This window comes from Agrobacterium sp. K11 (genome assembly GCF_059429395.1).
The window spans coordinates 502,314-556,749 of sequence record NZ_JCAHRB010000004.1 but is presented as its reverse complement, the minus strand read 5'-3'; the positions used below and the strand labels follow the sequence as shown (position 1 = coordinate 556,749).

Below are 54,436 nucleotides of genomic sequence, written 5' to 3'. Positions count from 1 at the left end.
CGCGGCACCACCTTGCCGCCGCCTGCTACGATCTGCTCCGTATCGGCAATGTCGGCCAGAATGCGCCTTGCCCGGGAAAGATAGATTTCCCCCTCCGGCGTCAGCGTCACCACGCGGGTGGAGCGAGCGAGAAGGCGGGTGCCGAGGCGGTCTTCGATGCGGGTGACAAGTTTGCTCACCGCCGAGGGTGAAAGCTTGAGCCTGCGCCCGGCTGCGGAAAAACTCCCCAGCTCGGCTGCCGCCACGAAGACTTCCATTTCTCCGGCCCTGTTGTCCATCGCTGCACCACTTGTGAAATTAATTCAAAGGCCTTTATCCAATCTTGCTGATTATCATGCAAGTCCCCTTCGCCCATATTGCAATCACACAGTTGATCCAACCGGACAGTACCCGCTGTCCATAACGCCCGCGATCCCGCTGCGGGCGAAGAGGTACTCGTCATGCCATTGGCCATATTTGCCTTGACGATCGCGGCTTACGCGATCGGAACCACGGAGTTTGTCATCGTCGGTCTTTTGCCGACGGTCGCCGCAGATCTCCACATTACCCTGCCGCTTGCCGGCCTTATCGTCAGCGTTTACGCGCTGGGTGTCACTTTCGGTGCGCCGATCCTGACTGCGCTGACCGGCAAGATCGAAAGAAAGCCGCTGCTGCTGGGTCTGATGGCGCTGTTCGTCGTCGGTAATGTCGCAGCCGCCGTGTCGCCAAGCTATGAGACGCTTCTGGTCGCGCGGGTGCTTTCCGCCTTCGCCCATGGCGTGTTCTTCTCCGTTGGTGCCACCATCGCCGCCGATCTCGTGCCGGAAAACCGCCGTGGCTCGGCGATTGCCATGATGTTCATGGGTTTGACCGTCGCCATCGTCACCGGCGTGCCGATCGGTACCTATATCGGGCAGATTTTCGGCTGGCGCGCCACCTTCTGGGCGGTTGCAGGTCTTGGTGTCATCGCCTTTGCCGGTATCGCGGCCCTGTTGCCGGGAACGCTGAAGAAAGCGCCGCCCGCCAGCCTTCTCGATCAGGTGCGGGTGCTGGGTTCCGGCCGACTAATCATCGTTTTCGCCATGACCGCACTTGGTTACGGCGGCACCTTCGTCGCCTTCACCTTTCTGGCGCCGATCCTTCAGGATGTCACAGGCTTCTCCGAAAAGAGCGTCGGCCTGATCCTTGTGCTCTACGGCATCGCCATTGCCGCCGGTAACATCGGTGGCGGCAAAATCGCCAACCACAATCCGGTCAAGGCGTTGATCGGCCTCTTTCTGGCACAAGCCATCGTGCTTCTGGTCTTTTCCTTCACCGCCGTTTCGCCGGTTCTGACCCTGATCACGCTGGTGGCGCTCGGCTTCCTGTCCTTTGCCAACGTTCCCGGCCTGCAGCTTTATGTGGTGCAGCTGGCCAAGGAACACCGCCCCGGCGCTGTCGATGTCGCCTCGGCGCTCAATATCGCCGCCTTCAATCTCGGCATCGCGATTGGTGCGTGGCTTGGCGGTCTGGTGGTGGAATCGCCGATGGGCCTTGCCGCAACCCCATGGGTCGGCGCCATCCTTGTCGCCATTGCCCTCATTCTGACCATCTGGAGCAGTGCACTCGACCGTCGCGCCTCGCTCTCGCTGAAGACTGCCTGAGTTTTTCATATAAATCCCGGCCACTGCCTAAGGGCTGGCCGGGCGTACCCTAAAAGGAGAAAATATATGTTTGATGTCACCGCCAACGGCGCATCGATCCCGGTGCTTGGCTTCGGTACCTTCCGTATTCCCGGCCCCGATGTTCTTCGGATCGTTCCGCATGCCCTGAAGGCCGGCTTTCGCCATATCGATACCGCACAGATTTACGGTAATGAGGCCGAAGTCGGCGAAGCCATTGCCGGTTCCGGCGTGGCACGCAGCGATATCTTCCTGACCACCAAGGTCTGGGTGGAGAACTACAGGCACGATGCCTTTCTTGCCTCCGTCGATGAGAGCCTGAAAAAACTGAAGACCGATTATGTCGATCTCCTGCTTCTGCACTGGCCGAACGAAGCGGTAACGCTGGCCGAGCAGATCGGCGCGCTGAACGCGGTTCGCGACGCCGGCAAGGTTCGCCATATCGGCGTGTCCAACTTCAATACGGCGCTGATGGCTGAGGCGGTCAGTTTGTCAAAGGCGCCGATCGTCACCAATCAGATCGAATACCATCCCTATATCGATCAGGATATGGTGATCGCGGCGGCCAAGGCTGCCGGCATGTCGGTGACGGGTTATTACGGTATGGCCGACGGCAAGGTTTTTGCCGATCCGGTTCTAAAGGACATCGCCGCAAGCCGGGGCAAGTCGGTGACGCAGGTGGTGCTGCGCTGGCTCGTGCAGCAGCAGGGTGTGATTGCGCTTTCGAAGACGGTGAGCGAAGCCCGTGTTGACGAAAACCTTGCGATCTTCGATTTCACGCTGTCGGTCGCTGAGACGGATGCGATCCGTGCTCTTGCTCGACCGGATGGCCGTATCGTCTCGCCGGACGGGCTTGCACCGGTATGGGACGCGGCTGCCTGACAGTTGCCAACGGGTGTGGGTGGAATTCCTCCTGGTGCCGTCACCCCGGGTCTAGCCCGGCATGACGGAGGAGCGGTTTTCACTGATATAGATAACCTTAAGACACCCGGATAAGCTATCCGGGTGTCTTCTGAGAGAGTGGATCAGAATTCGCCCCATGTCTGATCTTTCGAGGCCGTGGATACGCCGAGCGCTGCGGCCACCTGGCCGATCATGCGACGCGCCGGGGATGGTCTCGGCTGTGCGTTGTCCGCAACGCGCACCGGCGCTGAAGGCATATATGCGGTTCTAGCCGTGCTGGTGCTGGCCATTGCGCCATCCAGCTTGAACTGGCCGACGATCTGGCGGAGTTTTTCGGCATCACCGGCAAGCGATGCGCTGGAGGCCGTCGCCCTTTCGACCATCGCGGCATTGTGCTGCGTGACCTGGTCCATCTGGTTTACCGCGCTGTTGACCTCGGCCAACCCGACCGACTGTTCCCTTGCGGATGTCGCGATGGCGTCGAGTTGTGTATTGATGGCGATGACGTGACTTTCAATGATCTTCAGGGCGTCGCCGGTTGCGGTCACGAGTTTCACGCCGTTCTGCACTTCGTCGGCGGAGTTGCGGATAAGCTCCTTGATTTCCTTGGCCGCTTGCGCCGAGCGCTGGGCCAATTCACGCACTTCCTGTGCCACAACCGCAAAGCCCTTGCCTGCCTCGCCCGCACGGGCCGCCTCGACGCCGGCGTTGAGTGCCAGAAGATTGGTCTGGAAGGCAATCTCGTCGATGACGCCTATGATGTTGGAAATCTGGCTTGAAGAGCTTTCTATGCGCTTCATGGCATCGACCGCAGTTGCGACGACCTGACCGGATGTCTGCGCGGATCTGTTGGCCTCGACCGCCACGATCCGCGCCTCCTCAGTCCGTCTGGTCGAATTGCTGACGTTGCTGGTTATCTGGTCGAGCGCTGCGGCTGTTTCTTCCAGCGATGCGGCTTGGGTTTCCGTGCGTTGCGACAGCTCGCTCGCACTCGAACTCAACTCGCGAGAGCCGTTGTCGATCGTGGCCGTGACATCGGCAACGGACAGCAGTGTTTTGCTAAGCTGGTTTACGGCGATATTGAAGTCCGCACGCAGGCTTTCGAATTCTGCGGAGAAAGGCGTTTTCAGCTGGTAGGACAGGTCGCCATTGGCCATATGCTTCAGACCTTCGGCAAGGCCGCTGGTCGCTTCCGCCATTTCGGCGGCGCGCCTGCGATCAATTTCGGCGGTTCTTTGACGCTCTGCCTCGGACTGGTTACGCACCTGCGCCGCATCCGCTTCCAGCCGGCGGGCCTTCAATTCGTTATCCTTGAAGACCTCAACGGCCTTTGCCATCGTGCCGACCTCGTCGCGCCGGTCCGTTCCCTCGACCTTGACGGACAGGTTACCCTCCGCAAGCGTTTGCATCGTGCCGACAAGACCCCGGATCGGCGTGACAAGCCAACTGCTGATCGCGAAATATCCGATGACGACGACGGTGATGAAGCCGAGGACGACCGCCGCGACGGTAATCAGTGCAGTCCGTTGGCTTATGTCGCTCAGATCATCGCTCTGCTGGGCGCTACGGTTCGAAATATCAGTGGCTATCTGTGTAAGTTTCGCGCCGATCTTGGCAAAGACTGGCTGGCACTCGGTGCCAAACGCTTTTTGCGACGCAAGAGCCTCATCCACGGTTGATGCGGTTCGGCCCAGGTGCCAGGCGTTCTTGCACGTCACGTTATAGAGCGTCGTCACGTCGTCCTTGAGTACGCGCAGGCGGTTGTCTTCGGGGATATTGGCGATGGCTCCATCCATCGATACCATGAACTTGTCGCGTGTGGCCTTCACCTCAGCTTCGGCAGCGGCATTACCCTGTTCCGTAAAGGCGATCATCATATCGGCCAAAGCCGCACGCCCGTTCAGCAGTTCCTTGTTCGCGAGCGCCAAATTCAAGGCCGCTGCGCTGTCACGAGCAATAAGATCACTATAACTTCCATCGATCGATTTGATCTGTATGGCGGAGTAGGCCGCAATCAGGATTGCACATACGCCGAATAGCGCAAATACCGTCAAAAACTTTCCGACAACGGGAATATTTCTCATCGTTATGGCTCCCACAAGAAAATCGAGCCCTTCATGGGTCATATTTCGGCATCATGCGCTTTTCCGGTGATGATTATACTTATAAATTTAAGAAATAATTATGTATTATTAGTAATTTCGTATCTTATAATAAGATACTGTACTATTATATTAAATAATAATAGTATTTAATACTGAATAATTCTAATGGGCATCTCAAATCGGTTGTCATGTCTTGCGCGTCCGCGAACGCCTTCCCGAACCGAATAAGTTCGGTATCTAGGGCACGGGACTATGGTTGGGCGTCAGATCGGCCCAGAACATGCGGGTAGGCTTCGGTTGAAGAGGAGCTATCTGGGACCGGCGGCAAAATCAGGGCGGTGCCCGTAAGCGCTTTGACAATCCCGACGTTTTCCAGGGAAAACTGGAGCGGGCGAAGGGATTTGAACCCTCGACCCCAACCTTGGCAAGGTTGTGCTCTACCCCTGAGCTACACCCGCTCAAAAACCGCTGGTCCGGGGTAGTTCGCTGGACCGCGGGCCGCCAAAGCGTGGCGACGGGAGCTATATCGCTCAATCGTTTTTGGAATGCAACAGTTTCTTTTGCGGTTTCGGTGGAAATCCGTCTGGCCTGTGGGTTTATTCAAAACGGCCGGGCCGATGCGTCGTAAAAAAGGGTGTTGGCGGGCGAAGGTATTGTTTCGGCTGGCCTTTATTTGGGTTGTAAAAGCACACAACGGGCCGGATGGCCAAAAAATAACCTGTTTACATTTGGTTAAAATCTGATTCGACAAGTGATTCGTTCGGGTGTACAAATTTCATGTCCACAAAAAAAGAAACGATACTTGGCATGTCATCATCGGGAGGATGAGCCTTGTCGTATGCAGCTTTTGAAAGAGTCGGCGCACAATTGTCGCCCCAGCAGATCACCGATCTGCAGAATATTTTCGACGGCGTATGTTTCGAGTGCCTTCAAGATCGCTGTAGCCACGTCGCCAACGAGTGCGCGGCGGTTTTGATCCGTAGCGCCCAGCGCGGCATTCTCGATCATGAGATGTTGCGCGACATCGGTCTTGCGGTTTTACGTCGGCACTGATTGCGCCATTTCATTAAAAAAGCGCCCGGGCATCTCGGGCGCTTTCGTGTGTGTGGTGGCAGTAGCCGCGTTACGGCTCAGCTCTTTTCCTGAACGTGCGCCTCGAGGAACCACAGCGCCTTGTCGAGATCGCGCGAGGCGGCGGTGAAGATATCCGCTGTCGTCGGGTCGCCGGCCTCGTCGGAATCATCGATAGCCTTGCGGATCATGTTGGCCACGTCGCCATAACGGGCGATCAGTTCGTCCAAATGATCGTGGATCTTGTAGATATCGGTCGGATAGGCCTTGAGCCTGGTCGTTGAAGAGACGGATTGCAGGCTACCGAGCGCTGTGCCGCCAAGCTGCACCACACGTTCGGCAATGGTATCGCCGTGATTGTCGAGCTGGGCGCGGAAGGTGTCGAGAAGTTCGTGCACGGCGATGAATTGCGGACCTTTCAGGTTCCAGTGCGCCTGTTTGGTCACCAGTGCAAGGTCGATCACCGAAGCGAGCGATTCGTTCAGAATACCCATCACCGTTGATTTGGCGTTGGAAGGCAGGTCGTTCTTCGTCTTGTGCGTCTTCATCGATGTCTCCTGACGTTGCGGACGGAATGCCGTTTGGCAAAATCTCCGCCGATTAACGCCCTGGCCGGTTGCCCTGTTCCGTCGCTCGGACGGCAATGGCAAAAAACCTCTGCGATCGTCGTATCTCACTCATAAAACAGACAGATGCGTCGACCGTCTATGTCGTTGACACTGATGGTCATGTCGTAGATTTCCCGCAGAACCTCCGGACGGATAATCTGTTCCGCCGGTCCCTGGCGGCAGATTCGGCCATCACGCATGGCGATGATGGTGTCGGAGTACCAGGAGGCGAAGTTGATGTCGTGCAGTACCAGAACCACGGTCTTCTTCAGCTCGTCGGCGGCGCGACGCATGATCTTCATCATGCTTGAGGCGTGTTTCATGTCGAGATTGTTGAGCGGCTCGTCCAGGAGCACATAGTCCGTGTCCTGACACAGAACCATTGCCACGAAGGCGCGCTGACGCTGGCCGCCGGAAAGCTCGTCGAGAAAGCGGCCGGAAAGGGTTTCGAGATGGAGATATTCCAGCGCCCGGTCGATATGGACCTTGTCCTCGATGGTGGGACGGCCCTTCGAATAGGGATAACGTCCAAAACCGACGAGATCGCGCACCGTCAGGCGTGACGAGATGTGGTTGTCTTGCCTGAGGATCGAGAGCCGTTTTGCCAGTGTGTCGGAAGGGGTCTTGGTCACATCCAGCCCGTCCACAGTCACGGTTCCCGCATCCATGGACATCAGCCGTGCCACGATGGAGAGCAGCGTGGATTTTCCCGCCCCGTTCGGCCCGATGATGGAGGTGACGCCGCCTGCCGGAATGGCGACGGAGACGCCATCGACAACAACCGTTTCGCCATAGGATTTGCTGATCTGACTGGCGATGATCATCGCGCACCCCGCTTGAGAATAAGACCGATAAAGACGATGCCGCCCAGAAATTCGATGATGATGGAAAGCGCCGTGTTGAAGGCGAAGATCCGCTCCAGCACCACCTGACCGCCAACAAGGCAGATGATGGCGATGAGGATTGCAGCCGGCAGCACATAGGCATGTTTGCCGTTGCCTGTGAGATAATGGGCCAGCGCCGCAACCAGGAGCCCGAAGAACATGACAGGGCCGACGAGTGCGGTGGAAACGGCAACGAGAACGGAGACCAGCACGAGGATGATCGTCACCGTTCGCTTGTAGTCCACGCCAAGGCTGATGGCCGTTGCGCGGCCGAGCGAAAGGACGTCGAGCGTGTGCAGGAGCCGCAACCCGATAATCGTCACCACGCCGACGATGATGGCTGATACCGCAAGAAGGGTGGGATCGATGGAATTGAAGCTGGCGAACAGCACATCCTGCAGCACCGCATACTCATTGGGGTCCAGTACGCGCTGCATGAAGCCCGAGAGGCTGCGGAAGAACACGCCGAAGACGATGCCGACCAGCACCAGAAGATGCAGGCTGCGTTCCGCGCCGACGAAAAGCCAGCGGTAGAGCAGGGCGGAGAAGGTGACGAGCAGCGCGGTTTCGGCAAGAAACTTCAGCTGCGGATCGATCATCACCACGGTTGCCGAGCCAAACACGAAGATCAGCGCCGTCTGCACCAGCACATAGAGCGAATCGAAACCCATCACCGAAGGGGTGAGAATGCGGTTGTTGGTGACCGTCTGGAACAATACCGTCGAAACGGCGATGGCATAGGCCACCAACAGCAGCGATAGAAGCTTGATGCCGCGAAACGGCAGGATGAAGCTCCAGCTGCCCTTTGCACCGAGCGTCATGAAGGCAGCCATGGAGATGAGCGCCAGTGCGAGAAGCATCAGCAGCACGAGTTTCGCGCGCCGGTCGGGATGTCTCTCATGCATGGTGGCGTTTCCGGAGCAGGAGATAGAGGAACAACGCGCTGCCGATGACGCCGACCACGGTTCCGATCGGTATCTCATAGGGCGCGCGCACCGTTCTGCCGATGATGTCGCAGGCAAGAACGAAGACCGCGCCAAGCGTCGCCACCCAGGGCACGGAACGGCGCATATTGTCGCCGATAATCAGGCTGACCACATTCGGCACGATCAGGCCAAGAAAGGGGATCATGCCCACCGTGACGACGACGACGGCACTGACCAGCGAGACGATGGTGAGGCCGAGCGCCATCACCCGGCGATAGTTCAGTCCGAGATTGGTGGTGAAGTCGCGCCCCATGCCTGCCACCGTGAAACGGTCGGCGGCGAGGTAGGCAGCGATGGCGAAAACGAAGCCGATCCACAGCAATTCATAGCGGCCACGCAGCACGCCGGAAAAATCCCCGGTCATCCACGCGCCGAGCGATTGCAGCAGATCGAAACGATAGGCGAAGAAAGTGGTGACGGCAGAAATGACGCCGCCCAGCATGATGCCGATCAGCGGCACCAGCAGCACATCGCGCAGTGGCACCTGCCGTAGAATACGCAGGAAAAGTGCGGTTCCGGCCAGCGCGAAAGCGGCCGCCACCAGCATCTTGCCGAAGATCGGCGTTTCCGGGGCAAGCAGGGTGACGGTGAGCAGGCCAAGGCCGGCGGATTCGGTGGTGCCAGCCGTCGAAGGCTCCACGAAGCGGTTGCGCACCAGCATCTGCATGATGAGACCGGCAATCGCCATCGAGCTTCCGGCCAGTATGAGCGCCAGCGTGCGCGGAATGCGGCTGACGAGGAGCACGCGCAGTGCATCCGCGCTCGTATCCGGCGCAAAAAGCGTCGCCAGCGAGACGTTGCTCACGCCGACGAACAGGCTGACGATGGCGAGTGTCAGCGCCAGAAGGAGGGCGAGGATGAGGGACAGGGATTTCACGTCAGTGGTTTTTCGAAAATGGTGATGGCTCGCTTCGACCTCGCAGATTGCCCGGAGGACTGAACCTCTCCTTCGTCATCCTCGGGAGAAGCCCGGGGATGACGTCGCGAAGGCAGTTTTTACGACTTCTTTTCGGACACGGCCTCGTAGACCTGATCAAGCAGGGTGGTGAGCGCCGTATAACCGCTGCTGACGATATAGGCTGCCTGCGGGTCGAGATAGACGATCTGCTTTTTCTTCCAGGCGTTGGTCTGGTGGATCAGTTCGTTGTCCAGCACCTGGGCGGCGGCCTTGCCTGGGTCCGTTGCGCGGCCGATGCCGGCATCGCGGTCGATCACGAACAGCCATTCGGGATTGACCTCGGCCAGATATTCGAAGGACACGACATCGCCCCGGTCGAAGCGGTCATCGATATCAGGAGCGACCGGCTTGAAGCCGATTTCCGTGTGCAGCCAGCCGGTGCGCGAGCTTGGGCCGTAAACACCGACCTTGCCGGCATTGGTGACGAGGATCATCGCCGTGCCGGAATTCGGCGCGATGGCCTTCAGCTTTGCGACCTTCTCGTCAATGGAGGCGTCGAGCTTCTTTGCTTCTTCCTGCTTGCCGAAGATATCGCCGAGCTTGGTGATATTGGCTTTGACGCTCGCGATGAATTCCTTGGAATCGATCGACATGTCGATGGCGGGCGTGATCTTCGCAACATCGGGATATTTCGCACGCGAACGGCCGCCGACGATGACGAGATCGGCTTCTGCCGCATTGATCGCCTCGTAATCGGGTTCGAACAGCGTGCCGACCTTCAGATATTTGCCATCGGCATATTTCTGGAGATAGGTCGGCAGGTTGGAACCGAGGACACCAGCTGGCTCGACGCCCATCGCATCGAGATTGTCGAGCGAGGGGATATCCAGAACCAGAACCTTTTTCGGCGCGGCTTTCAGAACGGTCTCGCCCTGCGCGTGCTTGATCGTCATTTCCTCAGCGCCTGCGGTCATCGCGCCAAGGCTGAAGGCCGCTGCTGCCAGCAGCCGAACGGGGAAGGTGAAGTTGATGGCCACGGATATGTCCCTTGCAATATGGTTCTTGACCCTGCGGAAGCGGCTCCCGCAGGCGTAACTTGATGTTCGCTGTCAGCTTTATTGGCAAGGTATGCGGAAATCAAAAATATGTTTTAGAATGGTTCTGAATTGCCGTGAGCGGGAAATGTGTGTGGTACCGGAAGCCAGACCCCGGAGCCACATCAGGGGCCGTATCTTTTTTCAATTCGGCGGCCAGTCGCCGACGATCTCGCGTCTTTCCAGTTTCAGCGACCGGTCAGGCTGGATGCGGTAGGTTTCAATCGCCAGCCGGCCGTCGCCCATGACGAATTCGTGGCTGAGCGTGCTGCCGATGGGTGACTTGGTCAATTTGGTGTGGGGTTGTCCGCCATAGGTGATGCTGCCCGGAATGGGTTGCACGTCGGGTGCCTCGGTGGCGCAGCCGGCAAGGCCCAGAACCAGCATGATCGCGATCTTGCGCATGTTTTTCTCCTGCGTTGGACAGGAATACTACCACGGCCGTGCCTGCGTCACACATCCCGTTGCCGTGAATAAAAAGGGCCCCGCATCCGGAAGGAGACGGGGCCAGTTGCCTTGGGAGGCTGTTTGTTATCAGTCCTCGTTGGCGGCAAGCTGCGTCAGCACCTCGCCGCGGCCGCGGATGCGCATGATGAGCGGGACGATGAAGGCGGCGGCTGCGACAAGGAACAGGCCGACGGCAATCGGTGAGGTGAGCAGCACGGTCGGGTCGCCCTGGCCGATGGCGAGTGCACGGCGAAGCTGCTGTTCGGCAAGCGGCCCGAGGATGAGGCCGACCACGGCAGGCGCGATCGGATAACCGAAGATGCGCATGATGTAACCAAGGATACCGAAGGCGAGCAGCATGCCGAGTTCGAACACGGACGGGTTGGCGCCGATGGTGCCGAGCGTCGCGAATAGCAGGATGCCGGCATAGAGCCAGGGTTTCGGGATGGTCAGCAGCTTCACCCACAGGCCGATGAGTGGCAGATTGAGCACCAGCAGCATCAGGTTGGCAATGAACAGGCTGGCGATAAGGCCCCAGACCAGCTGCGGATTGGTGGCAAACAGCAGCGGGCCAGGCTGAAGACCGAACTGCTGGAAACCGGCAAGCATGATGGCAGCGGTTGCCGTCGTCGGCAGGCCGAGCGTCAGGAGGGGCACGAGCGTACCGGCAGCGGAGGCATTGTTGGCGGCTTCCGGACCGGCAACCCCTTCGATGGCGCCATGGCCGAATTCTTCCGGATGTTTGCTGAGCCGCTTTTCGGTTGCATAGGAAAGGAAGGTGCCGATTTCAGCGCCACCGGCAGGCATGGCGCCAATCGGGAAACCGATCAATGTGCCGCGCAACCAGGGTTTCCAGGAACGCGCCCAGTCCTGCGCACTCATCCAGACCGAACCCTTGACCGCTTCGACCTTCTCGTCGCCACTCTGGCCCTGCGCAACGATGAACAGCGTCTCGCCGATGGCGAACATGGCCACCGCAAGCGTCGTCACTTCCACGCCGTCGAGAAGGTCGGGAATGCCGAAGCTCATGCGGGTCTGGCCGGTCAACTGGTCGATACCGACGATGGCGAGCGCGAAGCCGATGAACAGCGAGGTAAGGCCGCGCAGTGCCGAGTCTCCGAAAGCCGAGGAGACGGTGACAAAAGCGAGCACCATCAGCGCGAAATATTCGCGCGGGCCGAAAACCAGCGCCAGCTTGACGATATAGGGTGCAACAAAGGCGAGAGCGACTGTGGCGATGAGACCAGCGACGAAGGAGCCGATGGCGGCGGTGGCAAGTGCCGGGCCGCCGCGGCCCGCACGGGCCATCTTGTTGCCTTCGAGCGCAGTCACGATCGATGCGCTTTCGCCAGGCGTGTTGAGCAGGATCGAGGTGGTCGATCCGCCATACATGCCGCCATAATAGATGCCGGCGAACATGATGAGCGAACCGGCGGGATCAAGCCGGTATGTAACGGGCAGAAGCAGAGCGACCGTCAGCGCCGGCCCGATGCCGGGCAGAACGCCGACGGCAGTGCCGAGTGTCACGCCGATCAGCGCATAGAGCAGGTTCATGGGTTGGGCAGCAACCTCAAGACCGTGCAGCAGGAATTCAAACGTACTCATGGACAGATGTCCCCCAAGTCGAGCAGATGGGCGGGCGGAACGGCTGGCGTTTGCGTCATCGCGCGCCGGCGGTTTCCTGTGATCTCGAATTTTGGTCGGAATGGCTGTTAGAACAACAGCCGTTCCAGAGGCCCGGCAGGCAGAGAAAGCTGCAGCAGCCGCGCAAAGATGATCCAGATGACGAAGCTCAGAGCGATGCCGATGGGGATCGAATACCAGAGCTTGCGTTTGCCGAAGGCGCGCGCCGTAAACGCAAACAGGAGACCGGTGGCGATGGAGAAACCGGCGACGTTCAGCAACAGCATCTGCGCGGCAAGGCCGGCGACGACCCATATGACCGGGGCGACTTCCTGTTTGTCCCGTTCAGGAAAATCACCGCGCCAGGCTTCGATGGCCGTCCAGAGCGCAAGGCCGACAAGACAGAAGGCGATGGCGTAGGGGACCGTTGCCGGACCGACCGGCGAGTAGCCGGTGACGCTGGCGAGACGCGCACTGTCCCAGAAGATCACGCAGGCGATAAGGACGAGGGCTACGGCGATCGCCAGCGCCGCCCAGTCAGGGCGGCGCTCTTGATGTTGTGAAGGGTTGGAACCCTGGCTCATTTTACCAGTCCGATTTCTTTGAGGATGGCGGCAGTGGCGTCGGTGTCCTTGGCAAGCTGCGCCTTGAACTCGTCACCGGAAAGATAAGTATCCATCCAGCTCTTGGTCTTCAGCGTTTCCTGCCACTTTGCGGATTTCGCCAGCTTCTCGATATCGGCGCTGACGGCCTTTTCCTGTTCCGGCGTCAGGCCGGGAGGAGCAGCGACCATGCGCCAGTTCTGCACGACGACGTCGAGGCCGCTTTCCTTGAGCGTCGGCGCGTCAACGCCTTCCAGCTTCTCTTCGCTGGAAACGGCCAGCAGGCGCAACGTGCCCGCCTTGACCTGGCTTTCGAATTCGCCGTAGCTCGAAATGCCGGCAGTGACCTGCGAGCCGAGGATCGAGGCAAGCGCTTCGCCGCCGCCGGAATAGGCGATGTAGTTGATCTTGGTCGGATCGACGCCGGCCGCCTTGGCGATCAGGCCAACAGCGATATGATCGGTGCCGCCGGCCGAGCCGCCGCCCCAGGACACGCTGCCCGGATCTTTTTTGAGCTGGTCGACGAGGTCGCCGATGGTTTTCAGCGGCGAGGATGCCGGAACGACGATTGCTTCATATTCACCGGTCAGGCGGGCGATTGGCGTCACTTCCTTGAGGGTGACGGGCGCCTTGTTGGTGAGGATCGCGCCGACCATCACGTAACCGCCGACGATGAGGGCGTTCGGGTTGCCCTTCTGCTGGCTGGCGAACTGTGCAAGACCGATGGTGCCGCCGGCACCTGGCACGTTCTGCACCTGAACGCTCTTGGAAATGCCTTCTTCCTGCAGCACGGTCTGCAGGGAACGAGCGGTCTGGTCCCAGCCGCCGCCGGGATTGGCCGGCGCGATGATGGTGTAGTCCGCTGCGACCGCCGGAAGCGCGATCACGCCTGCCAGAAATGTGCCGATAAGAAAATGTTTCACTTAGAAAACCCTCCTCAGGATGCCCTTTTTGGGCGTCGTTTTTCGTTTATGCGGAAGGGAGTTTCAGGCCGTGCTTATACTGACGCTGCCAGGGCAGCGCGGAGCTCTACGGTCCTCAAGATTTCCTCCCGCATCTTCTTCCGCCTCCACGGAATGAAGAAGGATTGCAGAGCATCATAAAAAGCTGTCATCTAACTGACGCACCGCAAGTCCTTGCGCATTTACTCTCTATTAATTTGTGCTTGCCGTCTACTATTGCGAGCGTAGCGCCTCGTTCCAACGCTCGATCAGGCGGCTGCGCTTGACCTGATCCAGATAGACCATCAGGCCCGGGCTGACGGGCACGGGGCGCAATTGTGCGCCGTGGATCGCCTGCATGGTGTTGGCGGTGTTTTCGCCCGCCACGTCAGGGCTGACGGCGGGGATCTGCAATTGCCGGGCCATGATCGTCTGGCCCTCCTTGGACATGAAGAATTCGAGATAGCGGCGGCCGAGCGCCGGATTGGCGGCGGCTTCCGGCACCAGCCCGATGCGCGACATGACCACGGTATAGTCCTTGGGCAGCACGATGCCGACATCGGGATGGCGCGAGGCCCAGTCGGCCGCGTAGGAACCGAGAATATTGTAGCCCAGCACGAAGCGCCCGTCGGAGACACGCTCCAGAATGGCGGATGACGTGGAATAGACCTTCACGCCGGCCGCGCCCATGGCCTTGATGACGCTCCATATATCGCCGAACTGCTCCTGATCGCGCGACATGAACAGGAAGCCGACGCCGGAGCGCTCAATGTCGTAGGTAGCGATGCGGCCATGCACTTCCTTGGCGTGGCGCTCAAGATAATCGACGAATTCGGCACGGGTGGCGGGCGGCTTTTCGGTGGTGAAGCTCGGCTTGTGATACACGAACACCGCCGGCTCGAAGGTCAGCGCATAGGCGGTGTTGCGCCAGTTGGCCCAGGTGGGCCAGCGCGCGCTCATGGCAAGGTCGGAGCGCTGGGCGTAACCGTCATTGCTCAACTTCACCTGCAAATCCATGGCGGATGAAAAGGCGAAATCGGCGGTCTTTTTGCCCGCATCGGTTTCTTTCACGATGCGATCATAGATTTCGCCGGTCAGCATGTCCTCGTAATGGACGGCGATATCGGGGTTGGCCTTCTGGAAACCCTCGATCATCGGCGTGGCCAGCGGTTCGTCCAGCGAGGAATAAACCACCAGCGTTTCCGCATCCGCCTTGCCTGATGGTGCAGGGAAAACGGCGACTTGTGCAAGCGCCGGTGAGGCCATGCAAAGACAGAGACAGAGAAAAACGGCGATACGCATGGAAAAGATCATGCCGCACGCGCTTGCCATTCACAAGCGCCAAGGGCTTGGATAAGCTCGGCAATGTTGCGGGAGGAAGAATTGCGTATTTTGCTGGTCGAGGACAATCAGGTGCTGTCGGAAGGGCTGTGTGCGCTTCTGCGCGGCAGCGGTTATGCGGTGGATGTCGTTTCAGACGGCGCTTCCGCCGACGCGGCGATTGCGGCGGAAAATTTCGATCTCGTCATTCTCGATCTCAACCTGCCGGAAATGGACGGCATCGAGGTGCTGCGCTCCATGCGCTCGCGCCAGGACAAGGCGGCGGTGCTGATCCTGACGGCGCGTGGCACGCCGGAGGAGAAGGTCAAGGGGCTCGATCTCGGCGCCGACGACTACATGATCAAGCCCTTCGACATCACCGAATTTGAGGCGAGGGTGCGGGTGCTGCTGCGTCGCAATGCCGGCCTGCGCTCTTCTACGCTCGGCTTCGGCAAAGTCCTGTTCGACCTCACATCCCGCACCTTTTCAGCCGATGGGCGCCCGCTCGATATTCCGGCGCGTGAAGTGGCGCTGCTCGAGGTGCTGTTCATGCGGGCGGGCAAGGTGGTTGCCAAGGAGGCGATCGTGCAATCGCTGACCGGTTTCGACGACGAGATATCAGGCAACGCCATCGAGCAATATGTCAGCCGGCTGCGCAGGCGGCTTGCGCCCCACGGGCTGACGGTGAAGACGGCGCGTGGCATCGGCTATTATCTGGAAAAGCTGCCGGAGATGGCTGAATGAGACAGGCCGCCTATTCGCTCAGGCGGCGTCTTTTAGGCTGGCTTCTCATCTCCACCGCCATCATCGGCTGCGTTGCGCTCACTGATACCTGGCGCGAGGCGGTCAATACGGCCAATGTCGTCTCCGACCGGGTGCTGTCAGGTTCCGCGCTTGCGATTGCCGAGCGGGTGGTGGTGGCCGAAGACGGCTCGCTGGAGGTCGATATTCCCTATGTCGCGCTGGAAATGCTGACATCGGCGGCGCAGGACCGGGTGTTTTACCGTGTCGACGGGCCAAACGGGCAATTTCTCACCGGTTACCAGAACCTGCCGACGGTGGAGAATCCGGCCGGAGAAACGCCTGCCTATCGCGATGCAGTGTTTCGTGACGAGCCGATCCGCATCGCCGCGATCCGCCGTTTTGCCTCCACCGGCATCAATTCCGTGCCCTTTTCCGTGACGGTGGCTGAAACGACGATCGCCCGCAGCCAGCTTGCGCAGGCCATCATCCTGCGCTCGGCCTTGCGCCTGCTGTTCATGATCGTGGGCGCGGCGATCATTGTCTGGATCGCGGTGACGATTTCGCTCCGGCCGCTTTACCGGCTCAGCGAAGCGATTGCCGAGCGCAGCCCCAACGACCTGCATCCAATCCGGCAATCCGTGCCGGTGGAGGTGGAAAATCTGGTGGAAACGGTCAATTCCTTCATGGTGCGGCTGCAATCGGCGCTCGATGCGCTCAGGCATTTCACCGGTAATGCCAGCCATCAATTGCGCACGCCGCTTGCCATCATCAGCACCCAGCTTGCGCTTTCCGCCCGCGCCGCAAGTCTCGAAGACGCGCAGGCGGCGGCGCGCAAGGGCGGCGCTTCGGTGGCCCATGCCGAACACATCCTCGCCCAACTGCTGCGCATGGCCAATATCGATGCAGCGGGTTCGAGCGAAAAACATGATTTTTCCGCGATAGACTTGGTGGCCGTCGCGCAGAACGTGACCGCCGATTTCGTGCCACGCGCGGCGGACGCCGGCATCGATCTCGGTTTCGAAGGCGAGGGCGAAGCGACAATTCTCGCCGAGCCGCTCCTTATCGGTGAACTGATCGGCAATCTCGTTTCCAATGCCATCAACTACGCGGGGCGTGGTGCGGAAGTCACCGTGCGCGTCGGCAGGCAAGCGGGCGCCGTCTGGCTGGAAGTTGAAGATAACGGCCCCGGCATACCCACGGAAAAACGCGCCATCGTGCGCCAGCGCTTCGCCCGCGGCGAAGCCAACGCCGCCCCCGGCGCCGGCCTCGGCCTTGCGATCATCGAGGAGATCGCCGGGCTGTTCGGCGGGCGACTGACGCTGGAGGACGGCGCGGGAGGGCGGGGCTTAAGGGCCCGGGTAAAGTTTTCCTGAGGCGGCACTGCTGCGCCGTCCCCTTGGATGAGACTCGCGGTCCTATTCGTTCATCTTATCGATAATCTGCATCATGATGTCAGCGCAGGCCTTCATCGGCTCGTCATCGGCACATTTGACGTCGATTTTGCGCTCGCCGTCTTCAATCCTGAAATGCGCTGCCTTGGAGGGCGGGGGTGGCATTCTCCTGCCATGCGGGCCGTCCCGCCAGCCTGCTTCCCTCGGACCACCAGGGCCGGGCGGAGGAGGTGGCGGCGGCGCATCCACCCTTGAACCAGCGTCCGCTGGTCCCGGCGGTGGTGGCGGCTGCTGGGCGAAGCTGGACCCCGCCGCGATGAGAAACGCGGCGCCGGCAATGACGAGTTTTTTCATGTGAGAGACCTCGCTGTTGGGCTACAGTGAAGAAACGGTCACATGGGATGCTCGGTTGCCGGTCGGTAAAAATAATTCCGCGTTGTTGTCGTGGCGTATTAGCCCATCCGTTCCGAAGCGTAGCTGCCCGGGCTTGGCGGGAAGACTACGGTGCGGTTGCCGTTGATGAAGGTGCGGTGGTGGATGTGGGCATGGATGGCGCGTGCCAGTACCTGGCTTTCCACATCACGGCCAAGAGAGACATAGTCTTCGGCAGATTGGGCATGGGTAACGCGCACCGTGTCCTGCTCGATGATCGGGCCTTCGTCCAGATCGGCGGTGACGTAATGGGCTGTCGCGCCGATCAGCTTTACACCTCGGTCATAGGCCTGCTTGTAGGGGTTGGCGCCCTTGAAGGATGGCAGGAAGGAGTGGTGGATGTTGATGATCCGGCCCGACATCTTGCGGCACATGTTATCGGACAGCACCTGCATGTAACGCGCCAGCACCACCAGTTCGGTGCCGCTGGTCTCGATCAGGTCCATCAGCTGCGCTTCGGCCTGCGGCTTGTTTTCCTTCGTTACCTTGATGTGGTGGAAGGGAATGTCGTGGTTGACCACCACTTTCTGATATTCGAAATGGTTGGAGACGACGCCGACGATATCGATCGGCAGCGCGCCGATCTTCCAGCGGTAGAGCAGATCGTTGAGGCAATGGCCGAAGCGGGACACCATCAGAAGTGTTTTCATGCGCTGGCCGTCGCTATAGATGCGGGCTTCCATACCAAATTTTTCCGCCACCGGCTGAAAGCCCTCGGTGATGGCCTGCATCGTCGCGCCCTCTTCGGAAATGAAGGAAACGCGCATGAAGAACTTGCCGGTCTCGAGGTCGTCAAACTGCGAACTGTCGACGATGTTGCAGCCCTTTTCCGCCAGATAACCGGAAATCGCGGCGACGATGCCGCGGGTCGATTTGCAGGCTACTGTCAGAACATAGGTTGTCATTCGTTTTCCCTCAAAGACTTTGCACCGGCGAGAACCGGCGCAGTTGGCGCGTTCCATAGCGCAGCTCTGTGGCGGAGCAAAGCGCCAAGACGAGTGCAGCAAAGTCATAAGACGGGAAAAGGGGCCGCGCCGTGCCGGAAGCGACATGGAATGTTCCACGGCCAGCACGGCGGCGGCAGGCGTTGCCGCCTGCCGTTACCACTCTCAGGCGCGGCGCAGGCGCATGGCCGGGCGGCCGCGGCCGTCGATCAACTCCAGCGTGCCGCGGCGCGGTTCGAGCCGGAAGGAGTGGGCACCTTCCAGCGCTTCGATGAACTGCCTTTCCTGGCGCATGATGTCAGGAGCGCAGGCCATCTGGGTGGAAATCATCCGGCCGAAATCGACGCGGTTGCGGCTTATCTTCACCTCGCCGCCGATGCCGTTGCAGCCGGCATTGCCGGAAACGCGGCCCTCGCGGGAAATTTCCAGCGTTGCCTCGCGGCGGCCGCGAACCCTTTCGCCACGGATTTCCTGCACCAGCCAGCGCCCCTCAATGCCAGCCTGCGGCTCCGGCCTGCCTGGAGCCGCCGCCACCCGTTCCAGAACGAGATCGGTGTCGTCACGCCCACCGGCCAGAACCGAGTAACGGCGCGTGGTGGTGAAGAGCAGCCGGTCGCCCTCGCGGATTTCGGCGCTGAGCGCATAGGAGCGGCGGCCACGGATGTCGCGGTCGTCATAACGCAAAACGAAGGGTACCGGCACCTGCCCACGCGGGCGTATGGTTGTTTCGGCGATCGTCTGCGAAGGCGCGTCCGCCAGCGAGACATCGATCAGGCGCACCGTAACAGTCGCGCCCGGCGGCAGGGCGATCCGCTCCCGATAGGAAACGCTGCCGCGCAGGCTTGCGGGTGCGGCAGCCGCACCGCCCGCTGCAAAAAGCGGTGCAAGCGCGAGGAGCCCTGCGAAATTCCGGCGCGAAAGAAGTGGCTGGCGGTCGTTCATGGTGCTTGCTCCGTGCTGCTGATCGAATTTCAGCGGATGATAAAAAACGGCACTGAACGGGCGATGAACCGGTGAATGTTTCCTCACGAGTGGGGCTGAGCCATCGCGGATTGATGAGGAAGGAGGGAGGCCACCACCAGCAGCCTCCCATTCACTTAGCCACGGAAACTGTCCCGCAGCGCTTCGAACTTCGCCAGCTGATCGCCACGCAGTTCCTTGTTTTCGTCGCGACGGACGAAAATCTTGAACATGGCGCCGCCGGCGGCATTCATGAACCAGACGGAACAGGAGCGTCGGCCGTGAAAGCCGCGATCGACGAAGGTGATGCCGGTGCAATTGTCCTTCTTGATGTGGCCGCCGATGGGGCTGTCCCCGTGGATGTTGAACCAGCCGTGGCTTTCGCTGCCCTCTGGCAGGTCACCCGGCACTTCCAGCACGATATCGCCGGTCTGGACGATCATCAGGACTTCGCCCCAGCCGCGCATCTCGTTCCAGATCGCGTCGAACTGATCGGAACCAGCCGAAACGGCCGCACCTTGCGGCAGGATCGCCAGAATTTCGGCTGATGTCACCTCTGCCTTGGCGGCAATGGCTTCCACGATGCCGTCAGGCTTTTCGGCAAGTGCTGCGGCAGCGCGGGCCTGCCGGTCATCGGTCTTTTGTGCTGCAATGCTCATAGGCGAGCCTCAGGCGGCAATCGAACGGCGTTCGCCATTCTTGTCTTCGTGGATGATGACGTCAAAACCTTCGAAATGCGGGCCGGAAAGATATTCGACCTTGCCACGGTTCTCACCGGCCTTGGCATGGGCGGCACGGAACTGTTCGGACTTGGTCCAGCTCAGGAAATCGTCCTTGGTGGCCCAGACGGTGTGCGAGGCATAGAGCGTATGGTCATCCGCCTTCGGGCCTTTCAGCATGTGAAATTCGATATAGCCCGGCAGCTCGCTCAGGTGCGATTTACGCTCGCGCCAGATGGATTCAAAGGTATCCTCATAGCCCGGTACGACGCGAAAACGGTTCATTGCGATAAACATGGAAGTCTCCCTTTAAGTTTACAGTTGCAGTCAGGATATCCAGCCGAAGCGTGGATGGAAAGAGGCTGACGATAAAGCGAACAATTTTACTCCACTTATCGATTGCGCCTTCTATAAACATGTGCAAATAACTCAAGTTAAATAAGATGGGCAATCCCGTATCCGCCCGTGCCAGCTTGTGTTTCAGGATAGCGTCATGTTGAATTTAAGCCTTCGCTCGTTCGTTTTCGCCGCCCTCGTGCCCGCCGTCATCGCCGTTGCCGCGCCCGGAGCTAGAGCTTCGGACAAGGGCAATCCGGAGGCGAAACGCATCGTTGCAGTCGGCGGTACGGTAACGGAAATCCTTTATGCGCTTGGCGCGAGCGACCGCATCGTTGCGCGTGACAGCACCAGCAGCTATCCGGCGGACGTGCTGTCCAAGCCCGATATCGGCTATATGCGGGCGCTCTCGTCGGAGGGCATTCTGTCGCAGAAGCCCGATCTCATCCTGTCTGAAGATGGGTCCGGCCCGGCGGATGTCGTTGCCATCCTCAAGGCCAGTGCGGTGCCTTTCGTCACCGTCGATACCCCGCCGAGCGGCGACGCCATCCCCAGGAAGATCGAAGATGTCGGTGCGGCAGTTGGTCTTGCCGACAAGGCAAAGGCGTTGGCCGCGGAAACCAAAGCCGGGCTTGATGTGCTCGCCAAGGACGTCTCAGCCGTGCCGGAAAAGAACAGGAAGCGTGTGCTCTTCGTGCTCTCCAGCGCCGGCGGTCGCATCATGGCGGCGGGCAAGGGCACCGAAGCGGCGGCGATCATCGAAATGGCCGGCGGCATCAATGCCGCGCAGGAAATCAGCGGGTACAAGCCGTTGACAGATGAGGCGGTCATCGCCTCCGCGCCCGATGTGGTGCTGACCATGGCGCGCGGCGACCATGCTGGCAAGGCGGATGAGATTTTCGCGCTGCCCGCGTTCCAGTCCACGCCGGCTGCTGCTGAGAAGGCGCTGATCAGCATGGACGGGCTTTACCTCATCGGTTTTGGCCCGCGCACGCCCGCCGCCGGTCGTGAACTGGCGCACAAGCTCTACCCTGATGTGGTGAAGCCGTGAGCCTTGCTGCCTTGAGTTCCACGGAGGGCAGGGTTGCCGGTGACAGATCCCGTCAGGGGGTCATTACCCTTGCCGCGCTCGTTGGCATCCTGCTGTTTGCCTGTGGCGTGTCGCTCGTCAGCGGGCCCACGGGTGTGGGCATTTCCGAACTCTGGGCCTATCTGACTGGCAGTGCGGATCAACTCGATGCGCGTGATAAAGTCATTCTCGAGGCGGTGCGACTGCCGCGCACGGCGCTCGGCATGTTGATCGGTGCTGGGCTTGGCGTCTCGGGCGCCATGATGCAGGGTCTTTTCCGCAATCCGCTGGCCGATCCCGGCATTGTCGGTGTCACCTCGGGTGCAGCACTTTTTGCGGTTGCGGCAATCTCTCTTGGGGAAGGTGCGCTTGCAACCGTCGCCGTATTTTTCGGCCCGCATTTTCTGCCGCTGATGGCGTTTTTCGGCGGGCTTTTGAATACCTGGCTGCTTTACGTCATTGCCACAAGGGATGGCGCCACCTCCACGACAACGCTTATTCTGGCCGGTATTGCGGTTGCGGCGATCAGCGGTGCGCTGACCGGCCTGATGATTTTTGTGGCCGATGACCGGGCGCTCCGCGACATCACCTTCTGGTCTCTCGGTTCGCTTGGTGGGGCCACCCCTGCCAAGGTTCTCGCCACCTTGCCCTTCATCATCGTCGTGCTTGCCATCATTCCCTTTGTCGCAAGGGGGCTGGATGCGCTGATCCTTGGCGATGCGGCGGCCTTTCACATGGGCATTCCCGTGCAGCGGCTGAAGCGAGTCGTCATTCTGGCCGTTGCCGCTGCCTGCGGGGCAAGCGTGGCGGCTGCCGGCTCCATCGGTTTTGTCGGTATCGTCGTGCCGCATCTGCTGCGGCTTGCCATTGGCCCATCGCACCGCTTCCTGCTGCCGGCCTCTGCACTTGGCGGGGCCGCACTTCTGCTTCTCGCCGACAGTTTTGCCCGCACGGTTGCGGCACCGGCGGAACTGCCCATCGGTGTGGTCACCGCGCTGATCGGCGCGCCGGTCTTCCTGTTCCTGCTGCTTGGCCGCGGCGGATTTTCCATGCGGAACATGTCATGATCCAGGCCGAAAACCTCACCCTCATCCGCTCCGGCCGCCGTCTGCTCGACGAGGTCTGCGTCGATCTGAAGCCCGGCAAGGTCAATGTCATTATCGGTCCGAACGGCGCCGGCAAATCGACGCTGATGAAAGTTCTGTCCGGCGAGATGCGTGCCGAGGCCGGTTCAGTGACCTATAATGATGTTGCCCTGCCGTTGTTTACGCCGGTTCAGCTTGCGCGCATCCGCGCCGTTCTGCCGCAGCATACCCAGCTTGCCTTTCCTTTCACCGCGCTCGAAATCGTGCGCATGGGCGCTGTCGCGCAAGGGTCGCGCGCGCCGGAAGAGCAGGCCCGCCGGGCGCTCGCCAGGGCCGGGCTTCGCGGGTTCGAGCAGCGCTCCTACAACATGCTGTCTGGCGGCGAGCAGCAGCGCGTGCAATTTGCCCGCGCTCTCGCCCAGGTGCCGCATCCCGTGGAAAACGGCGAGGTGCGGGCTCTCTTTCTCGACGAGCCGACGGCCAGTCTCGATATCGGCCACCAGATCGCGGTGCTGGAAACGGCGCGGGATTTCGCTATTGGCGGCGGTCTCGTGCTTGCCATCCTGCACGATCTCAACCTTGCGGCAGAATTTGCCGATCAACTTATCGTCATGCATGGCGGTCGGGTAACGGCGAGCGGTCCATCGCTGGACACGATCAGCGACGAGACGATTGCAAGGGTCTATGGCATTGGCGGCGTCGTCGGACGTCTGCCGGCTCGGCATATTCCTTATGTGCTGCCGCAGTCGAGGCATCGCTAGAGCATTTCCAGGAAAAGTGGAACCCGGTTTTCCGTCAGGAAATGCGACAAGGCTCTAAAGGTGATGTCGCCTCAGCTTTCCGGCCGGGTGACGATGAAGAGTGCAGAGCCGAGCATGACGGCGGCAACGATTGCCGCGCGCAGAGCCGGCGGGTCGCTGAGGAACCAGAAGGCGGCATAACTCGCACACATGGCCGACAGGGCCGCAATCTTTGCCTTGCGGGCAATTGCGCCGCGTTCGCGCCATTGCCGAAGCGACGGGCCGAATCGGGGGTGGGTCAGAAGCCACGCCTCGAGTTTCGGTGAGGAGCGGGAAAAGCACCAGAGCGCCAGCAGCAGAAATGGCGTGGTGGGCAAAACGGGAAGAAACGCGCCGACGATGCCGGTCGCGACCATAAGCCAGCCAAGACAGAGGTACAGAAGGCGCATGGATATGCCGGTATCATGAGTTCTCTACTCAGGATAGAGCGGCGGGGCGAAATGTGAGGGCCATTTTGACCGGAAAGCCCGCGTGTCCAGGTCATGCGCCAACTGTTTCGCCATCACATTTGCCGTGATCGGGCGGTTTCCCCTGCTCCTTAATCCGTCTTTAGGGTTGAAAGCACGGCACTCTGTCTTTATCCCCTTGGTCCGCAATGTCCGGAGCACAACCGGACGACGACGAGATAAGAAGCAGAAGGAAAACACCATGGCCAAGCTGATCCACTCGATGGTCCGGGTGCTGGAAGAAAAGCGTTCGGTGGAGTTTTACAAGCAGGCTTTCGGGCTTGAGATTGCGGAACGTGCCGAGTTCGAAAATTTCACGCTGATCTATCTCAGCAATGCCGAAGGCGATTTCGAGCTGGAGCTGACTGTCAACCGGGGTCGCGAAGTGCCCTATGCGCTGGGTGACGGCTACGGCCATCTCGCGGTCAGCGTTGCCGATGTGGATGCCGAACATCAGCGTTTCATCGAGCTTGGCCTGTCTCCGGGCAAGATCATCGAAGCCGACCATAAAGGTCAGCCTTTCGCGAAATATTTCTTCATTTGCGATCCGGATGGCTACAAGATCGAAGTGCTGCAGCGCGGCAACCGGTTCAAGTAACAAAGAGGCACATCATGGCAGAGGCAGGCGTCAAACTCGAAGACAACTGGAAACGTGTTCTTTCCACCGAATTCGCCAGCCCCTACATGCAGAAGCTCAAAGATTTCCTGCTTGCCGAAAAAACTGCTGGCAAGCACATCTTTCCCAAGGGTGCCGAATATTTCCGGGCGCTGGATCTGACCCCGCTCGACAGGGTCAAGGTCGTCATTCTGGGGCAGGACCCCTATCATGGGGTTGGCCAGGCACATGGGCTTTGCTTTTCGGTGCAGCCCGGTGTGCGCATTCCGCCCTCGCTCGTCAATATCTACAAGGAACTGCAGAGCGATCTGGGCATCCGCCCCGTCAGTCACGGTTTTCTGGAAAGCTGGGCGAAACAGGGTGTGCTTTTGCTCAACAGCGTGCTGACGGTGGAAGAATCGCGCGCTGCCTCGCATCAGGGGCAGGGCTGGGAAAAGTTCACCGATGCCGTCATCCGCGCCGTCAATGACGAATGCGAGCATGTGGTGTTCCTGCTCTGGGGTTCCTATGCCCAGAAGAAGGCGGCTTTCGTGGACCAGAAAAAACACCTCGTGCTGCGCTCGCCGCACCCTTCGCCGCTTTCGGCCCATAACGGCTTTTTCGGCAATGGCCATTTTTCCAAGGCAAACGCCTTCCTGGTATCCCATGGCCGCGAGCCTATCGACTGGCAATTGCCGGAAACTGCTTAAGCAACCTTCCAGCCTCCTCCGTCATGCCGGCTCAAGACGGGCATGACGGGGAGTGCAGCAAACATCTTTACAGCGCAGTCGGGTCCGGTTTAAGAATACTCGACTACAAAGTGAAGGATTTGTGCCCGTGTCTCTCCTGTCTGCAGAAACCTCTGTCTCGCTGCCCGATCCCGCATCGATCGTCGATGCTTTCGAGGATCATTTTTCGGAGCATATGGAGATGGAGCGGGAAGGGACGACGGTGCGTTTCAAGGCGGAATATGGCCATGGCAGCTTCAGCGCCGAAGGTGGCCGGTTCGCCGCCCGGGTAAGCTGCGTTTCGGAACATATATTGACGTCGGTCAAGGCCATGGTGGCTGAGCATATCGTTGAGTTTTCCGGCAAGACGGGACTCGATTTCCGTTGGAGCGGACACGGCGCCTATCAGCGCGAGCTACCCAATCTCTTCGTCGGCAAGGTTGCCCGCGCCTATAATCTGACGCCGCATATGCGCCGTCTCGTGGTGTCCGTCGAAAGCGGTATTGAAAGGCTTGTCACCGGCGGCATGCATGTTCGCCTGCTGCTCGTTCCCGATCAGGCGCGCGCTGCGGTCTGGCCTTATCTCGCGCCCACCGGCGCGATCGTCTGGCCGGCGGGCGACGATCTTCTGACGCGGCGCGTCTATACCATCCGCTCCGGCGATGTCGGCCGCGGTGAGGTGGATATCGATTTCGTCATGCATGAGGGCGATGACATGCCGGGCGCAAATTTCGGTGCGACGGCAAAGCCGGGCGACGTTCTCGGCATCATCGGTCCGAGCGGCACTTGCCCGGAAGCGGAGCGTTACGTCTTTGCCGGCGACGAGACCGCGCTGCCGGTGATGCTGCGCATGGCGGCGGAAATGCCTGTTGGCAAGACGCTCAGCGTCTATGCCGAGATCGACAACGAGGCGGAACGGCAGGAGATCGTCTGCGCAGCCAATGTCGAATGGACATGGCTTTATCGGCGCGGCAAGCCCGCCGGCACATCGGGCCTTATCGAACAGGCGTTGCGCGGCCATGCCTGGACGGGCGAGCATGACGGCCTGCATGTTTTCGTCGCCTGCGAGAAGTCCGAGGCGAGGGCGGCGAAATCCTTCCTCACTGATGAGATCGCCTTCCCCAAGGCATCGCTGCGCGCCGTCGGTTACTGGAGCATGGGCCTCGCCGACGATCATTGAGGCATGCCTCTATCGACTGGGTTGAACAGTCGGTTTTATCGTTCACCAATCGGGAACAATCCGTTCCTGTTGCCGGTCTATGCCCGCAGCACTTCTTACCCCATCTTCACGCCATGAACACGGCTGGCCCGATTGACGGGCCGCCAGGGCGAAAAGGGGTTTTTCATGTTGAACCAGATCAAGGGCCTGCACCACGTCACCTCCATGGCCGGTAGTGCGCGCCAGAACAACGGCTTTTTCACCGATACGCTCGGCCTGCGCCGGGTGAAGAAGACGGTCAATTTCGATGCGCCGGATGTCTACCATCTCTATTATGGCGATGAGCTCGGCACGCCCGGCTCCGTCATGACTTACTTCCCGTTCCCGCATATTGCCCGTGGTCGTCCCGGCACCGGCGAAGTGGGCACAACGCTGTTTTCCGTCCCGGAAGGCTCGCTCGGCTACTGGCAGGATCGTCTTTCCAAGGCGGGCGTGGACGGTCTGAAGGCTGACGAGGCATTCGGCAATAAGCGCCTGCATTTTGCAGGTCCCGATGGTGATGGTTTTGCGCTGGTCGAGGTCAAGGATGATGCCCGTGCGCAGTGGACCGGCAATGGGGTCAGTGCGGATCAGGCGATCCACGGTTTTCAGGGCGCGTCCTTGCGCCTTCATGACGAAGGGGCAACCGCCGAGCTTTTGAAGTTCATGGGGTATGAGGAAGTGGACCGCCAGGATGGCGTGCTGCGTCTCGGCATGCCCGGCGGCAACGGTGCTGATGTCATCGACATCGAAACCATGCCGAACATCTCCGGCGCGCGCCTTGGCGCGGGTTCGGTGCACCACATCGCCTTTGCGGTCGAAAACCGCGAAAAGCAGCTCGAAGTCCGCAAGGCGCTGATGGATACGGGCTATCAGGTGACCCCGGTGATCGACCGCGATTATTTCTGGGCGATCTATTTCCGCACGCCCGGCGGCGTGTTGTTCGAAGTGGCCACAAACGAGCCAGGTTTCGACCGCGACGAGGATACGGCGCATCTCGGCGAGGCGCTGAAGCTGCCGACCCAGCACGCGCATCTGCGCGCCCAGCTGGAAAAGCAGCTGGAGCCGCTGGGTGACGAGAAGGCGGTTTAACCCTATCGGACCTGGCCATCCTTTGGCGAAACGTTAGCCACTCTTTTCTTCTCCCCGTCCGGGGAGAAGACGACACGCTGAAACCTCTCGCTCGACATGTGATGCCTAATGCCTTGCGGCAGAGTGAGTTCGGTATCGCTGCATTTCTCCTTTCAGAAAGGATTATCCAATGACCAAAGACACATATTTCCACAAATCCCGTGCCGGCGTTGCGGGTGCACCGCTTTTCGTCGTGCTGCACGGCACCGGCGGTGATGAAAATCAGTTCTTCGACTTCGGCTCGGGCCTGTTGCCGAATGCCACGATTGTCTCGCCGCTCGGCGATGTCGCCGAACATGGCGCTGCGCGGTTTTTCCGGCGCACGGGTGAGGGCGTTTACGACATGGCCGATCTAGAGCGGGCAACAGCCAAGCTGGCGGATTTCGTCAAAGCCAACCGGGAGCACTATCAGGCTGGTCCGGTAATCGGTCTCGGTTTCTCCAACGGCGCGAATATCCTCGCAAATGTGCTGATCGAACAGCCGGAGCTTTTTGATGCCGCCGTGCTGATGCATCCGCTCATCCCGTTCGAGCCGCAGGCGGCTGCGGCCAAATCCTCGCGCCGGGTGCTGATCACGGCCGGAGAACGCGATCCCATCTGCCCGGTGCCGCTGACGAAGGCGCTGGAAAAGAGCCTTGAAGCGCAGGGCGGCACGGTGGAAACGGTTTGGCATCCGGGCGGGCATGAAATCCGTTCGAACGAGATCGAGGCGGTGCGGGAGTTTCTAGCGCCTTATGGAGGGTAGCTTTCTGCCCGGCCTCCTTCCTCACCGGCATGCCGGATCTAGTCCGGGGTGACGGTGAGGGTAGGTGATCCGCCTTTCCGCATCGCAGCCAGGCAGAACGATCCTGCTACCCCCGCCTTAGCGATATCCGCATTGCTGCAACTGCGCCTCGTAACGCAGCGCCATGTTGGCGGAGCGGCGGGCGGCTTTCTGGACGGCGGAATTGTTGCGCCAGCTTCCCTTGGCGTAACCGGCATGGCCGGAATAATAAGCGAGGTAGAGGTTATAGGGATCGTTCAGCGCAATGCCGTTTTCGCGGCGGCTCTTGGCGTGATACCAGCCGACGAAATGGATCGCGTCGGTGAAATCCGTGCGGCTTGCCGACCAGCGGCCGGTTTCGCGCTTGTAGACTTCCCATGTACCGTCCAGCGCCTGGGCATAACCGTAAGCGGTGGACTGGCGCGTCCAGGGAATGAAGCCGAAGAGTTTGGTGCGCGGCGGGCGGGCATAGGGGCGGAAGGCAGATTCGGTGTAGATCGTTGCCATCATCACCGGCACCGGCACGCCGAACTCCCGTTCGGCTGCCCTCGCGTCACGTCGCCAATTGTTGAAGAGGCCGTTCCGCTGCTCGAAAATCGCACAGGCATTGGTGACCTGCGACGGTGCGGTTGCGCAACCGGCCAGAACAGTCATCAGTAAAACAACGGCAAATACGCCACGCATCGCGGAACCCTTTCGTTCCGCTATTCTTAAATTGCTAACCATTAACGTCGGGTTTTAAGACAAGGTTAATTCAAATGCCGCCGATCAAGCGCCTGTTAACCCGCTGAAAATTCCTGTGTTCGGGATGCGGCAAAACCATGGGGTGAGTGGCGTTTTTTTCCGGAAATGGCATTGCCGGCATCCCCGCACATCCCCGGTCTCACAAAGCCGCTTATGTTTATCCCATCCCGGTCATCCAGCGTGCGCGCGGCGCAAGGTGGGCGGGGCAGGCGGCCAAAACCGGGGAGTTTCCCGATGTCACGGTTGAGGCGGCCGGCATGTGCTCATCCTCCAAACAGGAACCGGTTTGGCGGGTGGGTCACATGTTGAAGCCGGGGCCGCATCGTCTGCAAAACCCTACTACACCATTTGATACTCCCGCAGCGATGCGGCCCCTTTATCGCTTCTAAGCGTCGCCTCGGTTTCGGGGGGCGGGCGCGGGCTATGTTTCCGGAGAGCCTGCCCCTGTACAAAAATGAAAACCGATAAAATTGTAGCAATCGGCTTAAAGCGGCTGAAAACAGTGCTGTGCCATTGTGGGATCACAGACAAGGAGCGGACAACCTGCAAGGACGGGGCCGCTGCGGAAAACAGAAATCGAGACCGGCACAAGCCGGCGGATCGTCAAACGGGGTATGAAAATGCTGAAGAAGATTATTGCTGCCGCCATCTGCGGAATTGCCATTGCTTCCATGTCCACTCATGCCGATGCGGCTGGTGCCGCCGGTTTTGCCCGCAGCTTTGCCGCAGCCGAAAAGAGCGCCGTAACACAGATCGGTATTTCGGCGCCCGGCGGTTTTGATGGCTGCGTTCTGTCCGCCGGCCAATGCGTTTCGACGATTGCCGCGCCGCTGACCGGCGAACGCCGCGATGAACTGCTGCGCGTCAACCGCGATGTGAACGCCACCATGGGTGCACTCGATGATTATTTCTCCGGCTTTTCAGCCGATGTTCCGGCAACGCCTTCGGTAAGCGCCAATGATTGTGGCGATTGTGCCGCGATCAAGCGCACGGCACTGGTCGGTGCCGGCTGGTCTTCCGCAGCACTGCGCCTTGCCTTTTTGCTTGATGATGACGGATCGCTCGAAAAGGTGCTTGTTGTCACCACAGACAAGGGCGATATCGTGCTCGGCAACGCCGCTTTCTCTCCGGTTGAGCGCGAAACCACGCTCTAACCCGAACTTTTCATGCCTGCCAGACTGCGCCGGTTTTCCAGACCCTTACGGGATCAGGAAGCCGGCGATTTTTTTCGTTCCGCCACGGCAATGCCGGCCAGCGCCATCACCAGCGCCGCGATCTGGTAGGGATGCAGGGTTTCGCTGAGGACGATGACGGAGAGAAGCGTGCCGAAGACGGGGACGAGGTTGATGAAAAGGCCGGCGCGGTTGGCGCCGATCTGCTCCACGCCCTTGATGTACAGGATCTGGGCGATGAGCGACGCGAAGATGGCGGCATAGACCACCAGCACCCAACCCTTCTGATCGGGCCAGACGACGTTGTCGCGTGAGATTTCCCAAAAGACCAGCGGGACTGAGGTTAGGAGGGCGAAAAAGGCTGGGATCGCCATCAGCGTGCGCCAGTCCACGATCGGTTTCCAGCGCAGGATGACGGTGTAGATGGCATAGACCAGCACCGCCAGCAGCATGATGGCGTCGCCGGCATTCATCTCCAGTTGCAGCAGCGAGACCGGATCACCATGCGAGGCGAGAAGCGCCACGCCGGCAATGGTGAGACAGAAACCGGCGATCTGGCCGAACAGCACGCGAGTGCGGAACAGGATGAAGTTCAGCACGAATATGACCATGGGAATGCCCGCCTGGATGACGGCGGCATTGATGGCGGAGGTGTGCTGAAGCGCGGTATAAAGAAAGACGTTGAAGGCGGTGTAACCGACACTGCCGAGCACGAAGAAGTAAGGCAGGCGTTTTTTCACCACCGGCCAGTCCTTGATGAGCTGCGGCACGGAAATGGCGAAGATGATGGCGACGGCCAAAACCCAGCGCAGGAAGGTAAACGCCATGGGGCTGATGTGGCCGACGGCGAGCTTTCCGGCAACGGTATTGCCACCCCAGCAGAGCGTGGCGATGATGAGGGCGAGATAGGCTTTCGAAGGCACGCTGATGTTTCGCTTCTTCAAGGGGCGGGAAAAGGCTAAGGGGTGAATAGCGGCCTTGTGTCCGCGCTTGTCCCCCCACGGGGCGAGATAATGCGGAATTCGACGTTTTGTCACGGAAAAAGCAAAATTCACCATAAGAAACAGGGTCGCTTTCCGTAAAACAACGCAGTATACATTCGCGGGTTTGGGTTTCCCATCGGGTTATCGGGCGCGCAAGCGCCATGAGCAGGAAAGCAAGAAATGACGAATGTTGTGGTGGTCGGCTCGCAGTGGGGCGACGAAGGCAAAGGCAAGATTGTCGACTGGCTGTCCGAGCGGGCAGATGTCGTCGTACGGTATCAGGGCGGCCACAATGCCGGCCATACTCTTGTCATCGATGGCATCAGCTACAAGCTTTCGCTTCTGCCTTCCGGCGTCGTGCGTCCCGGCAAGCTCGCCGTCATCGGCAACGGCGTCGTGGTCGATCCACATGCGCTGATCGCTGAAATCGGCCGTCTGGAAGTGCAGGGCGTGAAGGTCACGCCGGAAAACCTGCGCATTGCAGACAATGCCACGCTCATTCTTTCCCTGCACCGCGAACTTGATGGCATGCGCGAAGACGCCGCCTCCAACAGCGGCACCAAGATCGGCACCACGCGCCGCGGTATCGGCCCGGCCTACGAAGACAAGGTCGGCCGCCGCGCCATCCGCGTCATGGATCTGGCCGACATGGAGGCGCTGTCCGCCAAGGTCGATCGCATCCTGACGCATCACAATGCGCTGCGTCGCGGCTTCGGCGCTGCTGAAGTTTCGCATGAAACCATCATGGAAGAGTTGAGCTCGGTTGCAGAACGCATCCTGCCGTTCAGCGAAACCGTATGGCTGCTGCTCGACAAGAAGCGCCGCGCCGGTGCGCGCATCCTGTTCGAAGGCGCGCAGGGCTCGCTGCTCGATATCGACCACGGCACATACCCCTATGTAACTTCTTCCAACACGGTTGCCGGTCAGGCCGCTGCCGGTTCGGGCATGGGTCCGGGTTCGCTGGGTTATATTCTCGGCATCACCAAGGCCTATACGACCCGCGTTGGCGAAGGTCCTTTCCCGACCGAGCTGCATGACGAAATCGGCCAGTTCCTGGGCGAAAAAGGTCATGAGTTCGGCACCGTTACCGGCCGCAAGCGTCGTTGTGGCTGGTTTGACGCAGCGCTGGTGCGCCAGTCGGTCGCCACCAACGGCATCACCGGCATCGCGCTCACCAAGCTTGACGTTCTCGACGGTCTGGACGAGCTGAAAATCTGCGTCGGCTACAAGCTCGACGGGCAGGAAATCGATCATCTTCCCGCAAGCCAGGGTGCGCAGGCTCGTGTCGAGCCGATCTATGTCACGCTGGAAGGCTGGAAAGAATCTACCGTCGGCGCCCGAAAATGGGCGGATTTGCCTGCTCAGGCAATTAAATATGTCCGTCAGGTGGAAGAACTGATCGGGGCGCCTGTCGCGCTTCTGTCGACAAGTCCGGAGCGTGACGACACCATACTTGTGACTGATCCGTTTGAGGACTAATGTCCTCGGCGATCTAGATTCATAAACCATATCGGGCCGGTACGTCGCCGGTCACGACGAGAAAGTGCTTATGGCGGATTTTGTAGCAGTCATTCGCAAGGCCGTGGATGGCTTGGCGAACAATACTCCCGAAAACCGGGCGAAGGTTTACGACAAGGCGCGCAGTGCGGTTGTGCGCCAGCTCGAGAATATGAAGCCACGTCCGCCGGAAGAATTGTTGCGCCGGCAGATCGCCAAGCTGGACGCCGCCATAGCCGAGGTGGACAGCGAATATGCCGAGGCCTTGCCGGCACTGGAGGAGGATGATGCTTTCTCCCCCGTGGCGGAAGAGGCGGATGCTGTCTATCATCCGCAGGACGTTGCCGAAGAGCCTGCCGTTCATGCCGCCGAGCGGTACGAGCCGGTGGAGGAAGAGCCTGCTCCGGTTGTGCCCGCACATTCGGAGCCGGTTTATCCTGTCCAGCCAGAGCCGGTTTATGAAGAACCGGCCCGCGAAGAGGAGCCTCTCCCCGAGGAACCCGTCGCCGCTTTAATCCCGCATGAGGAGCAGCATTACGGCGCGCGTGAGCCGGAGGAGCTTTACGACGCACCCGAACCGGCCCGTGTCGCGCCGGTTCATGAAGCCGGTCCTCACGAGGAAGCCGGTACCTATTTCACCCGCGCGCATGAAGAGCCGGCCTATCAGCCGGAGGACGAGCGCGTTGACGATATCGCGCCTGAAGCGGCGGCCCCCCATGCCGATGATTCCGTGCCGCCCCATTGGGCGCAGCCGGTTGACGAGGATGACTGGCGCAAGCTCGAAGAAGCGCAGGACGAGGATGTTCGCCCGGCTGCCGAGGCCGAAGTGCGCCACGAGAGGGACGACCATTCCGTCGTCGCCGGTTATTCCGCTCAGCACTATCAGGCCCCGGATGTCAGCTTCGAGCCTGAGCGGCGCGACGGGAACGAGCATGCCGGTTACCGCGCTGCTGCCGATCGCGATCCGATTTTTGGCGGGCACGACGATTTTTCCGAACCCCGGCAGACCGAAGACACGGCCCCGAAGAAGGCTGCTGTCGTCGAGGACTTCTCGTCCTATTTCGAGGACACGGATCTCGCGATCCCGCCGAAGGCCACGCCTGCGTTGCCGCGCGCCGATAACGATCCCTTCGATGACCGTGCGTCCAAGGACAACAAGGAGCGCACGCCCTGGGACGATCTGGACGAGCTGATCGGTTATGACGGCGCGTCATCTTCCAGCCGGGCAACGACGAACGAAATGCCCGCTCTCGGTGCTGGTGCCGCGACGCCCGCTTACATGGTCAAGAAGAAGCCGCGCCGGAATTATGCCTCGCTGGTACTTGCGCTTGTGGGCGCCGGGCTTCTTGCCGGTGGTGGTTATGCGCTCTGGTTGAACCGTGATGCGCTGAACGACATGGTCGGCGGCCTGGTGCAATCGGCACAGAAGGATGGCGGCACCCAGACGCCTCCAGCCAATACGGCGCAGACGCCGACATCCACACCGCCAGCTGCCCAGCAGCCGCCTGCCAGCGGGCAGCAGCCGACGACGAGCCCGACCAACCATCAGGCGCAGCCGAATGCCGATGACGGGTCCGTCACCGGCACGAAGTTCACCCAGCGGCTTCTGGCCGACGGGACCGAGCGCGACGAGGGGCCAGCGCCGGGCGCCAATGGCCAGCCCGTCACGGCGGAAGGCCAGTCGGTCTATGAGCAGAATGTCGCGCCGCCGCCTGCGGGCGAGGCTCCGGCCAATACGGCTGCGGGTACTCCGGCTGGTACGCCGCCGGCGCAGCCGCCTGCTGCGGCCGCTGCCGCCACGGGCGACCGCATGTTCCTCTACGAGGAAGTGCTGGGCCAGACCGTTCCGACCGCCATTCAGGGCAGCGTTTCCTGGTCCTTGCAGCAGGAAAACGACAATGAGGGTCGTCCGTCCGCAACGGTGCAGGGCCAGATCACGGTTCCCGGCCGTGGCCTCAGCGCGCTCATCACCTTCAAGCGCAACACCGATCCTTCGCTTCCGGCAAGCCATCTGATCGAGATCGTCTTCTCGGTTTCGCCCGGCTTCGAAGGCGGCGCGATCGACAGCGTCCAGCGTATCGCGATGAAGAGCACGGAGCAGGATCGTGGTAACGCCCTGATCGCGGTTCCGGCCAAGATCACCGACGATTTCCACATGATCGCGCTCAACGACTTCCCGGATGCGATGAAGACCAATCTGGAGCTGTTGAAGAGCCGCAACTGGATCGACATCCCGGTTTCCTACCGCAACGGCCGCCGTGCGCTTCTGACCTTGCAAAAGGGCAATGACGGCATCGCCGCCTTCGACACGGCGCTACGCGAATGGGCGGCTGCAAAGCCCGCGACCGGTCAGTGATTGGTGTGGGGGATCGGCTAAAGCCGGTCCCCTCATTTCTTCCTTATGTCTTGCAAATAAAAAGCCCGCAGATCTCGCGATCTGCGGGCTGAGAAATTTACTGGCAAAGAATCTCACTCTCTCGTCACGCCGGACACCAAGGGGAGTGAGAGGGGATGGCCGTCTAGCCAATTACTCCGACGTCATCCTCGGGACAGGCCCGAAGATGACGTAGCCGATAAGTTCAGCCCCACTCTCTTAAAAAGACCGAGCCTTACGCATCCACCACGCGCAGCGCGCGGGCGGCTTCGAGGGCTTCCTTCTGGACGGCTTCCTGAACCTTCTCGAAGGCGCGAACCTCGATCTGGCGCACGCGTTCGCGGCTGATATCGAACTCGGATGAGAGTTCTTCCAGCGTCACCGGGTCTTCGGCAAGGCGGCGGGCCTCGAAGATGCGGCGTTCACGATCGTTCAGCACGCCCATGGCCTTGGCCAGCATGCGGCGGCGGGTTTCCAGCTCGTCCTGCTCGATCAGCACGGCTTCCTGGCTTTCATGGTCGTCCACCAGCCAGTCCTGCCATTGGCCGGATTCGCCTTCGGATGCCTTGATGGGCGCATTCAGCGATGCGTCGCCATGCAGGCGGCGGTTCATCGAGATCACTTCTTCCTCGGAAACCTGCAGCTTGGTGGCGATTTCCTTGACGTGTTCCGGCTTCAGATCGCCATCGTCGATCGCCTGGATACGGCCTTTCAGCCGGCGCAGGTTGAAGAACAGGCGTTTCTGGTTGGCAGTCGTACCCATCTTCACCAGCGACCACGAACGCAGGATATATTCCTGGATCGAAGCCTTGATCCACCACATGGCGTAGGTGGCCAGACGGAAACCGCGTTCCGGATCAAACTTCTTCACCGCCTGCATCAGGCCGACATTGCCTTCGGACACGACTTCGCCAATCGGCAGGCCGTAACCGCGGTAACCCATGGCAATCTTGGCAACAAGGCGCAGGTGGCTGGTGACGAGCTTGTGAGCGGCGTCGCGGTCGCCATGCTCGGCGTAACGCTTGCCAAGCATGTACTCTTCCTGCGGCTCCAGCATCGGGAATTTACGGATTTCGTCGAGATATCTATTGAGACCGGCTTCGCCGGCCGTAATTGTAGGCAAACTATTGCGGGCCATAAAGCACCCCCTTATCTATGGTCTGGAACGGCACCCTCATCGATTGGCGATTACTCGCCCAAGGCACACCGCTAGTGGCTGGTCGTTACCGACCCCGCACGAACCCACGTAACAAATATGTATGCACCCGCCGCGTTTCAAGCGAACACAGCGTTCACACATGCGTTATGTCCCGGCGACACCTTCTTTGACCTGTTTAACTTTCGAACGGTAAATTCGTTCCGAAAAACCACCGAGACCGGAGCGCACCATCAACTCATACATGACCCGCCGGCGGGTGGGGTTGTGCAGGCGAACGACCCGGGAGCCGAGAAACTCCGTTTCGACATGATCGAGTGTCTGCAAGTCGGGGCCAGAGGCAATCGCGTCCGCGTAGACAGCGTGAAATTCCCGGCGGCAGACATAGGTCTTGTATTTCGTCATGGCGAAGCAGGCGAGGCTGTGGCCGTGGGTGCGCAGAAAATCGGCGACGCCAACGGTCACTTCCGGCCATGCGGGGTTGAAGGTATCGTCGAAGACGATGACGCCGTGCGGGGCGATCACCTCCAGCGCCAGTTTCGCGTCCGCCAGCACGTGGTGCAGGTGGTGCCCGCCGTCGATGCTGAAGAACCTGACGGGACCGGTCCGCGACGTAATATCGGTGGGTGCGAGCCGGGTGCTGTCGCCCTTGATGATCAAGTCCTCATCCATCGCAAAACCCAACCGCCTGCCGTTTTCCATCAGGCGGTCATATTGGTCGAGGCTTCCGTCCGAGGGTGGGTCGAGTTCGAACAGGTCGACGCCCAGAACCTTTTCCTGCGGCTGCGCGAATTTGCGCAGCAGAAAATAGGAGCGGCCATAATAGACGCCGATCTCCGCCATGCCGCCCTTCAGGCCGTCCCTTGTCTGCGCCTGCAGCAGCGCCTTGAAGACAAGCGCGTCGGGTGGGTCGATATAGCCTTCGACGCTTCGTAATCCCTGAAAGATAAACTGGCGTTCATCGGTGTTCATGCGCGATAGATCCCGTCGTCATGCCGGTTCCGTTCAGCTCTGCGGATAAAACGGCGTTCCTTGCAACGTCTGTCTTTCGGCAAGCCCGAGGTCCGGCCACGGCATTCGCGGTGACGATTTCAAGCTTTCCGGGGTTCGAAGAGGTGCGACGATTGAAGCGGAATTGGGGCGGTCTACAAGAAAGACCATGTGGGGAATATCGCTATCCGCTAATCTCTTTTTATTTTCCGTGGCTTCCGGCAAGATGCACGGCGTGGTTTTTTTGACCTCGCCGTGCGGCATTTTCAGCTCCGCAGGGCGATGAGCAGTTCTTCCATATCATCAGGCATGTCTGTTTCGAATTCCATCACCTCGCCGGTGCGGGGGTGTTCGAAGGCCAGGAGATAGGCATGCAGCGCCTGTCGCGGAAAGCGGTTGACGGTGCTTCTTGCCGGTTCCTCAAGCAGGTTCGCCTTGGTGCGGAAGGCCGCGCCATATTCGGGGTCGCCGATCAGCGGATGGCCGATATGGGCCATGTGCACGCGGATCTGATGGGTGCGGCCGGTTTCCAGGCGGCACTCCACCATCGAGGCGAGGCAGGACGCATCCGCCTTTTCATGGAAACGTTCCATAACCTCGTAATGGGTTATCGCCTCGCGGGCATCGTCCGTGTCCTCGCGCTTGACGGCGCGTTTGGTGCGGTCGGCGCCGCGGCCGAGTGCGGCGTCAATGGTGCCGCGCAGCGTGCGCGGTCGGCCCCAGACGACGGCCTTGTAGGCGCGTTCCAGCGGGCCGGTGCGGCCGTGATCGGCAAATTGCGCGGCGAGATGGCGGTGTGCATTGTCGTTTTTCGCCACGACCATGACGCCGGAGGTTTCCTTGTCCAGCCGATGCACGATGCCGGGGCGCTTCACGCCGCCAATGCCGGAGAGGCTGTCGCCGCAATGATAAATGAGGGCGTTGACCAGCGTTCCGGTCCAGTTGCCGGCGCCGGGATGCACGACGAGACCGGCGGGTTTGACGAGCACGATCAGGTCGTCGTCCTCATATTCCACATCGAGCGGGATATCCTCGCCCTTGGGTTCAGGGTCTTCCGGCTCCGGCATGACGATCTCGACGCGGTCGTGCGGGTGCACCTTCTTTTTCGGCTCGGTCACCGGCGTGCCGTTCAATAAGACGGCACCCTGCTCGATCAGGGCTTTCAGGCGGCTGCGCGACAGATCGCCGCCAACTTCGCCCGCCAGCCACACATCGATGCGGCCTTCGGCGTCTTCGCCGGCAATCAGGACTTTCCTTGCGTCTCCGCCTTGTTTAAAGGGGTCGTTCATTCTTATTTTTCCGATCAATCAGCATTCTAGGGAACCCGATGACGCACATCGAGCAAGACGAACAGGAAGACAAGCCGCTTGATCCGGCCATGGATAAAGTTCGCCGCAAGATGATCCGTTTGCAGATCGTGTCGGGCTCCGTGATGTTCATCAGCCTTATGGCTGTGTTCGGCGCGGTTGTCTACAAGGCGGTAGGACCATCGAAAACCGTTGTAACGCAGAGCGTACCGCAAAATCTGGCGGTTCCCACCGGCAACGGACCGCTTGCCGTGACCGCCAGCCTGCCGCAGGGCTTTACAATCGACAATGTCAGCTATTCCGGCGGTGACATGCTGTTTTACGGCAAGCTTGCCAACGGCACCCGCAAGGCGCTGGTCTTCAACGTCGCGGCCGGCCGGTTTCTCGCCGATGTGACGGTCGATGCCCAGTGAGGATATTGATCCGGCGGGCGCGCATGCGCTCCTGGGCGGTCGGGCTCTGATCCCGGTCGAAGACCCGGCCGATCCGCGCATTGCCGCCTTTCGCGATATTCGCGAGCGTGATCTCACCGGTCGCCAGGGCCGTTTCATCGCGGAAGGCACGGTTGTGTTGCGCATGCTGGCCGCCGCCCACAAGGCGGGTGGTGCCTTTGCGGCGGAGAGCATTCTCATCCTCAAGAACAGGCTTTCCGGCGTCGCGGATATCCTAGCCGATTTTCCGCCCGATGTGCCGGTCTATGTGGCGGAAGCGCCGGTGCTGGATAGCATTGTCGGTTTTCACCTGCATCGCGGCATTCTGGCGCTCGGCCGCCGGGTGCGTGACATTACGCTGGACGGGTTGACGGACGCGCTTCCCGCCTCGTCGCTGGTGCTGGTGGGCTGCGGCATTTCCAACCACGACAATCTGGGTGCGATGTTCCGCAACGCCGCGGCCTTTTATGCCGATGCGGTTTTTCTGGACGAGACTTCATGCGATCCGCTCTATCGCAAGGCGCTCCGGGTGTCCGTCGGTTCCGTTCTCTCGGTTCCCTATCATCGCGGCGGTGGTGCGGTGCAGATGCTGGAGCGGCTTTCGCAGGCCGGTTTTGCGATCTGGAGCCTTTCGCCGAATGGCGAGACCGAGATTCGCGATATTCCACGTTCGGATCGCATGGCGCTGGTCATCGGCACGGAAGGCGAGGGGTTGCCGCAATCGGTACTGTCTCGGTTCCATACCGCCCGGATTGCGCAGTCGCCGCAATTGGACAGTTTGAATGCGGGGACGGCTTCGGGGCTGGCGCTTTATCAGATGGCGGGGGCGATAGGGCGGGTTTAGGTCTTCGCGATGTTACTCGTGACGAATGCCGCTCACCCCCCTCTGTCCTGCCGGACATCTCCCCCACAAGGGGGAGATCGACCTGAGGCTAGGTCTCGGCCATCTCGATGTTTGCGAATGAAGTGACGTAAAGCTTCTTGCCGATCTCCCTCCTTGGGGGGGAGATGCCCAGCAGGACAGAGGGGGGTAAACCACACCCACCGAAGGGAATATCAACCCTTCCGCTTCTCCATCAACACACTCGCCCGCTTCGCAAGGCTCTCACGGCCGGTCGAGGCGCTGGCCTTCGCAAGCAGCCCCGGGATCGGCGATTTCTCGCCCTCCTGCGCTGCGGTGAGCGCGATCATCTGGGCGGCGATGCGGGCGATTTCGCGACGGATCGGTTCGTCGTTGCCGGTGCCGCGCACATTCAGAAGGCGTTCGGTGAGTGCCGTTCCCTGATTGCGGATATCCTCGATCTCCTGCTCCAGACCTTCCGGCGGCGTCGCTGCCGGTTCCATGGCGGTTGGGACCGGTGGAATGTCTGCCGCGACCACGGGCGCGATTTCGGGCAGGACGGGCGCCTTCTGCTGCTGGCTTGCGGTTTCCCCGTTCAGTACGGCGGGGTTGGGCAGACGGATGATCATGTCGTCGGCGCGGCCGCCGGTTGCGGCAAGCTGTTCCTTCAGGCGGGCAACCTCCTGATTGCGCAGGGTGAGCATTGTGTCGAGATCGGCATTTTTTGCCATGACACTGGCGATCTGTTCCTCCAGCCGGGTAACCTTGCGGCTTTCGCGCGCAACCGCCGTCATGGCCTCCTTGTTGCGGGCAGCGACATCCTGCAATTCGCGGGTCGCCGTTTCGCCCTCCTTGCGGAAACGCGAGGCGGTCTGTTTTGCCTGCTCGGCCTCCAGATCGCGGGTGGCGGCGAGGATTTTCGAATCATCCAGCTCGCGGGTCAGATTGGTGAGGCGAGCGGTGATCTCAGACATCTGGCCGGCACGCGCATTTGCGGCCTGTTCCTGCTCCAGAAGGTTTGCCTGTATTGCGCTCGCGCGTTCCTCGCTGGCGTCGAGTGCGCCTCGCAATTCGCCGATTTCCAGCGTCAATTCCTCGATTTTCAGCAAAAGGCCGCGGTTCTGCTCGCCGAGGCGATAGGCATCGCTGGATGCTGCCTCGTTGGCGAGGCGGAGCGAGGTGTTCTTTTCCCGTTCGGTGTCCAGTTCCTGACGAACCTTGGCGTTTTCGGCGGCATAGAGCGCGCGTGCCATGTCCTTCTGGGCACGAACTTCCTGGGGGCTGATGGGCATTGTCGCGCGCAGCCGGTTTTCCGTATAGGCAACGATGCGGCGATGGATCGCGGGCGCGATCAGCAAGGCCAGCAGGGTTGCGGTGAGAAAACCCAATCCGAAAAGAATGGCATATTCAATCACGCGAGACAGTCTCCGAAACTCAGATACGCGCGCATTCGGAAAGAGGAGCGCGAGAGCACGTTACGCTATTATTGCAACTGTTGGGAGGGGTATCGCCAAGGCAATTGCGCGGGGAGCCGCAAGAGTGCCTCCCCATCTCAGCGTCAGAAGGGGTTCCAGGTCGGTTCCTGGGTAAGCTTCAGGTAGCCGACATTGATGCCGAGGCGCGCGCCGATGCCGGTGCGAATGGGTGCCAGCGTGACATCGCTGCTTTTCAGATAGGTCATGCCGACGCCGGCGACGATGAAGGCCGAGCCGCTGACGCCGCCGTAACGGCGATAAAGCGAATCGACCGACGGCAGGTTGTAGACCAGCATCATGGCGCGGGTGCCCTGGCCGCCGTAATCGAGGCCGAGCGAGGGGCCTTGCCAGAAGACGGGATGCTGGCCGGCATTCTTGGTATAAAGCGTGCCTTCGCCATAGGTGAGGCCCGCGACGAAAGCGCCGGAGCCTTCCTGCCCCAGAATATAGCCGTTCGGAAGACCGTATTGCTGGAAGGCGCGTTCCACCACCTTGGCGAGCCCGCCGGTGGTTTCACCGAAGAATCCGTGGCCTGCATCCACGACTTCCTGAAAAGAATATTGATCGCTGTTCTGGGCCGAGGCCGGTGCGGCCCACATCAAAAGGCTGGCAAGGAGCGCAAAAATCTTTCCCAGTCCGAGGCGTGCAATGGTGCGGGTTTTCGTAAGGCGCATCGTCATGTCCGTCCGTCTGTTCGTTGGTGCATCAGCCCGAAAATCCGAATCGATTTTCGGCAGGGCCCATGCGAAGATTCAAAGTTCCAGAGCATCCTTTATACGTCCGAACGGACGCAGGGCGCTCCAGGGTGGCCTGTTAAGGCATTTGGCATTTTGAAACCATCCTATTAACAATCGGTTTACCAAATATGGTGTCATTATGGCTTAACAATTTCCACACCGTCCGCGCCTCCCTTGCGCAGGAGAGAATTTTATGACGAGCAAACTCAATATCACGCTGTCCGGTCCCGATCTGGCAGCTCTTCTGTGCAGTCGTGTGTGCCATGACGTGATCTCTCCTGTCGGCGCCATCAATAACGGCCTCGAATTGCTGGACGAGGGCGGCACCGATGACGATGCGCTGGATCTCATCCGCACATCCGCTCTTAACGCATCCGTGCGGCTGAAGTTCGCCCGCCTCGCTTTCGGCGCGTCCGGCTCCGCTGGCGCTTCGATCGATACCGGCGAGGCTGAAAAAGCCGCCAAGGATTTCGCTGCCGCCGAAAAGAAGGCCGAAGTGACCTGGAACGGCCCACGCGCCATCGTCGCGAAAAATCGTGTCAAACTTTTGCTCAACCTCTTTCTCGTGTCGTACAGCGCGATCCCGCGCGGGGGTAATGTGGATGTGGTGCTGGAAGATCCGGAGGGTGACGCCAAATTCGAAATCACCGTCAAGGGCAAGATGATGCGCATTCCGGCCAAATTCGCCGAGATCTACGAAGGCAGGCTGGAAGAGGCGGTCGACGCCCATTCCGTGCAGCCCTATTACACGCTGCTTCTGGCGGAGGAGGCCGATATGGCCGTGGAATACAAGGTGCATGAGGATCGCATCGTGTTTACCGCAAAGACGGTTGCCGCGTGACCGTTCAGTTGCAGAGGTAGTTTTGTGAAAGGGCCGGGTAGCGTTTTCCGACGCGCCGGCCTTTTTTGCTTTTGGGGAAGAGGTTCATGACACGTCTGACAACCGCGCGCCTCGTCCTGCGGCCGCACGCCATCACGGATGAAGCGCTTTATTGTGCGTTCTGGAGCGCGGATGTCCGGCCCATCGAAGGGGTCACATCGATTACGCCGCTGGACCCCGAAATCGCCTTTGCCCGTCTTTTGCGCTTCATCGGCCATTGGTCGGTCTTCGGCTTCGGTCCCTTTGTCGTGGAGGAGGCAAGCTCCGGGCGTATCGTCGGCGAGGTGGGCTTTGCCCATATGCGCCGTGGAAACGGCACCGATTTCGATGGCGTGCCAGAAGCGATGTGGAAAATCGATGCTGATCTGAACGGCAAGGGCGTCGCGACCGAGGCGGTGGCGGCGGCAACCGGGTGGTTCGATCGCAGCGGAATTTCGCAGCGGACCGTCTGCATGATCGACCCGCTCAACACCCCCTCGCTCGTCATCGCCGCCCGTTTCGGCTTCCGCCTGTTTCGCGATTCGACATTCCGGGGCAATCCCATCCGGCTTTTCGAGCGGGTGGTGGGGGTTTATTAGTGCTGCGCATTCCCGCCGTGCCGTCTCAATCGCGTTTCAGGGCGACCTGAAACCTGTTCGAGGTCTCGGGCGGTGGCGGTTTGAACCAAGGGTTGATCCAAGATCAATTTTTGGAGCTTAACATGCGCAATTTTTTTGTGGTTGCCATCGCCATCCTCTCCACCGCTGCGCAGCTGATTCGGAATATATCGCCCGCAATCTGCCAAAGGCGACCACGGTTTATCGCGAAATACCGGATGCCAGCCATTTCAGCTTCATGCAGACATGCAAGCCAAACGGCGAAAAAATCGTCGAGGAGCTTTCACCGGGGGAAGGTTTCGTCTGCCGTGACGGCGGGGCAGGGACCGCCTGGCCATCCACCGGCAGATCGCGGAGGCGATTGTCGGCTTCCTGAACGTGGAAATGCATTAAGACAGGTGTTCGGGACGTCTCGGTGAACCGTTGCGCGACGTCCCGATCCTTCAGGTCACTTTTTGCGGATGATACCGATAGGCAAGGTCTTCGGGATCAGACCGTGGTGCCGATGGGTCGATAACACCGCCGAGGCGCTGTGCAACCGCTGCGGATTTGCTGTTGCGCGGCGAGACATAGCTGACCAGCGTCTGCAATTTCAGGGTCTCGAATGCCCAGTCGCGCAGTGCAGAGGCCGCTTCCGCAGCATAACCGTGGCCTTCCTGGCCGCCATAAAGCAGCCAGCCCAGTTCCTTTTCGGGAAATAGCGGGCCGTGATTGATGCCGACCTGGCCGATACATTGCCCGGTTTCGCCAAGTTCGATCATGAGCGCCCCGTGGCCGAAAAAATGCCAGTTGGCGAGATCGTGACAAAAAACGCCCCAGGTTGACGGCAGGTCATATGGTCCGCCGACGCCGATGGAGCGGGTCGACGCCATAAAGTCTCTATAGGCGGGGAAATCCGCCATGATCTGCGGGCGCAAAATCAGGCGTTGCGTTCTGAGGGTGGGGATAGAATGGTCCATGGCACTATCCAATCATGAAATCGCAACAAAAAACCCGCTGTCGCCAGCGGGTCTTTTAAAAACTGCCATATCCTGAAGGGGATCAGGCGGTTTCGAGAAATTCCGTGGCTCCATCAGGCTCGCGCAGGACATAACCGCGGCCCCAGACGGTTTCGATGTAGTTTGCGCCGCCTGCAGCATTTGCGAGCTTCTTGCGCAGCTTGCAGATGAAGACGTCGATGATCTTCAGTTCCGGTTCGTCCATGCCGCCATAAAGGTGGTTCAGGAACATTTCCTTGGTCAGCGTCGTGCCCTTGCGCAGCGAAAGCAGCTCAAGCATCTGATATTCCTTGCCGGTCAGGTGAACGCGCTGGCCGCCCACTTCAACCGTCTTGGCATCGAGATTGACGATCAGCTCGCCGGTGGAGATGACCGATTGCGCATGGCCCTTGGAACGGCGGACGATTGCGTGAATACGGGCAACAAGCTCGTCCTTGTGGAACGGCTTCGTCATGTAGTCGTCTGCGCCGAAGCCGAGACCACGAACCTTGTCCTCGATACCGGCCATGCCGGAGAGGATGAGGATGGGTGTCTTGACCTTGGAAAGGCGCAAGGTTCTCAAGACCTCGTAACCCGACATGTCGGGCAGGTTGAGATCGAGAAGAATAATGTCGTAATCGTAGAGTTTACCGAGGTCCACGCCTTCCTCGCCGAGGTCGGTCGTGTAGACGTTAAAACTTTCCGACTTGAGCATCAGTTCGATGCTCTGCGCTGTTGCGCTGTCGTCTTCAATAAGTAGAACCCGCATAATTATCCCCTTTGCCGCCCGCAGATTGGTAAATCATTGCCTCGCGCGATGCGGATCCAGACGTTGCCTGATTTGCAGGCTGCCACCAAATGGTTAACAAATTCTAATTGCCTTTGGCAAGGTGTATCGAATTTATTAAGCAAAGTTGGCATTTCGCTGTTTTTGCACGTGAATCCACCATCGCCAAAATTGAAGCTTAACGTGAGGATATCTCGCTAAGTGATTCAATCGACTCTTACATCGTCGGGCCCGTTTTTTTGGACCTGGCATTTACCGACCCTTAAATGATCGTGTTTATCATTAACGATGCCCGTAAACGAAAGGTTAACGGCGGCGTTTTTTTATTAACGCCGGGTAACTTTTGGGAATCATTCCGGCACAACGGGTTAACCGGGCCGGTTGAGCGGGCGGGTTAAACGGGCCGATCGAGGGGGCATAGTGCCTTTTTGATCCGGGTCTCGCTATCCATGGAGTATTGCGTATGAAGTCGCGTGACAGCCTGGTTCGCCTGAAAGAATTTCAGGTTAATGAAAAACGCCGGCAACTTAGCCAGTTGCAGCAGATGATGTCCGAGTTTGAGCGGATGGCAAAGGAACTGGTGCATCAGATATCGCTGGAAGAGAGCAAGTCCGGCATTACCGATCCGACCCACTTCGCATATCCGACCTTCGCCAAGGCCGCGCGTCAGCGTGCGGACAATCTTCAGGTCTCGATCCGGGAGCTGAAGACCCAGCAGGAAGCCGCAGAGGCTTCTCTGGAAGAGGTGCAGGCCGAATATGAAAAGGCGGCGGCACTGGAAAACCGCGACGGAGCGATCCGCGCCCGCGCCTAGGTATTGGCGCAAGATCATATAAGGATCGTCCTCATTGACGGCTGCCGGTGGATCAGGAGGCGGCTTTCAATGACCGGATGCCCATGCTTTTTTCTGGAAGGCCGCCTCTCGTTGGCGGCCTTTTGCTTTGGTGCACCGCAGCGCCTTGCCCTGCTGGTTTCTTGCGGGGCAGGGATGGAGGGAATCCCTGCGTTTTCGATTGTCCGGGGCCAGGGAAAGGCGTAATTTGGTGAAGTTCCGACCAAGAGCCGGAGGCTTGTCCCACGCGCGCCCTGCGCGGACGCGGGTGGGCCAGAAGCGGGGAGGAAACAAATGGCCCGCCAATATATCGATTGCCGCGAATTCCCGAGCGACAGCAAATGCTCGATCGCCATCTCAGCCGATACGCCGGAGGAGCTCATGGAAGCGGCGGTTCAACATGCCGTGGCAGTGCATGGCGCCGAGGATACGCCGGAATTTCGGGCCGAAGTTCGAAGGAGCATACATGCAGGAACACCGCCGCTGAAGGTGGCGTGATTGCTGGCAGCCTGAAACCTATCCGTCGACATGCCGGGCCTGATCCGGCATCCAGCCGACGCGCGTCTGCGCGGCGGAAGATTCCCTTAAGCTCAAGGATTTGAGCTGGCTGGACCCCGGCTCTTGGCCGGGGTGACGGAGCGTGTGGGCTCCGCTTTCGCTAAAAAACAAACTTGAGGTTTTGTCCCGAGCCTCAGCCCGTCTGGCTAGTTACCCCTTGATAACATCTGCCCAGTCAGGGTGGCGTAGCGTCTGAGCCTTGAAGAAGGGGCAGAGCGGAATGATTTTCCAGCCGCCCTTGCGCGCTTCATCGATCGCGTGGGCCGCGAGCGCCTGGCCGACACCTTTGCCGCGCAGTGCATCGGGCACGCCTGTATGGTCGATGATGATGAGGGAAGGGGAGGTGCGCGAATAGGTCATCTCGGCCTTGTGGCCGTCGATGGTTGCCGAATATTCGCCGTGCGATCCGGTTTCGGTTGTCTTGATATCCATGATCTCTGCCTTCGCATTGCTTTTCGTTTTTTCCACTGTAACGGCCTGCGCCTGAATTGAAACAGCGGGATAGCGAACGCAGTGGACACAAACCGGTGACAGTCACCGGCTGTGTCTGGCAATTTTCAGGGGACATCCAAAATCAAACCGAAAGCCCCGTCGATGCGACGGGGCGTTTTGGAAGTTCGGTTTGGGCGCTTTGCCGCGCCGGCGCACTGGTTTAGTGGCGATATTGCTGAATGCGCGTGGTGCGCAGGCCGGCAAGGCCATGATCGGCAATCGACGACTGCCAGGACAGGAATTCTTCGACGGTGAGCGTATAACGCTCGCAGGCTTCCTCAAGGCTCAGAAGTCCTCCGCGCACGGCGGCGACGACCTCTGCCTTTCTGCGAATAACCCATCGACGGGTATTTGACGGCGGAAGATCCGCAATCGTCAGAGGGCTGCCATCGGGGCCGATGACATATTTAACTCGTGGGCGTATCATTTCGGTCATTGGACACTCTATACAAACTCAAGACCATATGACGGGAACTTTAGCCCCGTACCTTTAAAAATTGCCTAAGCAGTTCGTGACAATTTATTAAGAATTTGAACGGTTTCGCCCGATCTGTTCGAGTCGCCTTATTTTGTCGGGAAAAAATTTTTCCAAAAATCGTGTTTTTTATCGTCCATCGGTTGTTTTCCTCACAGCGCCGCAAGCGAAAGGCACGTTTTCCCGCTGCCTTGGGCGAATTCCGCGGTTCCCTCATGCAACAGACGCAGGCGATCGCCGGCATTGAGGGGCAGGATAAGGGTCGTCGACTGCGAGGTGCCGGCATTGGAGGCGTTGCCCGCTACAGTGAGGCCGCCAGCCGCGCCGTTGACGGCAAGCGAAACCCGGTGCCCGGAGGAGGACACCACGGCAAGCGACAGGGTGGCCAGATAGAGACCTTTCACGGGAACGACGAGTTCTCTTCCGCCGCCTGTGCCGACCGCGTCGCCGAGAACGAAACCACCCTCGTCGATGAAGAGCATGGAAAACCCCGAAGCCGAGCCGTTGACCGGCCTCGTCGTGCCCGAAGGCAGGCTTGCCAGAACCACGGGCCGGTTCGGCATCGTGACCCTGCCGTCGCCGCTGCACAAAAGGGCCGTGTGCCAGGAAATGCCGTCGGCGCTGGTCTTGATCGAAAAACCGTCATTGCCTGCAAGGCCCATTTCCGCCCGGCCGCTCCAGCCGGACTGGAACAGCAGCGAGGCGGTATCGGCCTTTGCCGCCTTGTTGATCGCCATGCGGTGGTTGCCGTTCTCTTCTGTGTGGGTGAAGAGGCTGGCGGGGGCGGCAAGCGCCAGACGGTTGGTGACATCGGCCTGTGTGCCAATACCAAGCTTTTCGAGGGTCGCCGCGGCAGGCAGCGGCACGTCCCGCCATGCGCTGTCCCGCAGGACGCGATGTTTACCCTCGCTGGAAAACCATGCCGTCCAGCCGGGCTGCGGCACTATCAGCAGCCATGCACCGTCCTGCCGGAAGGCAAGCTTCCCGCCCTTGCCCGCCCAGTCGCCAGCGGCGTCAAGCGAGAGCAGGAAGCAGTCTCCCTCCGGCGCATTGTCGGGCGGGGCGGCGACCACGTCCTTGACGACCAGCTGGACGATCGCGTCCAGCCGCTGCAGCGCCTCGTTGTGGGTGACGTGTTTCTGTGCCTGCGAGGGCAGGATATAAGGAAGCCTAAGTCTCGCCGTCTGTTCAGTCATGATGTCTCTTCCGCGCTCCGTGGCTGTTCGCCGGCGATTGTGATGCGGCGGGGCGGGGCGGGGATGAGCGGGGAAGATTATTTTTGCGGCTTCGGTGGGGAGTGCGTTCCGTGGTTGCCGAGATGGGTGGCTGTGGGCGAGCGGGAGAGCAGTCTTTGCTTCGGTGCCTGCGGCTTCACCCCCTCTGCCCTGCCGGGCATCTCCCCCACAAGGAGGGAGATCAGCAAGATGCGCTACCCCCGCTTCGTTCTCAAACGTCGAGATTGGCGGGACCCCGCCACGAGTTGATCTCCACCCTTGTGGGGGAGATGCCCGGCAGGGCAGAGGGGGGTGAAGCCGCAGGCACCGAAGCGAACGTCTAAAAAAGCGCAATCACCATATCCCGGCATCGTCGCCGTCCTATCGCGCGATATCCGCCGCAACCGCCATTGCGCCCTCGGCAATGAAATCCGGGTTGGCGAGTGCATCTTCACCATCGCCTCTCACCTCATAGGCAAGCAGCCGCCCCTCGCAATCCAGCGTTCTGCCACCGGCGGCGCGCAGTACGGCGTCGCCTGCCGCCGTATCCCACATCATGGTGCGGCTGAAGCGGGGATAGATATCGGCAGCACCTTCCGCCAGCATGCAGAATTTCAGTGAGGAACCGACGGAAATGCAGTCTTTCAGGCCGTGTTCGGCCACGAAGGCTTCCGTTTTCGCGGTACAGTGCGAGCGGCTGATCAGCGCCACGGGGGAGGCGCCGCGCTGGCGTGCGCGGATGGGGTGGCGCGCGAGGATCGCTCCTTCGCCTGATATTGCGAGCTTTTCGGCGCTGTTGTCCTTGCCGGTCCAGGCCTGGCCGCGGCAGGGGGCGTAAACAACGCCTACAACCGGCACGCCGTTTCTGATCAGGGCGATATTGACGGTGAAATCATCCTTGCCGGAAATGAATTCCTTGGTCCCATCCAGCGGATCGACCAGAAAAAATTCCGTGCCTGTCTCCGGCAGAATGCCGTTCGAGACCGCTTCTTCGGCAATGACCGGGATTTCGGGAAAATGCGCAGCCAGTGCCTGCAGAATGATCACCTCCGCCCGCTGGTCTGCCTCGGTCACGGGTGAGCAATCGTCCTTGTACGATACGTGTGGCCCGGCGCGATGGACCGCCATGATTGCCTGCCCGGCGTCCAGCGCCGCTTTCGTCAATATGTCGATCATCTTGTTGCCGTTGCCATTTCGTGCCGGGGATCCTTTGCCCCTCTATTTCGCTACTCTTTTGCCCGCCACCCGTCAAACAATGCGTCAGGCAACACTGAAATAAGCATTCGAACGCCAATTTTTTAGCACTTACTGCCGAAATCCTGGCTATTCTGATCGGGAAAACGGCAACGAATGTGGAAATTCCAAATTTTGTGCAGGATCGCCCGTTTTTGACTTCACATTTTTAGCGAACACGATATGCATTTTGCAGGTGGGGGCTAATCGAAAAGGTTCCCCCTATAATTAACATAAACGAGGCGTGGCTCATTAGAGGTCATGCCCAGGGGAAAGACATGGAGTATTTTATCCAGCAGCTCATCAACGGGCTGACTCTTGGATCGATCTACGGCCTCATCGCAATTGGCTATACGATGGTCTACGGCATCATCGGCATGATCAACTTCGCTCATGGCGATATTTTCATGCTTGGCGGTTTCGCCGCGCTGATCGTTTTTCTGATCGCAACATCGTTTTTTGCCGGTATTCCGGTGGCGCTTCTTCTGATTTTGATGATGGTCGTCGCCATGCTGATGACCGGCCTGTGGAACTGGGTGATCGAGCGCGTGGCCTACCGTCCGCTCAGAGGCTCGTTCCGCCTTGCGCCGCTGATCACCGCCATCGGCATGTCGATCGCGCTGTCCAACTTCATCCAGGTGACACAGGGTCCGCGTAACAAGCCGATCCCGTCAATGGTGACGGACAGCTACCATTTCGGCTCCATCACCGTCTCGCTGAAGCAGTTCATCATCATGGCGGTGACGTCGGTGCTGCTGTTCGCCTTCTGGTACATCGTCAACAAGACTCCGCTCGGCCGGGCGCAGCGCGCCACGGAACAGGACCGCAAGATGGCGGCCCTTCTGGGTGTGGATGTCGACAAGACGATCTCGATCACCTTCATCATGGGTGCCGCACTCGCGGCGGTCGCCGGTACGATGTATCTGATGTATTACGGTGTCGCATCCTTCAACGATGGCTTCATTCCGGGCGTCAAGGCGTTTACCGCAGCGGTTCTCGGCGGTATCGGTTCGCTTCCGGGCGCCGTTCTCGGCGGTCTCCTGATCGGCCTCATCGAATCTCTCTGGTCCGCCTATTTCTCCATTGCCTACAAGGACGTCGCGGCATTCGGCATCCTGGCTTTCGTGCTGATCTTCAAGCCGACCGGCATTCTCGGTCGTCCGGAAGTCGAGAAGGTGTGATCCCATGACCAATATCGCTTCCGAAAACGACACTTCCAGCCCGAGCCTGATGGCAACGGCGGTGAAGGAAGGCATCTTTGCGGGCATCGTCTCGCTCGGCATGTTCATTCTTTACGTCGGTATCGTCACCTATCAGGACATCAATAACCAGCTTATCTGGGGCACCCGCTGGGGGCTTCTGTCGATCTTCGTCGGCGTCGCCGCCATCGGCCGTTTCCTGATGGTCGGCTTCATCCGGCCGTCGATGGATCGCCGCAAGCTTGCCAAGGCCAAAAGCGGCATTCTGGAAATCTCCGAGGAAAAAGGCTTTTTCCACAAGCACTTCCTGAAGCTCGCGCTTGTCCTGCTGCTGCTTTATCCCGTCGTCGCCGTGCAGCTGTTCGGTTTTCAGGGCTCGCTGAAATTCGTCGACAATTTCGGCATCCAGATCCTGATCTATGTGATGCTGGCGTGGGGCCTCAACATCGTCGTTGGCCTCGCGGGCCTGCTCGATCTCGGTTATGTGGCCTTCTATGCGGTGGGCGCCTATTCCTACGCGCTGCTGTCAAGCCATCTCGGCCTGTCCTTCTGGGTGCTTCTGCCGGTGGCCGGCATTCTCGCGGGCTTCTGGGGCATCATTCTCGGCTTCCCGGTGCTCAGACTTCGTGGCGACTATCTTGCCATCGTCACGCTCGCCTTCGGTGAAATCATCCGTCTCGTGCTGTTGAACTGGACGGATGTGACCAAGGGCACCTTCGGCATTTCCGGCATCGCCAAGGCGTCTATCTTCGGCATCTGGTCCTTCGATGTCGGCGCGCCGAACAATTTCGCCAAGGCCTTCGGCCTGACGATGTCGTCGGCCTATTACAAGATCTTCCTGTTCTACGTGATCCTGCTTCTGTGCATGCTGACGGCTTACGTCACCATCAAGCTGCGCCGCATGCCGATCGGCCGGGCGTGGGAAGCTTTGCGTGAAGACGAAATCGCCTGCCGTTCGCTCGGCATCGATACCGTCATCACCAAGCTTACCGCTTTTGCGACAGGCGCGATGTTTGGCGGTTTCGCCGGTTCCTTCTTCGCCGCCCGTCAGGGTTTCGTATCGCCGGAAAGCTTCGTCTTCCTGGAATCGGCCGTCATCCTTGCCATTGTCGTTCTCGGCGGCATGGGTTCGCTCACGGGCATCGCCATTGCCGCCCTCGTCATGGTCGGCGGCACGGAGCTGCTGCGCGAAATGGAATTCCTGAAGCATGTCTTCGGGCCTGATTTCACGCCGGAACTCTACCGCATGCTCCTGTTCGGTCTCGCCATGGTCATTGTCATGCTGTTCAAGCCGCGCGGCTTTGTCGGCTCACGAGAACCGACGGCCTTCCTCAGGGAACGCAAGGCCGTCTCGGGCAGCTTTACCAAGGAAGGTCACGGTTGATGGCTTCCGGAACGACAAACATGACACCCAATCTAACTGGCGACACGATCCTCAAGGTCGAACATCTCTCGATGCGGTTTGGCGGCCTGATGGCCATCAATGACTTCTCCTTCGAGGCGAAGCGCGGCGAGATCACGGCGCTGATCGGCCCGAACGGTGCTGGAAAGACCACTGTTTTCAACTGCATCACCGGCTTCTACAAGCCGACGATGGGCATGATCACCATGCGTCAGCAAAACGGCGAGGCGCATCTTCTGGAGCGCCTGCCGGATTTCGAGATTACCAAGAAGGCGAAGGTGGCGCGTACCTTCCAGAACATCCGCCTGTTTTCGGGTCTGACGGTTCTGGAAAACCTGCTGGTGGCGCAGCACAATGCGCTTATGAAGGCATCGGGCTACACCATTCTCGGTCTTCTCGGCCTGCCCGCCTACAAGAGGGCGGTCAACAGTTCGATCGATAAGGCGAAATACTGGCTGGACAAGGCCGATCTGACCGACCGCGCCGACGACCCGGCCGGCGATCTGCCCTATGGCGCGCAGCGCCGTCTGGAAATTGCCCGCGCCATGTGCACGGGGCCGGAACTTCTGTGCCTCGATGAACCGGCGGCCGGTCTCAACCCGAAGGAATCGCTGGCGCTCAATGCGCTACTGCGCGGTATCCGCGACGAAGGCACGTCGCTGCTTCTGATCGAGCACGACATGTCGGTGGTGATGCAGATTTCCGATCACGTCGTGGTTCTCGAATACGGCCAGAAGATTTCCGACGGTTCGCCGGACCATGTGAAGAACGACCCGAAGGTCATCGCCGCCTATCTGGGTGTCGAGGATGATGAAGTGGAAGACGTGATTGCGGAAGAACTCGACGGAGGAGTGGCCTGATGTCCGGTGAACCGCTTCTCAAAGTACAGGGTGTCGAAACCTACTACGGTAACATCCGGGCCTTGGCCGGTGTCGATGTCGAGGTCAACAAGGGCGAGATCGTCAGCCTTATCGGCGCCAACGGCGCCGGCAAATCGACACTGATGATGACCATCTGCGGCAGCCCGCAGGCGCGCACTGGCCAGGTGACGTTCGACGGCGAAGACATTACCCGCCTGCCGACGCACCTTATCGCCCGCAAGCGCATTGCCCAGTCACCCGAGGGCCGCCGGATTTTCCCGCGCATGACGGTGCTGGAAAACCTGCAGATGGGCGCCAATCTCGACAACCTCAAATATTTCAAAGAGGACGTCGAGAAGATTTTCGTCATGTTCCCGCGGCTGAAAGAACGTCAGAGCCAGCGTGGCGGTACGCTTTCCGGCGGCGAGCAGCAGATGCTCTCCATCGGCCGCGCGCTGATGGCACGGCCGAAACTGCTGCTTCTCGACGAGCCGTCGCTGGGCCTTGCCCCGCTGATCGTCAAGGGCATCTTCGAGGCCATCAAGAAGCTCAACCAGGAAGAGGGCCTGACCGTCTTCCTCGTTGAACAGAACGCCTTTGCGGCACTGAAGCTTTCCGACCGCGCCTATGTGATGGTCAACGGCAAGGTGACGATGAGCGGTTCGGGCAGGGAATTGCTGGCTGATCCGCAGGTACGCGCGGCCTATCTCGAAGGCGGCCGGCACTGAAAGATTTTACTTGCGCCGGAAATTTTGCGGCGC

58 protein-coding genes, 1 tRNA gene and 1 pseudogene (1 of these 60 running past the window's edge) are annotated in these 54,436 nt (G+C 60.0%); 27 read left to right on the top strand and 33 right to left on the bottom strand.

Annotated features, from left to right (window positions below; genetic code table 11):
* Window positions 1-278: the 5' end (the start) of a LysR family transcriptional regulator gene (locus tag AC5SEO_RS12395; protein ID WP_013636764.1), read on the bottom strand. It extends 622 nt beyond the left edge of the window; only the first 278 of its 900 coding nucleotides appear in the window; it begins with the start codon at window positions 276-278; its stop codon lies off the left edge, out of view.
* 162 nt (window positions 279-440) lie between these two features.
* Between AC5SEO_RS12395 and AC5SEO_RS12390 the strand changes: the two genes are divergently transcribed.
* Together AC5SEO_RS12390 and AC5SEO_RS12385 are read left to right on the top strand one after the other, a co-directional pair.
* Window positions 441-1,622 carry an MFS transporter gene (locus tag AC5SEO_RS12390; RefSeq protein WP_174068599.1) on the top strand — a complete coding sequence of 394 codons (1,182 nt, stop codon included), beginning with the start codon at window positions 441-443 and terminating at the stop codon, window positions 1,620-1,622.
* A gap of 66 nt (window positions 1,623-1,688) precedes the next feature.
* Window positions 1,689-2,522, top strand: a complete 834-nt coding sequence (locus AC5SEO_RS12385) for an aldo/keto reductase (RefSeq protein WP_065662137.1) — start codon at window positions 1,689-1,691, stop codon at window positions 2,520-2,522.
* Window positions 2,523-2,665: 143 nt separating this feature from the next.
* Here the strand turns inward: AC5SEO_RS12385 and AC5SEO_RS12380 are convergent, their stop codons facing one another.
* Both AC5SEO_RS12380 and AC5SEO_RS12375 read right to left on the bottom strand, forming a co-directional pair.
* The gene (locus AC5SEO_RS12380; protein ID WP_174068598.1) at window positions 2,666-4,627 is read right to left on the bottom strand and encodes a methyl-accepting chemotaxis protein; all 1,962 of its coding nucleotides are present in this window, start codon (window positions 4,625-4,627) and stop codon (window positions 2,666-2,668) included.
* 404 nt (window positions 4,628-5,031) lie between these two features.
* Window positions 5,032-5,106: transfer RNA gene (locus tag AC5SEO_RS12375), tRNA-Gly, on the bottom strand.
* A gap of 373 nt (window positions 5,107-5,479) precedes the next feature.
* On the opposite strand from AC5SEO_RS12375, the gene AC5SEO_RS12370 reads away from it, so the two are divergent.
* Window positions 5,480-5,701 carry a hypothetical protein gene (locus AC5SEO_RS12370; protein WP_013636760.1) on the top strand — a complete coding sequence of 74 codons (222 nt, stop codon included), beginning with the start codon at window positions 5,480-5,482 and terminating at the stop codon, window positions 5,699-5,701.
* A gap of 77 nt (window positions 5,702-5,778) precedes the next feature.
* Here AC5SEO_RS12370 and dps read toward each other — a convergent pair whose 3' ends face one another.
* From dps to AC5SEO_RS12320, 10 genes are all read right to left on the bottom strand, one after another.
* Window positions 5,779-6,267: a DNA starvation/stationary phase protection protein Dps gene (gene dps, locus AC5SEO_RS12365; RefSeq protein ID WP_080797774.1), complete on the bottom strand. Its 489-nt coding sequence runs from the start codon at window positions 6,265-6,267 to the stop codon at window positions 5,779-5,781.
* Window positions 6,268-6,392: 125 nt separating this feature from the next.
* Window positions 6,393-7,151: an iron ABC transporter ATP-binding protein gene (locus AC5SEO_RS12360; protein WP_025594380.1), complete on the bottom strand. Its 759-nt coding sequence runs from the start codon at window positions 7,149-7,151 to the stop codon at window positions 6,393-6,395.
* A complete protein-coding gene (locus AC5SEO_RS12355) occupies window positions 7,148-8,116 on the bottom strand; it encodes an iron chelate uptake ABC transporter family permease subunit (RefSeq protein WP_003514044.1) in 969 nt (322 codons plus the stop codon). Before AC5SEO_RS12355 ends, AC5SEO_RS12360 begins: the two co-directional genes overlap by 4 nt.
* A complete protein-coding gene (locus tag AC5SEO_RS12350; protein ID WP_038492099.1) occupies window positions 8,109-9,074 on the bottom strand; it encodes an ABC transporter permease in 966 nt (321 codons plus the stop codon). Before AC5SEO_RS12350 ends, AC5SEO_RS12355 begins: the two co-directional genes overlap by 8 nt.
* 119 nt (window positions 9,075-9,193) lie before the next feature.
* Complete coding sequence (locus AC5SEO_RS12345) at window positions 9,194-10,132, bottom strand: siderophore ABC transporter substrate-binding protein (protein ID WP_013636756.1); 939 nt, start codon at window positions 10,130-10,132, stop codon at window positions 9,194-9,196.
* A 201-nt stretch (window positions 10,133-10,333) separates the two neighbouring features.
* Window positions 10,334-10,594 carry a hypothetical protein gene (locus AC5SEO_RS12340; RefSeq protein ID WP_174068597.1) on the bottom strand — a complete coding sequence of 87 codons (261 nt, stop codon included), beginning with the start codon at window positions 10,592-10,594 and terminating at the stop codon, window positions 10,334-10,336.
* 129 nt (window positions 10,595-10,723) lie between these two features.
* Window positions 10,724-12,241, bottom strand: a complete 1,518-nt coding sequence (locus AC5SEO_RS12335) for a tripartite tricarboxylate transporter permease (RefSeq protein WP_003514036.1) — start codon at window positions 12,239-12,241, stop codon at window positions 10,724-10,726.
* A 107-nt stretch (window positions 12,242-12,348) separates the two neighbouring features.
* Window positions 12,349-12,843: a tripartite tricarboxylate transporter TctB family protein gene (locus AC5SEO_RS12330; protein ID WP_013636754.1), complete on the bottom strand. Its 495-nt coding sequence runs from the start codon at window positions 12,841-12,843 to the stop codon at window positions 12,349-12,351.
* Complete coding sequence (locus tag AC5SEO_RS12325; RefSeq protein WP_003514032.1) at window positions 12,840-13,784, bottom strand: Bug family tripartite tricarboxylate transporter substrate binding protein; 945 nt, start codon at window positions 13,782-13,784, stop codon at window positions 12,840-12,842. The genes AC5SEO_RS12330 and AC5SEO_RS12325 overlap by 4 nt, the downstream gene beginning before the upstream one ends.
* 252 nt (window positions 13,785-14,036) lie before the next feature.
* The gene (locus AC5SEO_RS12320; RefSeq protein WP_019565081.1) at window positions 14,037-15,116 is read right to left on the bottom strand and encodes an ABC transporter substrate-binding protein; all 1,080 of its coding nucleotides are present in this window, start codon (window positions 15,114-15,116) and stop codon (window positions 14,037-14,039) included.
* 69 nt (window positions 15,117-15,185) lie between these two features.
* On the opposite strand from AC5SEO_RS12320, the gene AC5SEO_RS12315 reads away from it, so the two are divergent.
* Complete coding sequence (locus tag AC5SEO_RS12315) at window positions 15,186-15,866, top strand: response regulator (protein WP_174068596.1); 681 nt, start codon at window positions 15,186-15,188, stop codon at window positions 15,864-15,866.
* A complete protein-coding gene (locus tag AC5SEO_RS12310) occupies window positions 15,863-17,239 on the top strand; it encodes a sensor histidine kinase (RefSeq protein WP_013636752.1) in 1,377 nt (458 codons plus the stop codon). The genes AC5SEO_RS12315 and AC5SEO_RS12310 overlap by 4 nt, the downstream gene beginning before the upstream one ends.
* A gap of 42 nt (window positions 17,240-17,281) precedes the next feature.
* On the opposite strand, the gene AC5SEO_RS12305 is transcribed toward AC5SEO_RS12310, so the two are convergent.
* The 5 genes from AC5SEO_RS12305 to hmuQ all read right to left on the bottom strand — a co-directional run bounded on the left by AC5SEO_RS12305 (window position 17,282) and on the right by hmuQ (window position 20,609).
* Complete coding sequence (locus AC5SEO_RS12305; protein WP_013636751.1) at window positions 17,282-17,611, bottom strand: hypothetical protein; 330 nt, start codon at window positions 17,609-17,611, stop codon at window positions 17,282-17,284.
* A gap of 98 nt (window positions 17,612-17,709) precedes the next feature.
* On the bottom strand, window positions 17,710-18,594 hold the full coding sequence (purU, locus tag AC5SEO_RS12300; protein ID WP_003514019.1) for a formyltetrahydrofolate deformylase: 885 nt from the start codon (window positions 18,592-18,594) through the stop codon (window positions 17,710-17,712).
* 204 nt (window positions 18,595-18,798) lie between these two features.
* Window positions 18,799-19,575, bottom strand: coding sequence for a YbaY family lipoprotein (locus AC5SEO_RS12295; RefSeq protein ID WP_112675667.1), 777 nt, complete (start codon window positions 19,573-19,575; stop codon window positions 18,799-18,801).
* A gap of 155 nt (window positions 19,576-19,730) precedes the next feature.
* The gene (gene hutX, locus AC5SEO_RS12290; protein ID WP_013636749.1) at window positions 19,731-20,252 is read right to left on the bottom strand and encodes a heme utilization cystosolic carrier protein HutX; all 522 of its coding nucleotides are present in this window, start codon (window positions 20,250-20,252) and stop codon (window positions 19,731-19,733) included.
* A gap of 9 nt (window positions 20,253-20,261) precedes the next feature.
* Window positions 20,262-20,609, bottom strand: coding sequence for a heme-degrading protein HmuQ (gene hmuQ, locus AC5SEO_RS12285; protein ID WP_003514016.1), 348 nt, complete (start codon window positions 20,607-20,609; stop codon window positions 20,262-20,264).
* 196 nt (window positions 20,610-20,805) lie between these two features.
* Between hmuQ and AC5SEO_RS12280 the strand changes: the two genes are divergently transcribed.
* From AC5SEO_RS12280 to AC5SEO_RS12270, 3 genes are read left to right on the top strand one after another with little or no spacing between them, the layout of a single operon-like run.
* A complete protein-coding gene (locus tag AC5SEO_RS12280) occupies window positions 20,806-21,699 on the top strand; it encodes a heme/hemin ABC transporter substrate-binding protein (RefSeq protein WP_003514008.1) in 894 nt (297 codons plus the stop codon).
* On the top strand, window positions 21,696-22,784 hold the full coding sequence (locus AC5SEO_RS12275) for a FecCD family ABC transporter permease (RefSeq protein ID WP_013636748.1): 1,089 nt from the start codon (window positions 21,696-21,698) through the stop codon (window positions 22,782-22,784). Before AC5SEO_RS12280 ends, AC5SEO_RS12275 begins: the two co-directional genes overlap by 4 nt.
* The gene (locus AC5SEO_RS12270) at window positions 22,781-23,563 is read left to right on the top strand and encodes a heme ABC transporter ATP-binding protein (protein ID WP_065662145.1); all 783 of its coding nucleotides are present in this window, start codon (window positions 22,781-22,783) and stop codon (window positions 23,561-23,563) included. The genes AC5SEO_RS12275 and AC5SEO_RS12270 overlap by 4 nt, the downstream gene beginning before the upstream one ends.
* 71 nt (window positions 23,564-23,634) lie before the next feature.
* On the opposite strand, the gene AC5SEO_RS12265 is transcribed toward AC5SEO_RS12270, so the two are convergent.
* Window positions 23,635-23,991 (bottom strand): YbaN family protein, encoded by a 357-nt coding sequence (locus tag AC5SEO_RS12265; protein ID WP_003514002.1) that lies wholly within the window; start codon window positions 23,989-23,991, stop codon window positions 23,635-23,637.
* A gap of 259 nt (window positions 23,992-24,250) precedes the next feature.
* Here AC5SEO_RS12265 and AC5SEO_RS12260 point away from each other — a divergent pair, with 259 nt between their 5' ends.
* From AC5SEO_RS12260 to AC5SEO_RS12240, 5 genes are all read left to right on the top strand, one after another.
* Window positions 24,251-24,646, top strand: coding sequence for a VOC family protein (locus tag AC5SEO_RS12260; protein ID WP_003514001.1), 396 nt, complete (start codon window positions 24,251-24,253; stop codon window positions 24,644-24,646).
* A gap of 14 nt (window positions 24,647-24,660) precedes the next feature.
* On the top strand, window positions 24,661-25,353 hold the full coding sequence (gene ung / locus AC5SEO_RS12255; RefSeq protein WP_495363882.1) for a uracil-DNA glycosylase: 693 nt from the start codon (window positions 24,661-24,663) through the stop codon (window positions 25,351-25,353).
* Window positions 25,354-25,474: 121 nt separating this feature from the next.
* Window positions 25,475-26,551: a siderophore-interacting protein gene (locus tag AC5SEO_RS12250; RefSeq protein ID WP_065662147.1), complete on the top strand. Its 1,077-nt coding sequence runs from the start codon at window positions 25,475-25,477 to the stop codon at window positions 26,549-26,551.
* A 165-nt stretch (window positions 26,552-26,716) separates the two neighbouring features.
* Window positions 26,717-27,661, top strand: coding sequence for a VOC family protein (locus AC5SEO_RS12245; RefSeq protein ID WP_065687539.1), 945 nt, complete (start codon window positions 26,717-26,719; stop codon window positions 27,659-27,661).
* Between the two features lie 169 nt (window positions 27,662-27,830).
* Complete coding sequence (locus AC5SEO_RS12240) at window positions 27,831-28,445, top strand: alpha/beta hydrolase (protein ID WP_065687509.1); 615 nt, start codon at window positions 27,831-27,833, stop codon at window positions 28,443-28,445.
* A gap of 117 nt (window positions 28,446-28,562) precedes the next feature.
* Here the strand turns inward: AC5SEO_RS12240 and AC5SEO_RS12235 are convergent, their stop codons facing one another.
* On the bottom strand, window positions 28,563-29,147 hold the full coding sequence (locus AC5SEO_RS12235; RefSeq protein WP_013636743.1) for a transglycosylase SLT domain-containing protein: 585 nt from the start codon (window positions 29,145-29,147) through the stop codon (window positions 28,563-28,565).
* Window positions 29,148-29,827: 680 nt separating this feature from the next.
* Between AC5SEO_RS12235 and AC5SEO_RS12230 the strand changes: the two genes are divergently transcribed.
* Window positions 29,828-30,361, top strand: a complete 534-nt coding sequence (locus AC5SEO_RS12230) for a transglutaminase-like cysteine peptidase (RefSeq protein WP_174068595.1) — start codon at window positions 29,828-29,830, stop codon at window positions 30,359-30,361.
* A 53-nt stretch (window positions 30,362-30,414) separates the two neighbouring features.
* On the opposite strand, the gene AC5SEO_RS12225 is transcribed toward AC5SEO_RS12230, so the two are convergent.
* Window positions 30,415-31,302, bottom strand: coding sequence for a DMT family transporter (locus AC5SEO_RS12225; RefSeq protein ID WP_026330752.1), 888 nt, complete (start codon window positions 31,300-31,302; stop codon window positions 30,415-30,417).
* Between the two features lie 240 nt (window positions 31,303-31,542).
* Here AC5SEO_RS12225 and AC5SEO_RS12220 point away from each other — a divergent pair, with 240 nt between their 5' ends.
* Both AC5SEO_RS12220 and AC5SEO_RS12215 read left to right on the top strand, forming a co-directional pair.
* Window positions 31,543-32,841 (top strand): adenylosuccinate synthase, encoded by a 1,299-nt coding sequence (locus tag AC5SEO_RS12220; RefSeq protein WP_003513983.1) that lies wholly within the window; start codon window positions 31,543-31,545, stop codon window positions 32,839-32,841.
* Between the two features lie 70 nt (window positions 32,842-32,911).
* Complete coding sequence (locus AC5SEO_RS12215; RefSeq protein WP_174068593.1) at window positions 32,912-35,215, top strand: hypothetical protein; 2,304 nt, start codon at window positions 32,912-32,914, stop codon at window positions 35,213-35,215.
* 253 nt (window positions 35,216-35,468) lie between these two features.
* On the opposite strand, the gene rpoH is transcribed toward AC5SEO_RS12215, so the two are convergent.
* The 4 genes from rpoH to AC5SEO_RS12195 form a co-directional block, all read right to left on the bottom strand.
* Window positions 35,469-36,371, bottom strand: a complete 903-nt coding sequence (rpoH, locus tag AC5SEO_RS12210) for an RNA polymerase sigma factor RpoH (RefSeq protein WP_003491840.1) — start codon at window positions 36,369-36,371, stop codon at window positions 35,469-35,471.
* 165 nt (window positions 36,372-36,536) lie between these two features.
* A complete protein-coding gene (locus AC5SEO_RS12205; RefSeq protein ID WP_025594353.1) occupies window positions 36,537-37,361 on the bottom strand; it encodes a class I SAM-dependent methyltransferase in 825 nt (274 codons plus the stop codon).
* 33 nt (window positions 37,362-37,394) lie between these two features.
* A complete protein-coding gene (locus AC5SEO_RS12200) occupies window positions 37,395-37,643 on the bottom strand; it encodes a hypothetical protein (protein WP_019565095.1) in 249 nt (82 codons plus the stop codon).
* A gap of 2 nt (window positions 37,644-37,645) precedes the next feature.
* Window positions 37,646-38,668, bottom strand: coding sequence for an RluA family pseudouridine synthase (locus tag AC5SEO_RS12195; RefSeq protein ID WP_003513979.1), 1,023 nt, complete (start codon window positions 38,666-38,668; stop codon window positions 37,646-37,648).
* Window positions 38,669-38,706: 38 nt separating this feature from the next.
* On the opposite strand from AC5SEO_RS12195, the gene AC5SEO_RS12190 reads away from it, so the two are divergent.
* On the top strand, window positions 38,707-39,099 hold the full coding sequence (locus AC5SEO_RS12190; RefSeq protein WP_003513978.1) for a hypothetical protein: 393 nt from the start codon (window positions 38,707-38,709) through the stop codon (window positions 39,097-39,099).
* A complete protein-coding gene (locus AC5SEO_RS12185) occupies window positions 39,089-39,961 on the top strand; it encodes a TrmH family RNA methyltransferase (protein ID WP_003513977.1) in 873 nt (290 codons plus the stop codon). The genes AC5SEO_RS12190 and AC5SEO_RS12185 overlap by 11 nt, the downstream gene beginning before the upstream one ends.
* Window positions 39,962-40,173: 212 nt before the next feature.
* Here the strand turns inward: AC5SEO_RS12185 and AC5SEO_RS12180 are convergent, their stop codons facing one another.
* Window positions 40,174-41,373: a coiled-coil domain-containing protein gene (locus AC5SEO_RS12180; protein ID WP_112675677.1), complete on the bottom strand. Its 1,200-nt coding sequence runs from the start codon at window positions 41,371-41,373 to the stop codon at window positions 40,174-40,176.
* 143 nt (window positions 41,374-41,516) lie between these two features.
* Complete coding sequence (locus tag AC5SEO_RS12175) at window positions 41,517-42,113, bottom strand: DUF1134 domain-containing protein (protein WP_003513975.1); 597 nt, start codon at window positions 42,111-42,113, stop codon at window positions 41,517-41,519.
* A gap of 250 nt (window positions 42,114-42,363) precedes the next feature.
* On the opposite strand from AC5SEO_RS12175, the gene chpT reads away from it, so the two are divergent.
* The 3 genes and pseudogenes from chpT to AC5SEO_RS12160 form a co-directional block, all read left to right on the top strand.
* Entirely contained in the window at window positions 42,364-43,011 is a 648-nt protein-coding gene (gene chpT, locus AC5SEO_RS12170; RefSeq protein ID WP_003513974.1) for a histidine phosphotransferase ChpT, read from the top strand.
* 86 nt (window positions 43,012-43,097) lie between these two features.
* Window positions 43,098-43,628 (top strand): GNAT family N-acetyltransferase, encoded by a 531-nt coding sequence (locus AC5SEO_RS12165; protein ID WP_113292369.1) that lies wholly within the window; start codon window positions 43,098-43,100, stop codon window positions 43,626-43,628.
* A 172-nt stretch (window positions 43,629-43,800) separates the two neighbouring features.
* Window positions 43,801-44,039, top strand: a pseudogene (locus AC5SEO_RS12160) (alpha/beta hydrolase family protein); the annotation flags it as partial.
* A gap of 50 nt (window positions 44,040-44,089) precedes the next feature.
* On the opposite strand, the gene AC5SEO_RS12155 reads toward AC5SEO_RS12160, so the two are convergent.
* Both AC5SEO_RS12155 and ctrA read right to left on the bottom strand, forming a co-directional pair.
* Window positions 44,090-44,605 carry a GNAT family N-acetyltransferase gene (locus AC5SEO_RS12155; RefSeq protein ID WP_111804610.1) on the bottom strand — a complete coding sequence of 172 codons (516 nt, stop codon included), beginning with the start codon at window positions 44,603-44,605 and terminating at the stop codon, window positions 44,090-44,092.
* An 82-nt stretch (window positions 44,606-44,687) separates the two neighbouring features.
* Window positions 44,688-45,392, bottom strand: coding sequence for a response regulator transcription factor CtrA (ctrA, locus tag AC5SEO_RS12150; RefSeq protein ID WP_003491823.1), 705 nt, complete (start codon window positions 45,390-45,392; stop codon window positions 44,688-44,690).
* 481 nt (window positions 45,393-45,873) lie between these two features.
* Between ctrA and AC5SEO_RS12145 the strand changes: the two genes are divergently transcribed.
* Both AC5SEO_RS12145 and AC5SEO_RS12140 read left to right on the top strand, forming a co-directional pair.
* The gene (locus AC5SEO_RS12145) at window positions 45,874-46,224 is read left to right on the top strand and encodes a flagellar export protein FliJ (RefSeq protein WP_013636730.1); all 351 of its coding nucleotides are present in this window, start codon (window positions 45,874-45,876) and stop codon (window positions 46,222-46,224) included.
* A 312-nt stretch (window positions 46,225-46,536) separates the two neighbouring features.
* Window positions 46,537-46,740 (top strand): DUF1059 domain-containing protein, encoded by a 204-nt coding sequence (locus tag AC5SEO_RS12140; protein ID WP_003513967.1) that lies wholly within the window; start codon window positions 46,537-46,539, stop codon window positions 46,738-46,740.
* Window positions 46,741-46,950: 210 nt separating this feature from the next.
* Here AC5SEO_RS12140 and AC5SEO_RS12135 read toward each other — a convergent pair whose 3' ends face one another.
* From AC5SEO_RS12135 to cysQ, 4 genes are all read right to left on the bottom strand, one after another.
* On the bottom strand, window positions 46,951-47,232 hold the full coding sequence (locus AC5SEO_RS12135) for a GNAT family N-acetyltransferase (RefSeq protein ID WP_013636729.1): 282 nt from the start codon (window positions 47,230-47,232) through the stop codon (window positions 46,951-46,953).
* A 220-nt stretch (window positions 47,233-47,452) separates the two neighbouring features.
* Window positions 47,453-47,728, bottom strand: a complete 276-nt coding sequence (gene sciP / locus AC5SEO_RS12130; RefSeq protein ID WP_003513963.1) for a CtrA inhibitor SciP — start codon at window positions 47,726-47,728, stop codon at window positions 47,453-47,455.
* Window positions 47,729-47,919: 191 nt separating this feature from the next.
* Window positions 47,920-48,963: a DUF2793 domain-containing protein gene (locus AC5SEO_RS12125; protein WP_174068592.1), complete on the bottom strand. Its 1,044-nt coding sequence runs from the start codon at window positions 48,961-48,963 to the stop codon at window positions 47,920-47,922.
* A gap of 399 nt (window positions 48,964-49,362) precedes the next feature.
* The gene (gene cysQ, locus AC5SEO_RS12120) at window positions 49,363-50,157 is read right to left on the bottom strand and encodes a 3'(2'),5'-bisphosphate nucleotidase CysQ (protein ID WP_174068591.1); all 795 of its coding nucleotides are present in this window, start codon (window positions 50,155-50,157) and stop codon (window positions 49,363-49,365) included.
* A gap of 335 nt (window positions 50,158-50,492) precedes the next feature.
* Here cysQ and AC5SEO_RS12115 point away from each other — a divergent pair, with 335 nt between their 5' ends.
* From AC5SEO_RS12115 to AC5SEO_RS12100, 4 genes are read left to right on the top strand one after another with little or no spacing between them, the layout of a single operon-like run.
* Complete coding sequence (locus tag AC5SEO_RS12115; protein ID WP_003513958.1) at window positions 50,493-51,395, top strand: branched-chain amino acid ABC transporter permease; 903 nt, start codon at window positions 50,493-50,495, stop codon at window positions 51,393-51,395.
* Between the two features lie 49 nt (window positions 51,396-51,444).
* The gene (livM, locus tag AC5SEO_RS12110; protein WP_370647612.1) at window positions 51,445-52,797 is read left to right on the top strand and encodes a high-affinity branched-chain amino acid ABC transporter permease LivM; all 1,353 of its coding nucleotides are present in this window, start codon (window positions 51,445-51,447) and stop codon (window positions 52,795-52,797) included.
* Complete coding sequence (locus AC5SEO_RS12105; protein ID WP_019565106.1) at window positions 52,797-53,675, top strand: ABC transporter ATP-binding protein; 879 nt, start codon at window positions 52,797-52,799, stop codon at window positions 53,673-53,675. Before livM ends, AC5SEO_RS12105 begins: the two co-directional genes overlap by 1 nt.
* Window positions 53,675-54,403 (top strand): ABC transporter ATP-binding protein, encoded by a 729-nt coding sequence (locus AC5SEO_RS12100; protein ID WP_003513939.1) that lies wholly within the window; start codon window positions 53,675-53,677, stop codon window positions 54,401-54,403. The genes AC5SEO_RS12105 and AC5SEO_RS12100 overlap by 1 nt, the downstream gene beginning before the upstream one ends.
* The last annotated feature ends 33 nt before the right edge of the window (window positions 54,404-54,436 follow it).

What these genes read in the sequence shown, in the direction of transcription:
- AC5SEO_RS12380 (WP_174068598.1), bottom strand. Translation starts at nt 4,627, where the DNA reads ATGAGAAATATTCCCGTTGTCGGAAAGTTTTTGACGGTATTTGCGCTA.
- AC5SEO_RS12305 (WP_013636751.1), bottom strand. Translation starts at nt 17,611, where the DNA reads ATGAAAAAACTCGTCATTGCCGGCGCCGCGTTTCTCATCGCGGCGGGG.
- AC5SEO_RS12385 (WP_065662137.1), top strand. Translation starts at nt 1,689, where the DNA reads ATGTTTGATGTCACCGCCAACGGCGCATCGATCCCGGTGCTTGGCTTC.
- livM (WP_370647612.1), top strand. Translation starts at nt 51,445, where the DNA reads ATGGCAACGGCGGTGAAGGAAGGCATCTTTGCGGGCATCGTCTCGCTC.
- AC5SEO_RS12200 (WP_019565095.1), bottom strand. Translation starts at nt 37,643, where the DNA reads ATGCCGCACGGCGAGGTCAAAAAAACCACGCCGTGCATCTTGCCGGAA.
- AC5SEO_RS12320 (WP_019565081.1), bottom strand. Translation starts at nt 15,116, where the DNA reads ATGATCTTTTCCATGCGTATCGCCGTTTTTCTCTGTCTCTGTCTTTGC.
- AC5SEO_RS12105 (WP_019565106.1), top strand. Translation starts at nt 52,797, where the DNA reads ATGGCTTCCGGAACGACAAACATGACACCCAATCTAACTGGCGACACG.
- rpoH (WP_003491840.1), bottom strand. Translation starts at nt 36,371, where the DNA reads ATGGCCCGCAATAGTTTGCCTACAATTACGGCCGGCGAAGCCGGTCTC.
- AC5SEO_RS12330 (WP_013636754.1), bottom strand. Translation starts at nt 12,843, where the DNA reads ATGAGCCAGGGTTCCAACCCTTCACAACATCAAGAGCGCCGCCCTGAC.
- hmuQ (WP_003514016.1), bottom strand. Translation starts at nt 20,609, where the DNA reads ATGTTTATCGCAATGAACCGTTTTCGCGTCGTACCGGGCTATGAGGAT.
- AC5SEO_RS12135 (WP_013636729.1), bottom strand. Translation starts at nt 47,232, where the DNA reads ATGGATATCAAGACAACCGAAACCGGATCGCACGGCGAATATTCGGCA.
- AC5SEO_RS12245 (WP_065687539.1), top strand. Translation starts at nt 26,717, where the DNA reads ATGTTGAACCAGATCAAGGGCCTGCACCACGTCACCTCCATGGCCGGT.
- AC5SEO_RS12140 (WP_003513967.1), top strand. Translation starts at nt 46,537, where the DNA reads ATGGCCCGCCAATATATCGATTGCCGCGAATTCCCGAGCGACAGCAAA.
- AC5SEO_RS12360 (WP_025594380.1), bottom strand. Translation starts at nt 7,151, where the DNA reads ATGATCATCGCCAGTCAGATCAGCAAATCCTATGGCGAAACGGTTGTT.
- AC5SEO_RS12355 (WP_003514044.1), bottom strand. Translation starts at nt 8,116, where the DNA reads ATGCATGAGAGACATCCCGACCGGCGCGCGAAACTCGTGCTGCTGATG.
- AC5SEO_RS12145 (WP_013636730.1), top strand. Translation starts at nt 45,874, where the DNA reads ATGAAGTCGCGTGACAGCCTGGTTCGCCTGAAAGAATTTCAGGTTAAT.
- AC5SEO_RS12190 (WP_003513978.1), top strand. Translation starts at nt 38,707, where the DNA reads ATGACGCACATCGAGCAAGACGAACAGGAAGACAAGCCGCTTGATCCG.
- AC5SEO_RS12205 (WP_025594353.1), bottom strand. Translation starts at nt 37,361, where the DNA reads ATGAACACCGATGAACGCCAGTTTATCTTTCAGGGATTACGAAGCGTC.
- AC5SEO_RS12175 (WP_003513975.1), bottom strand. Translation starts at nt 42,113, where the DNA reads ATGACGATGCGCCTTACGAAAACCCGCACCATTGCACGCCTCGGACTG.
- purU (WP_003514019.1), bottom strand. Translation starts at nt 18,594, where the DNA reads ATGACAACCTATGTTCTGACAGTAGCCTGCAAATCGACCCGCGGCATC.
- AC5SEO_RS12215 (WP_174068593.1), top strand. Translation starts at nt 32,912, where the DNA reads ATGGCGGATTTTGTAGCAGTCATTCGCAAGGCCGTGGATGGCTTGGCG.
- AC5SEO_RS12310 (WP_013636752.1), top strand. Translation starts at nt 15,863, where the DNA reads ATGAGACAGGCCGCCTATTCGCTCAGGCGGCGTCTTTTAGGCTGGCTT.
- AC5SEO_RS12260 (WP_003514001.1), top strand. Translation starts at nt 24,251, where the DNA reads ATGGCCAAGCTGATCCACTCGATGGTCCGGGTGCTGGAAGAAAAGCGT.
- AC5SEO_RS12185 (WP_003513977.1), top strand. Translation starts at nt 39,089, where the DNA reads ATGCCCAGTGAGGATATTGATCCGGCGGGCGCGCATGCGCTCCTGGGC.
- AC5SEO_RS12390 (WP_174068599.1), top strand. Translation starts at nt 441, where the DNA reads ATGCCATTGGCCATATTTGCCTTGACGATCGCGGCTTACGCGATCGGA.
- hutX (WP_013636749.1), bottom strand. Translation starts at nt 20,252, where the DNA reads ATGAGCATTGCAGCACAAAAGACCGATGACCGGCAGGCCCGCGCTGCC.
- AC5SEO_RS12195 (WP_003513979.1), bottom strand. Translation starts at nt 38,668, where the DNA reads ATGAACGACCCCTTTAAACAAGGCGGAGACGCAAGGAAAGTCCTGATT.
- AC5SEO_RS12265 (WP_003514002.1), bottom strand. Translation starts at nt 23,991, where the DNA reads ATGCGCCTTCTGTACCTCTGTCTTGGCTGGCTTATGGTCGCGACCGGC.
- AC5SEO_RS12240 (WP_065687509.1), top strand. Translation starts at nt 27,831, where the DNA reads ATGACCAAAGACACATATTTCCACAAATCCCGTGCCGGCGTTGCGGGT.
- AC5SEO_RS12100 (WP_003513939.1), top strand. Translation starts at nt 53,675, where the DNA reads ATGTCCGGTGAACCGCTTCTCAAAGTACAGGGTGTCGAAACCTACTAC.
- AC5SEO_RS12155 (WP_111804610.1), bottom strand. Translation starts at nt 44,605, where the DNA reads ATGGACCATTCTATCCCCACCCTCAGAACGCAACGCCTGATTTTGCGC.
- AC5SEO_RS12335 (WP_003514036.1), bottom strand. Translation starts at nt 12,241, where the DNA reads ATGAGTACGTTTGAATTCCTGCTGCACGGTCTTGAGGTTGCTGCCCAA.
- chpT (WP_003513974.1), top strand. Translation starts at nt 42,364, where the DNA reads ATGACGAGCAAACTCAATATCACGCTGTCCGGTCCCGATCTGGCAGCT.
- AC5SEO_RS12340 (WP_174068597.1), bottom strand. Translation starts at nt 10,594, where the DNA reads ATGCGCAAGATCGCGATCATGCTGGTTCTGGGCCTTGCCGGCTGCGCC.
- ctrA (WP_003491823.1), bottom strand. Translation starts at nt 45,392, where the DNA reads ATGCGGGTTCTACTTATTGAAGACGACAGCGCAACAGCGCAGAGCATC.
- AC5SEO_RS12295 (WP_112675667.1), bottom strand. Translation starts at nt 19,575, where the DNA reads ATGAACGACCGCCAGCCACTTCTTTCGCGCCGGAATTTCGCAGGGCTC.
- AC5SEO_RS12220 (WP_003513983.1), top strand. Translation starts at nt 31,543, where the DNA reads ATGACGAATGTTGTGGTGGTCGGCTCGCAGTGGGGCGACGAAGGCAAA.
- AC5SEO_RS12270 (WP_065662145.1), top strand. Translation starts at nt 22,781, where the DNA reads ATGATCCAGGCCGAAAACCTCACCCTCATCCGCTCCGGCCGCCGTCTG.
- AC5SEO_RS12115 (WP_003513958.1), top strand. Translation starts at nt 50,493, where the DNA reads ATGGAGTATTTTATCCAGCAGCTCATCAACGGGCTGACTCTTGGATCG.
- sciP (WP_003513963.1), bottom strand. Translation starts at nt 47,728, where the DNA reads ATGACCGAAATGATACGCCCACGAGTTAAATATGTCATCGGCCCCGAT.
- dps (WP_080797774.1), bottom strand. Translation starts at nt 6,267, where the DNA reads ATGAAGACGCACAAGACGAAGAACGACCTGCCTTCCAACGCCAAATCA.
- ung (WP_495363882.1), top strand. Translation starts at nt 24,661, where the DNA reads ATGGCAGAGGCAGGCGTCAAACTCGAAGACAACTGGAAACGTGTTCTT.
- AC5SEO_RS12280 (WP_003514008.1), top strand. Translation starts at nt 20,806, where the DNA reads ATGTTGAATTTAAGCCTTCGCTCGTTCGTTTTCGCCGCCCTCGTGCCC.
- AC5SEO_RS12230 (WP_174068595.1), top strand. Translation starts at nt 29,828, where the DNA reads ATGCTGAAGAAGATTATTGCTGCCGCCATCTGCGGAATTGCCATTGCT.
- AC5SEO_RS12125 (WP_174068592.1), bottom strand. Translation starts at nt 48,963, where the DNA reads ATGACTGAACAGACGGCGAGACTTAGGCTTCCTTATATCCTGCCCTCG.
- AC5SEO_RS12165 (WP_113292369.1), top strand. Translation starts at nt 43,098, where the DNA reads ATGACACGTCTGACAACCGCGCGCCTCGTCCTGCGGCCGCACGCCATC.
- AC5SEO_RS12235 (WP_013636743.1), bottom strand. Translation starts at nt 29,147, where the DNA reads ATGCGTGGCGTATTTGCCGTTGTTTTACTGATGACTGTTCTGGCCGGT.
- cysQ (WP_174068591.1), bottom strand. Translation starts at nt 50,157, where the DNA reads ATGATCGACATATTGACGAAAGCGGCGCTGGACGCCGGGCAGGCAATC.